A 55072-nucleotide genomic window follows, 5' to 3' on the forward strand; every position below is an offset into this window, starting at 1 on the left:
TCTCGGCCGTGTCTCGATTTCGCCAAGGTGGTCGCCGAAGGCCGAGGGAACCGACAGGAACAGAATGAAAGACGCGCGGAGCGTGAGACCCCTCATTGGCGACGAGCCGCCGCTGATCGCAGACCGCAGGCGCCGGCCGGACCGGCGTCAGGTCTCCGCGCGTTGGCTGGCCGGCACGCTTCTGACGGGTCTGACCTCGACGGCTCTCATGGGCATCGCGCTCTCTGCGGCACATGATGGGCGCACCCACATGGCCAGCCCAGCCGCGCGCGTCGTCGCCGCTGCCGCAGCAGCCGCCCCTCCCGGCCAGTTTCTCGAAAAGGGAGAGCGCGTCTTCGCGACCGCCATCCCCATGCCGCGCTCGCGGCGCACGATCGAGGTGTCGACGGTGACGGTGGAGGGCGAGCGCGAGGTCATCCGCAGCCAGCCCTTCGCCTATGCCTCGATGCTTCTGGCCGCCCGCCAGGCGCCGAGCGCCGACTATCCCGCCTTCGATCCACTCGCCGTCTTCTCGCAAGACGAGGAGGACGAACCGGCGACGGCTCCTGTCGATGCCGGGCAGATCTACGGCGGTCGTGTCGAGCCGGACGTCGCGCTGTCGATGGAGCCATTCGACTTCGCGGATGCCGAGAAGGATACCGTGGACGACATCGGCACCTTCGAGGCCGAGAAGCTGGTGAGGGCGACGGCCGGGCGGCTCGACCGCCAGCCGATCCAGGTCGCGGCGTTCCGCTCCTTCGATCCCGGCCGCTTCGATTCGATCAGCGATGCGACGAGCGGATACGTCCCCGGTTCGGCCTTCCGCGTCGTGCAGGAGAACGTTTCGGTCGCGCAATCCGACGGCATCGACGCAACGCGCGAGCGCTATTTCGAGGAGATCGTGCCCTTCCGCGAGGAGCGCGGTATCGCCGAAGCCCTTGCTGAGAGCGGCTACGACGCGGCCGATGTCGAGCAAGGGGCCGCAGCCCTCGCGGGCTTCCTCAAGCGCGACACGCTGGAGGCGGGCGAAGTGCTGCGTGTGGGGCTCAAGGGCGTCGGCGAGGCCGAGACGATCGTGCGCCTCTCCGCCTACAAGGGCGAGCGGCACCTGAAGACGGCCGCCGCGCGCTCGGATGGCACCTTCGTGGAGGGGCCCGAGCCCGCGCTCAGCCGCTCCGTGGCGGAGGCCTTCGACGAGAACGCGGTGGAGGCGCCGCTTCGCGCCAACATGCCCACCGTCTATGATGGGATTTGGCAGGCTGCGCTCGCCCACGGACTGAACGACCGCCTCAGTCAACGGCTGATCCGCCTCTTGGCGGCCGATGTCGATTTCCAGTCGCGACTGTCCGCCACCGATCGTCTGACGGTCCTCTACTCGCTGGAGCCCGGCCGCGAGAACGCGAGCGCGGAATCCGAACTCCTCTTCGTCGAAGCTGCCTTCGGCGACACGCGCAAGCGCTTCTATCGCTTCTTCTCCGAAGAGGACGACAGCGTCGACTATTACGACGAGGAAGGGCGCTCGACGCGCCAGTTCCTGTTGCGCAATCCCGTGCCGACCGGCCGCTTCACGTCGAATTTCGGCGAGCGGCGCCATCCCGTCCTCGGCTACAAGCGCATGCACTGGGGCGTCGACTGGGCGGCGCCGCGCGGCACCCCGATCCTGGCGTCGGGCGGCGGCGTGGTGAAGCAGGCGGGCTGGTCGAGCGGCTACGGGCGCCAGACCATCATCCAGCACGCCAACGGCTACGAGACCTCCTATTCGCACCAGAACTCGATAGCCAAAGGGGTGACGGTGGGTGCGCGCGTGCGGCAGGGACAGGTCATTGGCACCGTCGGCTCGACCGGTCTGTCGACCGGCAACCATTTGCACTACGAGGTTTCAGTCAACGGAAAGCGCGTCGACCCGCTGCGCATCCGCCTGCCGGAAGGTCGCGCCCTGCAGGGCGACGAGCTCGCCCTCTTCCAGCGCGAGCGCGAGCGCATCGATGCCTTGATGGACGACGCCGGCGAGGATGTGCGCATCGCCGGACGCCAGTAGCCGGCGGCAGACGCCGCGGGATGTCATCCACTGCAGCGTGATCCGCGGACGCTTAGCGGCAATAAAGCGAGCCGTTGGAGCGCGCCGCGATGTCGAAGTGGAAATGCTCCGCATGATCGGCGTCCGTGCCGGGGCCGAGCACGGTCCGGAACGGACCGCAGGCCGCGCGGCGGATGTCTGCGAGGAACTCGTCTTCGGGCGAACCGGCCTCTTGCGCCTCGATGACGATGGGCGCGCGGCCCTCCCATTCGAGGGCGCCGATGTCGACCGCACTCCCCTTCCCGTGCTCCGAAAGCCCGTTCTCGCTCGCCCGGTCCCGGCAGACATAGGTCGAAGCGTGCCGCAGGGTCGCCGGCGCCGCTTCGTCCAGATGTTCCCGCGCCGCCGGCACCAGCGCCTCGCTGACCCAGATGTCGAGCGCAAGCGCGGTTCGGCAGAGCATCTGCGTTTCCGGGGCCATCGCGGTGCCGGCCGAGAAGCGAGTCAGCTGGATCGGTCGCAGAACGCCGCAGGCGCCTTCGGCAACACTCGGGCCCACGGTGAATTCGGCGCCGCGCGCACGCAGTTCCTCCTCGCATTCCATCGCGTCATCGACCGCCGCGGCCGCCTCCACACTTGCGTCCGGTGTCACGCCGGCGGGCTCGACCTCAGGCGCTGCCGGCTCCGGCACGGTGCGGGCCTTTTCGGGGGAGACATAGGCAGGCGTCGGCTCGGGCTCCAGCTCGGGCTCACTGGCCGGCGGATCGTCATTGCGCGCTTCGTCGGCTTCGCCGCCGGGCGCTGCAGGCTCGCTCTCGTGCGAACCCGCCCCTGCCTCCTGCTCCGCCTCCGGCGCAGCCTCCTCGTCTGCGTCCTGCGGACGGGCGTCGACGTCTCGCGACGTTTCGCCGTCATAATCCGCATCGGGATCGTCTGCCGGGCGATCAGCCGGTGCCGGCGTCGGCACCCCATCCGGCGTCTCGGGCGGAGCGCTGGCCGCGTCCTGAACTGCATTATCGGGCGCGGGCTCATCCGCGGCTTCGGAAGAAGGTTCCTCGGCCTCGATCTGTGATGGCGTCTCCTCGCCTGTCTCGAGCGTTTCCACGGCGTCGTCGTCCGCGAGCGGCACCTGGCCATCGTCAGGCTGGGCGGCGGCAGGCTCCTCCGGCTCTTCACTCGTCGCCCCGGCGTTCTCGGGTCGCTCCTGCGGCAGCGGCACGTTGCTTGGCGCCGGTGGTGGCGTGCTGGGCCTTGAAGGCGCTTGAGCACGCTGCTGGCGACGCGCCGGCGACGCGCCGTCCTGCGAGACGGGCGGGCCGAAAATGCGTTCGAAGCGCTCACCGAGCGATTGAGCATGGCCGGGCGCGGTGCCGACCATCAGAGCGGCAACAGCCGCCACCAAAATACGCACACCCCTGCCCTCCCCGGCCATCGGGAATGCTACTCGATGAACTCGACCGTGACGCCGGGCGTGACCAGCTTGGCGAGTTCCGTCGCATCCCAGTTCGTCAGCCGCACGCAACCATAGCTGTTCGTCTTGCCGATCTGCGAAGGTTCCGGCGTGCCGTGAATGCCGTAGGTGGGTTTGGACAGAGCGATCCAGACCGTGCCGACAGGGCCGTTCGGGCCAGGCGGGATCGTCAGGATGCCGGTGTTCTCGCCCTGCTGGAAGTTGATCTTGGGATTGTAGGTGTAGTTCGGATCGATCGCGATACGGCTCACCTCGACCACGCCGGTCGGCGATGGCGTCGACGTCGAGCCGATGGTGGCGGGATAGGCGGCGACGAGGTTGCCCGCCTCGTCGTAGGCACGCACTTGCGTGCGTCCCTTGTCGGCCTCGATGCGCGTGACCTTGGTGGTCACGTTCGAGCCGGTGTTCATCACCTTCAGGATCGTGCCGGGACGTGAGAAATCCGCGCCCGGATTGATCTCGCGCAGATATTGCTCGTCCATGTGGAAGCGCTCGGCCAGCATTTCCGAGACACGCTCGAAGGACATGTGCGAGAGGAGCGCCTTCTCGCCGTAGTCGCTCGGGATCGAGGCGACGTAAGGCCCGCCGACGTCCTCGTTGGTGATCGTGTAGGACATGACGGCCGGGCCGCCAGTCGCGTCGAGTTCCTCGAGAAGCACCTGCGGGTCCGAGAAGTCGATGCTCCGCCCGGTCATCTCCTGATAGGCTGCCACGGCCTTATTGACGTTGGAGCCCATGCGCCCGTCGATGACACCCGGCGAGGCGCCGGCGCGATCGAGGATCACTTGAAAAGCCGCGACCGCAGCCTTGGAGTCGGGTCCCGTAGGCCCTAGGATGGCCGGAGCCGGATCGCTCTGCCGCTGCTCCACGCCGTCGCCCGGCACCTGCGGGCCGATCGAGCCGGTGGCGTAAGGATCGGTGCCGAAGTCGGGGGTGTTGTTCCAGGGGTCGCCGGCACCGGGACCCGGCAGCGGGCTCGCCTCGACGGCACCTTGGGTCGCGGGCCCACCCCAATTCGGCCGGTATGGGTCCTGTCGCGCGTCGTACACGGGCGTCCCGCCAGGTCCCGCCCGGCCCTCGAGCACGGCACCCGGCGGCGGCGGTCCGTTCAGGACGATCGCGCCGCCCTGACCTTGCGGCTGGCCGCCCCGTTCCTCGATCGAGACGACGCGGCCATAAGCGTCTACCGTGACGATGCGCCCGTATTCATCGACGAAGCTTTCGGTGCCGTCGTAGAAGCCCCGGTCTTCGTAGACCGGACCACGATCATAAGGTTCGTAGAACTGCGCGGCCGCCGGCAGAGCGCAAGCGGCGATTACGGCCGTCAAGATGCCCGAGAGCGTCGCCCGCTTCATCCCGCGCCCCATAGCAACCTCCAAGTCCCGTGCCGGCTCCGCGCCAGCACAACGCATACACATCGCCAGAGCTTACCCGGCTAACGAGTGCCAAATGAACCTGACATGAAGATGGTTTCGTGGAGGAAGCCAGATGACGGTTTCGAGAGCGGACGAAGATCAGGAGGCCGGAGTTGTCGCCGGCTGTGCAGAAAGCGGCGGCCGTGAAACTTCGTCCGGCGGCCGGCGGCGCGGGCCGACGAAACCGGAAGTCTCCTCTTCCGGTCGCAAGCGGATCACGACCGGGTTCGGAACGTGGTCGTATGCCGCGCCCGTGTAGAGATCGACGCCGACACCGACGACCGTTGGGCCACCAAGCGCGTTGCGCGCGACACTGCCCGCACCGGCGAGGCTGACGCGCCGCTTCACCTCCACTGTCTGCGTCTCGTAACCGCGCGCTGAGGCCGTGACGGAGAAGTCGGCGCTGCGCGGTGCGCGAACCTTGCAGGGCCCGACGCAGGCCGGGCCGAGGCTTGTGCGAACGGTCGCGTTGCGCGGCTCGACATCGATCGCCACCTCATCGCCGGTGCCGCGCGAGATCGTGCCGCAGGCGCTCAGGGACGCCGCGTAGAGAAGGGGAAGAAGGGTGCGATACATGGCGCGCGGCTTTAGCCTGCGTCCATCGCCCCCGCAAGCATGGCGCGATCAAGATGCAGGGAACAGTGAGGCGGACCCGCCCGTTAGGGATGCGAACCCCCTATGACCGGGCGCCCCATTGCCCGGCCAAGACCGGAAGGAGAGACCAGATGTCTTCGACCTTGGGCACCAGCATGCAGGATCCCGTGCAGATCGGCGCGGACGCCATCGAGGCCAGCCGCGTCAACGGCACGAAGGTCTACAACACCGACGGCGACAGCCTCGGCCATATTCACGACGTCGTCATCGGCAAGCGCGACGGACATGTGAAATACGCGATCATGTCCTTCGGCGGCTTCCTCGGGATCGGCGAAGAGTATCACCCGCTCCCGTGGAACATTCTGAAGTACGACGAGCGACAGGGTGGCTACGTCGTCGGTCTGACCGTTGAGCAACTCCAGGGTGCGCCGCGCTACGCCGAGCGAGACCGGCCAAACTGGGAAGACGAGGCCTACGGCCGCCGCGTGAACGACTATTACGGCGTCGGCTACTACTGAGCCGGCAAGCGTTGCGAAACAAGAAGGGCGGCCCTGGGGCCGCCCTTTTTCATGTCGCGCACTGATCAGGCCGCTTCGGCCCTGTCGCCGCAAGCTTGGAGCCGACGACGTGAAAGATCAGATGGTCACCGCCCCCGGTGATCTTCACGCGATCTTCGTCCTTGACCTCGCCGAGCAGGATCTTCTCGGCCAGCGGATCCTGAACCTCGCGCTGGATCACGCGCTTCAAGGGACGGGCGCCGTAGGCCGGATCGTAGCCCCGCGTCGCCAGCCAGTCGCGCGCCTCCTCGTCGAGTTCGACCACGATCGAGCGCTCGGCAAGCAGCTTGTCAAGCCGCGCGATCTGGATGTCGACGATTGCGCCCATCTCCGAACGCTTGAGGCGGTGGAAGAGGATCGTCTCGTCGACACGGTTCAGGAACTCTGGCCGGAAGCTCATCCGCACCACGTCCATCACCTTGTCGCGAACGCTGTCGACATCCTCGTCGTCTCTCAATGCGGTCAGATACTCCGCGCCGAGGTTCGAGGTCATCACGATCATCGTGTTGCGGAAATCGACCGTACGACCCTGCCCGTCCGTCAGCCGCCCGTCGTCGAGCACCTGAAGGAGGACGTTGAAGACATCAGGATGCGCCTTCTCGATCTCGTCGAACAGCACGACCTGATAGGGTCGGCGCCGAACCGCTTCCGTCAGGACGCCGCCTTCCTCGTAGCCGACATAGCCCGGAGGCGCGCCGATCAGCCGGGCCACGGAGTGCTTCTCCATGAACTCGGACATATCGAGCCGCACCATCGCGGTCTCCTCGTCGAAGAGAAAGCTGGCCAACGCCTTTGTCAGCTCCGTCTTGCCGACGCCCGTGGGGCCGAGGAAGATGAATGAGCCGATCGGCCGGTTCGGATCCTGCAGGCCTGCGCGGGCACGCCGGACGGCCTTCGAGACGGCCTGCACGGCCTCGCCCTGCCCGACGACGCGCTTGGCCAGCACGTCCTCCATGCGCAGGAGCTTGTCGCGCTCGCCCTCCATCATCCGGTCGACCGGGATGCCGGTCCAGCGCGAGACGACCTGCGCGATGTGATCGCGCGTCACCGTCTCCTCGACCATCGAGCCGCGATTGTCGGACGCCTCGGCCTCGCGCAATTCGCGCTCGAGCTGGGGGATCTCGCCATAGGCAAGTTCGCCCGCGCGCTGGAACTCGCCCTTGCGCTGGGCGATCGCCAGCTCGTTGCGGGCCGCGTCCAGTCGCTTCTTCAGCTCCGCCGCGTTGCCGAGCTTTTCCTTTTCGGCCTGCCAGGAGGCCGTCAGCGTGGCGGACTGCTCCTCGAGGTCGGCAAGATCGCCCTCCAGCCGCTCGAGCCGGGATTTCGCGCCATCGTCGCTCTCGCGACGCAGCGCCTCGCGCTCGATCTTGAGCTGCATAATGCGCCGGTCGACTTCGTCCAGCGCCTCGGGCTTGGAATCGACGGCCATGCGAAGGCGCGCGGCGCCCTCGTCCACGAGGTCGATCGCCTTGTCCGGCAGGAAGCGGTCGGTGATGTAGCGGTTGGAGAGCTGGGCGGCCGCCACGAGCGCGGAATCGGAGATCCGCACCCTGTGGTGCTGCTCGTATTTCTCCTTCAGGCCGCGCAGGATCGAGATCGTGTCCTCAACCGTCGGCTCGGACACGAAGACCGGCTGGAACCTGCGCGCCAGCGCCGGATCCTTCTCGACATGCTTGCGGTACTCGTCGAGCGTCGTCGCGCCGACGCAGTGCAGTTCGCCGCGCGCGAGGGCCGGCTTGAGCAGGTTGGAGGCGTCCATCGCCCCGTCCGCCTTGCCAGCGCCGACCAGCGTGTGCATCTCGTCGATGAACAGGATGATGCCGCCGGCGGCCGCTTGGACTTCCGACAGGACGGACTTCAGCCGCTCCTCGAACTCACCGCGATATTTGGCGCCAGCAATGAGCGCGCCCATGTCGAGCGCCATCAATTGCTTGTCGCGCAGGGATTCGGGCACGTCGCCGTTGACGATGCGCAGCGCAAGCCCTTCCGCGATCGCGGTCTTGCCCACGCCCGGTTCACCGATGAGAACGGGGTTGTTCTTGGTGCGGCGTGACAGGACCTGCACCGTGCGGCGGATCTCGTCGTCGCGCCCGATCACCGGATCGAGCTTGCCGTCGCGCGCGTCGGCTGTGAGGTCGCGCGCATATTTCTTGAGCGCATCGTAGCCGCCTTCGGCCGACGCGGTGTCGGCGGTCCGGCCCTTGCGCAATTCGTTGATGGCGGTGTTGAGGCCCTGCGGCGTCACACCCGCCTTGCCAAGAATATCGGCCGTCTTGGCCGATTTCTCCATCGCGAGCGCGAGCAGCAGCCGCTCGACGGTGACGAAACTGTCGCCCGCCTTCTTGGCGACATCCTCGGCGGTCGTGAAAACCTTCGCGAGCGCTGGCGCCATATACATGCCGCTGCCGCCCGAAACCTTCGGCATCGCGGCCAGCACCGCGTCGACACCCATGCGCACGTCCTGCGGGCGACCGCCCGCGCGCTCGATGAGGCCCGTCGCCAGACCTTCGGGGTCTTCGACGAGCACCTTCAGCATGTGCTCGGGCGACAGTTGCTGGTGGTCCTGCCGGACAGCCAGCCCCTGCGCGGCCTGAACGAAGCCGCGCACGCGTTCCGAGAGCTTTTCCATATCCATGTCGTATCTCCAGTCTGCGCGCCTCCCGTTCGGCAAGGCGCAGCAAGGGGTGGGATCCAGCCCCCATGCGGCGGGCCGTTCGAAGAGGGATATGGGAAGCTTCGCGGGCCTGCGGTAGAGCCATTGACGCGAAAGGGCCCGGCTCTCTCGAACCGGGCACTCGTCTATCGAACTGCAGTGGTGATCAGTTGTTGGATGCCAGGAGGAACGCAGGAAGCGTGCTCTCGCCTTCCGGCGATGCCTCGTCTTCCGCCGGCTTCTTGCGAGGACGGCCGGGACGGCGCTTCACCGGAGCCTCGGCGTCGCCTTCGGGCGCCGCGTCGACGGGCGCGGTCACCTTGCGTGGGCGGCCGGGACGGCGCTTCACCGGCGCCTCGCTAACGCCCTCGGCGGCCGCATCCGCGCTGACGGTCGCAACGGCTTCGGCCGGGCCGGCCGGCACCTCGGCGTTCGTCTCGCCGAGCGGCTGACGACGCGGGCGGCCCGGACGACGACGCGCGGGCACATCACCGGCATCGACTTCGCCGGCGGCTTCGACGGCAGCGGTCGGCGTCGCGGCCTCATCCTCGGCGGCCGGGGCGCGATCCTCGTAGCGACGTTCGTCGCGCTCGCGACGATTGTCACGGCGATTCTCATCACCACGCGGCGCGTCGGCGGTTCGCTCGTCAGCGTCGCCGTCGGAAGGCTGGCCGCCACCATTGTTGAAGTCGCGGCGATCCCGGTTGTTGAAGTTGCGGTCGTTGCGATCGCGGAACTCGCGGCGATCGCGATTGCGCTCTCCGCGGTTGCCGTTGTCGCGATTGCCGCCTTCGCGGTTGCCGTTGTCGCGGTTGTTGTGATCGCGCTGGCCGTTCTCCCCGCGATTGCGGTCGAAATCGCGGCGCTCGCCGCCATTCTCGCGTCCGCCGTTCTGGCGGTCGTAGCCGTTCTGCTGCTGCGGCGCGAAGCCCTCCTGGCCCTCGCCGTCGCCGTCTTCATCCTCGGCGTCGTAGTCGCGCTCGACCTGCGCGGGCTGATAGGAGCCCTGCGCGGCGGCGACGATGCGGCCGTAATGCTCGGAGTGCTGGAAGTAGTTCTCGGCCATCACGCGGTCGCCCGCCGAGGTCGCGTCACGCGCAAGCGCGGCATACTTCTCGGCGATGTGCTGGGCGGTGCCGCGGATCTTCACGTCCGGGCCGTTTGATTCGTAGCTGCGCGAAAGCGGGTTCGGGCCCTTGCGGCCGCGGCCGCGCATCCGCTTGTTGTTGTTCTGCTGTCCTGGCCTCATGCTCTTCCTGTCCTGGATCATCCGGCCTCTGGCCGGCGGGCCTACACATCGCGGCTGACCGTCAGCGGTCGTTCCGCGCGTCGGTTTCAGGAGCGTTGCGCGCCCACTCGCGGGGCGCCGCACATGCTCACCGAATTCGATCTGGTTGCCGTCGAGCGATCGGATCGCCACGTCGACGGATTGCGGAGCCTTTGTCCGCCACCGGTCTGCCAATGCAACCGGTTCTTGCGGGGTTTCCCCGTTCGCTTCCGTCTGTTCTTCTCGTCCTTAGAAGTTTGGGGGCGGTCTCACAAGGCGTTTTTCGCGCAAACCACGGCTGTTCCCACCTTTTCATGACGCATTTCACGTCAGGGAAGCTGATCGGCACCAAGGGGGCGGAACCAGAGCGCTCGCTCGACGCCGCCAAGGTCGGCCGCCACCTCATGCAGGGCCCAACCGGCATCTTCCATGATGGCGCATACGTCCTGCAGTTGTCCCGCCCCGATCTCGAAAAGAACATCCGGCACCCCGAAGGTGCTCCCGGATAGCTGTCGGGCGATCGCGCGATAGGCATCCAGCCCGTCTTCTCCTCCATCGAGCGCAAGATGCGGATCGAATTCTCGCACGTCGCGGTCGAGACGAAGAATGTCCGATGTCGGTATATATGGGGGGTTGGAGACGACCAAATCAAGACGGTCGGCTATCGGCGCGAGATAATCTGCGGCCACGGGCCAGAAGCGCGAGGCGACGCCGGCGTCCTGCGAATTGGAGCGTGCTGTGACAAGAGCGCCGGGCGACAGGTCGACGGCAATGCAGCGCGCCTTTGGAAACAGCGCAAGAAGCGAGACGGCGATGGCCCCGCTACCGGTGCCGAGATCGGCGATGAGCGGCGCATCCTTGTCGCTTTCGCGCAGGGCCCGCGCGGCCAGTTCCACCAGCGCCTCGGTATCGGGCCTCGGCTCCAGCGTTTCCGGCGAAAGCGCGAATTCGTGATCGTAGAAGGCTCGCCGCCCGAGAATTCGGTGAACGGGCTCTCTCGCCTCGCGCCGGGCGAGCAACGCTTCGAAGACGGCAAGCGTGTCGGAATTAGGCGTTTCAGCGGCGCGCAGCCTCAACTCGGCCCTTGTCGCCGCGAAGGCCTCTCGGGCCAGAAGCTCGACGTCGAGGTCGGGCGTGGCGCCGCCGGCGGCACGCAGGCGCTCGCGCGCCATGCGCAGGATCTCGCCGAGCGAGGGGCGCGCCGCGTCGTCAGGCATCGGCACCGACGGCGGCCAGGAGGGCTGCCTGGTGATCGGCCACCAGCGCATCGATCAGTTCGTCCATCTCGCCCTCGATGACGCGGTCAAGCTTGTAGAGCGTCAGGTTGATGCGGTGGTCCGTCACCCTCCCCTGCGGGAAATTGTACGTCCGGATGCGCTCGGAACGGTCGCCCGAGCCGACCTGGCTCCTGCGCGCGGCCGAGCGCTCATCGTCCGCCTTCTGGCGCTCCATGTCGTAGAGACGCGCCTTGAGCACCTGCATCGCGCGGGCGCGGTTCTGGTGCTGCGACTTCTCCGAGGACGTCACGACGATGCCTGTCGGCAGATGCGTGATGCGCACGGCCGAATCGGTCGTGTTGACGTGCTGGCCGCCGGCGCCCGAGGCGCGCATCGTGTCGATGCGGATGTCTTCAGCGCGAACCTCGATGTCGATGTCCTCGGCCTCCGGCAGAACGGCGACGGTGGCCGCCGACGTGTGAATGCGGCCCTGGCTCTCGGTCGCCGGTACGCGCTGGACGCGATGGACGCCGCTCTCGAATTTCAGGCGCGAGAAGACGCCGCGTCCCTTCACGGAGGCGATGACCTCTTTGTACCCGCCGACTTCGCCCTCGGACGCCTCCAGCACCTCGACCTTCCAGCCGTGAAGATCGGCGTATCGCTGGTACATGCGGAAGAGATCACCGGCGAAGAGTCCGGCCTCCGAGCCGCCCGTGCCGGCACGGATTTCCAGGATCGCGCCCTTCTCGTCGGCGGCGTCCTTGGGCAGGAGCAGGATCATGATTTCCTTCGAGAGCGCCTCGATGCGTTCGGACACCTCGTCGGCCTCCGCGCTCGCCAGATCGCGCATCTCGCGGTCCGAGGCCGGGTCGTCGATGAGGGCGCGAAGGTCCGCCAGTTCCTTCTCGCTGGCCTCGAAGGTCCGGATGGCGGCAACGACGTCCTCCAGCGAGGCGAATTCGGCAGCGACCTTGGAATAGACCTCGTGATCGGGCCCATCGGCCATCACGGCCTCCAGATAGGCCGAGCGCTTCAGGATTTCGCTCATCGTGGCTTGCGGCAGGATCGCCATGGCACTCGCAATTCGGGCTGGAAGTGGAACGTGACTCGACCGCGCCGATCTACAGCGGAATGGCGCGCTCGGCCGCGTATTCCTCGAGGAAGCGACGCAAGCTTCGCGTCTCGTCGCTCGCGCACATGAACGCTTTCAACGCGTCGCGCAATTGCCCGATGTCGAGTTCGAGGAGCATCGCCTTCACCGGGCCGATGGCCGAGGACGTCATCGAGACGGAGCGCAGGCCGAGCGCGAAGAGCGCCATCGCGGGAAGCGGGCGGCTCGCCATCTCGCCGCACAGCGTTACCTCGACGCCGTTACGCTCCCCCGCTTCGACGATCGTCCGCAGAGCCTTGAGGAAGGGCTTGGACAAAACGTCATAGCGCGAGGCGACACTGGCATTGCCGCGGTCGGCCGCGCTGAAGAACTGGAAGAGATCGTTGGAGCCGATCGACACGAAGTCGGTCAGCGCCATCAGTTCGTCGAGCTGGAAGAGGAGCGAGGGCACCTCGATCATCGCGCCGAGCTTGACGTCGCGCGGCATCGCGTGGCCGAAGCGTTCCAGATGCGCGAGCTCTCGCCGGACGAGTTCGCGCGCGCGCGCCATCTCTGCGACGTCCGTCACCATCGGGAACATGATCTTCAGGTCACGGCCACCGGCCGCTTTCAGAAGCGCACGAAGCTGAGTGCGCATCAGGCCCGGCCTGTCGAGAGCCAGCCGCAGCGCACGGTAGCCGAGCGCCGGATTGTCCTCGGGCGACTGGTGCAGATAGGGCAGCATCTTGTCGCCGCCGACGTCGAGCGTGCGGAAGGTCACGGGCCGTTCGCCGGCCGCATCGAGGACGGCCGCATAGAGCCGCTCCTGCTCGCGTGCGCGCGGCAGCGTCGAGGCCACCATGAACTGCAGCTCGGTGCGGAAGAGGCCGATCCCCGCCGCGTTCGCCTGATCGAGCTGCGGCAGGTCGACCAGAAGGCCGGCATTCATCAGGAGATCGATCTTCACGCCGTCGCGCGAGCGCGCCTCGACGTCGCGAAGCTCGCGATAGCGTTCCTGGCGCCGCGCGCGGAACTGGACGCGTTCGGCGAAGACCTTCTCCACCTCCACCGGCGGGCGGATATGGACGACGCCCTCCTCCCCGTCGAGCAGGATCGGGTCGCCGTTCTCGACGAGCGAGACCGCGCCCGTCGCCTGCCCGACAACCGGGATGCCGAGCGCCTTGGCGACGATCACGACATGGCTCGTCGCGGCTCCTTCTTCGAGAATCAGGCCGCGCAGCCGCTCGGGGTGATAGTCCAGAAGCTCGGCGGCGCCCATGGAACGGCACACGATGATGGCGTCGGCGCGCTCGTCTTCCTCGAAGGGATCGGCGATCTTGCCCATGAGCTGGCGCAGAAGCCGGTTGGCGAGGTCGTCGAAATCATGCAGGCGCTCGCGCATGAACGGGTCGCTCATGTGCATCATGCGCGCGCGCATGTCGGACTGCACCTTCTCCACCGCCGCCTCGGCCGAGAGGCCGTTGCGCACCGCCTCCTCCAGCCGCCGCACCCAGCCGCGATCATGCGCGAACATGCGGTAGGCTTCGAGCACCTGCCGATGCTCGCCTTCCGCGGGCATGTCGCGACGCTCCAGCATGTCCTCGATGGCGCGGCGAAGGCTGGCGATCGAAGCGGACAAGCGCTCGATCTCGGCCTCGACGTTCTCATTGAACAGGTTGGTGACGACGACACGCGGCTCGTGCAGGAGGACGTGACCGAGGCCGATGCCGTCGGCCAGCCCGATGCCCTCCAGATGCACGGGCCTGGAAAGATCGAGAACGACGCCGGGCCGCGATATGCCTTCCAGGCTGCCGGCCGCGATCATCTCGGCGACGACCATGGCCACCGTCTCCAGCGCCTCGGCCTCCTCCTCGCGATAGAAACGGTTGGCCGCATTCTGGACGACGAGCACGCCGAGCGTGCGCCCGGCCCGCAGCACGGGGACGCCGAGGAAGGAGTTGTAGATCTCCTCGCCCGTCTCCGGCAGGTAGGTGAAGGCGGGATGGCGCTGCGCGTCGTTGAGGTTCAGCCCGCGGGCCGTGGCCGCGATGGTGCCGACGAGGCCCTCGCCGAGCTGAAGCTGGGCCAGATGGACCGACTTCGGGTTGAGGCCCTGCGTGGCGTAGAGCTCAAGCACGCCGTCGGCGCGCAGAATGTAGAGCGAGCACACCTCGGCCGCCATCGTGCCGGCGATCTGGCGCACGATTTCATCGAGCCGGGCCTGCGGCTCGATCTGTTCGGCCATCAGCTCGCGCATCTTGCGCAATAGGACGCGCGGGCCGAGCGACTCGCTTCGCATCAAGGGCGTCTTCCGTCAGACGTGATCCGGGAGGCGGCGAATCCCCACCGATCCCCCGCATTCCAAGATGGATTAGACCGGAGCTTTGTCGAGCCCGTAGACCGAATGCAAGGTCCGCACGGCCAGCTCGGTGAACTCGCCGTCGATCAGGATGGAGATCTTGATCTCCGACGTGGTGATGGCGCGGATGTTGATGCCGCGCCCGGCAAGCGCCTTGAAGGCGGTGGCGGCGACGCCCGTGTGCGAACGCATGCCGATGCCGATCACCGAGACCTTGGTGAGGCCGCGCTCTGACTGGACGACGTCAAAGCGCATCTCGGACTTGGCATCCTCGATCACCTTCGTCGCCTTGGCGAGATCGCCCGCCGGCACGGTGAAGGTCATGTCCGTGCGCGTGCCGTCCTCGGAGACGTTCTGCACGATCATGTCCACGTTGACGCCCGCATCGGCGAGCGGGCCGAAGATCGCCGCCGCAATGCCGGGGCGATCCTCGACACGTCGCAGCGAAATCTGCGCCTCGTCCTTGGCGTAGGCGATGCCGGTGACGACCTGGGCTTCCACGATTTCATCCTCGTCGCAAATGAGGGTTCCGGGCGGGTTTTCGAAATCGCCCATGCCGGGCGCATCCGGGTCCTCGAAGGAGGAGCGCACGAAGGTGCGCACCTTGTGGACCATGGCAAGCTCGACAGAGCGGACCTGCAGCACCTTGGCGCCGAGCGAGGCCATCTCCAGCATCTCCTCGAAGGAGACGCGGGCCATGCGCCGCGCCTTCGGCTCGATGCGCGGATCGGTCGTGTAGACGCCATCGACGTCCGTGTAGATGTCGCAGCGGTCGGCCTTCAGGGCCGCCGCGAGCGCGACCGCCGAGGTGTCGGAGCCGCCGCGGCCGAGCGTGGCGATGCGGCTGTCGGGCGCGATGCCCTGGAAGCCGGCGACCACCGCGACCTGTCCGTCCGCGAAGCGTCGCACGATTTCCGAGCCGTCGATATCCTGGATGCGCGCGGCGCCGTGCTGCCCGTCGGTGCGCACGGGAATCTGCCAGCCCATCCAGGAACGGGCGTTCACGCCCATGCGCTGCAACGTGATCGCGAGAAGCCCGGCGGTGACCTGCTCGCCGGACGCGACGACCGCGTCGTATTCGCGCGCATCGTGGATCGGAGATGCCGCGCGGCACCATTCCACCAGTTCGTTGGTCTTGCCCGACATCGCCGAAACGACCACGGCCACGTCATGGCCGGCGTCCACCTCGCGTTTGACGTGGCGCGCCACGTTCGCGATGCGATCGAGATCGGCGACGGAGGTGCCGCCGAATTTCAGGACGAGACGGGCCATGGAGCTGTTGCCGGTTCTGAGCTGACCGAAAGGTGGACGAGGCGAGGTGCCGTCCCAGATCCTTCGCATGGGCCTTGAACGACAGGCAGGGCGGGCAGTAGCGGGTTTGGGTTCGATCTGCAAGAATGCACCCCGAAAGCGCCTGCCTTGCGCGCGCTGAAATCGACCGACCGCAGGACATGCCGCAGATGAGCCAGCAACGTGCCACCACCATCGACGAGGGCGAGGTCGAGCGCTTCTCGCGTCTGTCGGCCGAATGGTGGAACCCCGAGGGCAAGTTCAAGCCGCTTCACAAGTTCAACCCGGTGCGCCTCGCCTATGTGCGCGAGGAGATCTCGGGCAATTTCGGCCGCGACCTGACCTCCACGCGCCCCTTCGAGGGCCTGCGCATTCTCGATGTCGGCTGCGGCGGCGGGCTGATCTGCGAACCGCTCTCGCGCCTCGGCGCCGACGTCGTGGGCGTCGATGCTTCGACGACGAATATCGAGGTGGCCCGGATCCATGCCGAACAAGGTGGGCTGGCGATCGACTACCGTGCCGAGACGGCCGAGGCGCTGGACGCGGCGGGCGAGCGGTTCGACGTGGTGCTCGCGCTGGAAGTGGTGGAACACGTCGCCAACGTCGATCTCTTCCTGTCGTCCGTCGCCAACATGGTGAAGCCGGGTGGGCTGCTCTTCGTCGCCACGATCAACCGCACAATGAAGGCGCTGGCCTTTGCGATCGTCGGCGCGGAATACGTTCTCGGCTGGCTGCCGAAAGGCACGCACCAGTACTCCAAGCTTGTGACCCCGTCCGAGATCGAGGGGCCGGTCAAGCGTTCCGGTCTTTCGATGATCGACGAGACCGGCGTCGTCTACCACCCGCTCGCCGACGAATGGCGCCGCTCGAAGGACATGGACGTCAACTACATGGTGCTCGCACGCCGGCCATAACGCAGCCCATCGACGCGCTCGTCCTCAACTTGGGCGTTGTCGGCCGAGATCGCAGGGCACTCGGCCACTGCCCCGGAAGCAGTGGCGCAGTTATCGCCTTGCGGACGGTGGACGCCGGCCCGTCGCTGCGGTCTTCGATGCGTCCGGCAACGAGGCATCGGCGGGAAATACAGATCTTAGCCTCCTCCTGGGTGCGTGAGCGTCATGCCCTTTGCACCTGAGCGCATGGCTTGCTAATACCTGCCGATTGCAGTCAACATTTTTCGGGGGTCGCGCGCGATTCCCGTAATTGAAGGCTTGTCCATGACCGCATCCCAGTGCCTTCAGATGCCGGCCGCGCAGGATCGCACGGTGCTTGCCTTCCCGCGCTGCCCGACGGCCGGGCGCTTCGCGCAGACCCACGCCCTCAGCGAGGATGAGCGCATCGACCTGGATCGGCTGCGCTGGCTGGCACTGCGCTCGCGTCTTGCCCCGCGCCCCGATCTCGAACGCGCCTGCTTCCTGCTCGCAGCCGGCACCGGCGCCTCGCTCGAGCGCTATTCCATCGCCTTCTTCCGCGGCCTTGCCGACTACGCCTCGCGGGAAATGACGGTCTATCGCCCAGGCGCCCGGAGCGCGAGCGACGACGAGATCTGGATGCTGCGCCTTATCGCAGCATGGCGACGTGGTGAGGAAAGCGCGGCTGCCGCGCTCGTTGCCTGGCGAGTCGAGAAACCCCATCGCCGCTGGATGCGTTTCCTGTCCGCCGGCCTCGTCCGGGCCCTGGACGAAAAGCCAGTTTAGAATGATTCAAAAGAGGGTTGATTGAACGACCCTCGCGATCTACATTGGACCTATTCCAAACTAGGACGGTCGGCAGCGCGCCGGCGAGACGCAGGAGATGATGATGGGACTGGTTGCCGCGAAGATCGAGCCGAGCGCGAAGGAAGACATCGTCGGCGGCCTTACCCAGGCTCTCGCCGAGACTGCGATCGAAACGCTGAAGGCGCAGAACTTCCACTGGAACGTGACGGGCATGTCCTTTGGGCCGCTGCACGAGCTGTTCCAGAAGATCTACGAGGATCACTTCGAGGGGCAGGATACGCTCGCCGAGCGCATCAAGCAGTTCGACATGCATGCGGAGGGCCGGTACTCGGTCTATCTCGAGCGCTCTGCGATCGAAGAGCATGACGGCCATGCCGACGCCAGGACGATGATCGAGATCCTGATGAAGGATCAGGAGACGCTGTCCTCGACGCTCTCGGCGCTGGCGCAGGTTGCAGAAGAGCACGGCGACTGGGCGACCAACGATCTGGCCACCGCGCGCATCGAAGTCCACGACAAGTTCGCCTGGATGCTGCGCGCGCACCTCAAGTAGGCCATGCCGAACGACGAGACGAACGGGCCCGCCGGAGCGATCCGGCGGGCTTTTTTCTTACTGAATGGAAGCTTTGCCGGTCGGCTTGCGACATTCGGCCTCCGGCCGATCGCGGTACGGCCGAGGCAAATGGCTGCGGGTCTGGCCGGTTCGTCGGTGTTGAGCTGCCGAGTGCGGGGGACGCTTTCCGCTCCCGCTCGCCCGGATTCCAGCCGTGAAAGCGACCGGGCGTTGCAGCACGTCGCCGACTGGCTGCCAGCGCTCCACCGCTGAGCGGCCCGCTGCTGGTCTGCGTTCTCCCGGTGCGCCGTGCCCTCCTCAGCCCGCGTCCTCAAGGTCCAGCGGACATGGCACACCCTCGCGCTCGCACTTGCGGCGGTAGGCGATCGCCCAGAAGGCCGGGTTCTTGTGTTCGGCCTGCAGGCGAGCAAGCAGCGCCTCGAAGAAGGCGCGCTTGGCCTCGGCGCCGCCACTTGCGGGAAACGTATCCTTCTCGAGCTTGGTCATGGAGCAGCCGACGCAGCGGCCCTGCCGCTTGTACTTGCACACGTCGACGCAGGGGCTCGGGGCTGCCGCCCATGCCTGCCTGATCGGATCGTCCACCGCCGCACCTCGCACCCTGTCTGGAATGCCTCCAGTTAGGCGGGGACGCTCTCCTTTTCCACTGGTGATGCGGAACGCGGAAGCTTGTCGAGCGGACAAGGCCGCTCGCGCCGCTCGCAGCGGCGACGGTACATGCGCGTCCAGTAGGCGAGCCGCCCGGCCTCTTCGAGCCGTTCGGTGAGTTGCAGGAAAAACGCCTTCTTCTCGGCCTTGCGCTTCATGCGTTTAAAGGCCTTCTTTTCCGGCTTGGTCATCCGGCACCCGATGCAATGGCCGCGATCGCGGAACTTGCACACGCCGATGCAGGGGCTCGGCGCCTTGCGCCAGACCTTGCCCGGCGGCTGAAGGCGGGCCGGCGCCTCGCCAGCGCTCAATGCTTGTCCTCCGGCAGCGCCGGCAGCGGGAAGGCCGGCACGCCATCTTCCACAAGGCCCCTGATCTCCTCCGGCGAAGCCTCGCCATAGATGCGTCGCTCCTCGGCCTCGCCGAAATGGATGCGCCGGGCCTCCTCCGCGAAACCGCGGCCGACATTGTCGGCATTGGCCCGGACTTCACGAGCGATCTCGACCATTTTCGCATGGAGCGCGGCGAGCTTTTCCGACGCCGGGCCGCCCGCGACAGGTTCGGCCTGAGCCCGCAAAGGAGCGGACGTCTCGCGCCCGGCCTTGACGGCCGGCGCCATCAGCGCCTTCGCGACATGGGTCGCGCCGCATGCAGGGCACTCCACGAGCCCGGCCTTCGCCTGGCGCTCGAAATCGTCTCCGGACCGGAACCAGCCATCGAAGGTGTGCCCCGCCGGCTCGCAGCGCAGATTGAAGTGGATCATGCGGGCAGGGCCGGGAAATCCGCCTGGAAATCGCGTCGATTCTTCAGGTTCGGGATCTTGCCGCGCGTCGCGGCGACCGACGAGGGATCGATATCGGCAAACGCGACGCCCGGCTCGTTGCCGTTGACTTCCGCGAGGATACGGCCCCAGGGGTCGATGATGATCGAGTGGCCGTAGGTCTCGCGGCCGTCTTCGTGGACGCCGCCCTGCGCGGCGGCGATCATGAAGGCACCGTTCTCGATGGCGCGCGCGCGCAGGAGCACGTGCCAATGCGCCTCGCCCGTCTGCCGGGTGAAGGCGGCAGGCGCCGTCAACACCTGAGCACCCGCCAGCGCCTGAGCACGGAAGAGCTCCGCAAAGCGCATGTCGTAGCAGACGGCGAGGCCGAACCTGACGTTCTCCCCGCCGAGCGGCAGATCCGCCACGCCCGCCGCGGTGCCCGGCTCGTAGGTCCGCGATTCGCGCCAGCTCTCGCCATTGTCGAGATCGACGTCGAACATGTGGATCTTGTCGTAGGTCGCGATCCGCCCCCCGTCCGGGCCGAAGAGGAACGCGCGGTTGGCGGCCATGCCGCCCGGCGCACCCACGGCCGTCGAGCCGATATGCAGGACGATGCCGTGATCGGCCGCCAGCGCGCTCGCGGCCGCGACCACCGGGTCCTCCGCCTCGGGCTTGAGCTCGGCCATCAGCTGCGCGCGGTCGCGGCAGAGCATCCCCGTCATCTCGGGCGTCTGCACATAATGCGCACCGCCGGCGGCCGCCTCCGCGACGAGTTCCCTCAGGGCGCTGACGTTCGCTTCCGGCGAGATGCCCGAGCGCATCTGGACGACGGCGGCCTTGAAACCGGCCATGGCGCTCAAGCCGCCAGCAGCGGGTCGAGCCCGCCTTCGCGGTCGAGAGCGTAAAGCTCGTCGCACCCGCCGACATGCGTTTCGCCGATGAAGATCTGCGGGAAGGTCGCGCGACCGGAGCGCTGCATCATCTCCTGGCGCAGCTCTGGCTGGTAGGTCGCGTCACGCTCCTCGTAAGTCGCGCCCTTGGCGTCGAGCAGGCTCTTGGCACGTGCGCAATAGCCACAAAACTGGCGCGTGTAGATCACGATCTCGGGCATGCCATCCTCTCGGAAAATCAAGCCCTCCATATGCTTCGGGCAATCGTCGGGCGCAAGCCTGCCGCCGGTCGCGCGGCCGAATCAGGGGGCGCGGGAGAAGGTGAGGACATCGACCTCCCGCGCCCCAGCGCGGCGAAGGGCCCGCGAAGCGCTGGCGATGGTGGAGCCCGTGGTAAAGACGTCGTCGACGAGGAGGACGCGCCGGCCCTCGATTTCGCCCCGCCGTTCTGGCTGCACGGCGAAGGCCCCGCGCACGTTGCGCCGACGCGCCTCGGCGCCGAGGCCGACCTGCGTGCGCGTCGCCTTCACGCGCTGGAGAGCGAGCGGGCGATACGGCACGCCGGACGCCTTTGCGATGGCCCGCGAGAGTTCCGCGGCCTGGTTAAACCGGCGACGAAACAGGCGCCCACGATGCAGGGGCACGGGTACGATGGCCTCGGCATCGGCCAAGAGCTCCATCCCGGCGCGCAGCATCCAGCGCGACATCAGGACGGCGAGTTCGGTGCGGTCCGAATACTTCAGCGCAGAGACGAGGCGGGCCGCGAGATCGTGGTGGATCACCGCCGCACGTGCCCGCGCAAAGGGCGGCGGCTCGGCGATCGCGGCCGGGGAGACGGCGCCCTCCCCCATCTCGTGCGCGAACGGCGTGCCGAGAATTTCGCAGAAAGGGCGCTCGATGAAGACGAGGCCGGACCAGCAACGCGCGCAAAGCGCCGAGGCCTGCCCCACCGCGCTCTGGCATCCGGCACAGACAGGCGGATAGAAGAAGCGTTCGACCGGCGCGAGCGCCACACGCCAGACCGACAAGACTTCGCCCTTTCCCTCGCCTGCCGCGCACCCCAACTGAGCTGCGGGGCCCCGACGATAGCCGAACGCCCGGCCCCGACAAGCCCGGAGACCTCCTTGAGCCAGCAGGACACCCAAGCCGCCCCTCTCGATCGCGCGCTGCTCGACCGGCAACGCCGCCGTCATTGGCGCGGACCCGAGGCGCCACCCGCCTTCCTCGCCGAGTCCGTGGCGCAAGAACTGACCGAGCGTCTGTCGCTCGTCCAGCGCCGCTTCGACATCGGGATGGACCTCGCCGGCCATCGCGGCGAACTGGCGGGGCACATCGCGGCCGGCGGACAAGTGGAGTGGCTGGTGCGCGTCGAGCGCGACCCGCTCTGGCTCGAAGGGTCGGCGCTTGCGATCGTCGCGGACGAGGAGGCGCTGCCGCTGGCGGACGAAAGCGTCGATCTCGTTCTGTCCAACCTCTCGCTGCACCTCACCAACGACACGCCCGGCACCTTCGTGCAGATCCGCCGCGCCCTGAAGCCGGACGGGCTGTTCCTCGCGGCGATGCTCGGCGGCGAAACGCTCACCGAGCTTCGCCAGTCGCTGATCGTCGCGGAGGCCGAGATCGCGGGCGGCGCCGCGCCGCGCGTTCTGCCCTTCGTGGAACTGCGCGATGCCGGCGCCCTTCTCCAGCGCACGGGGTTCGCGCTGCCGGTGATCGACCAGGACCGGCTGACGGTGCGTTACGACACGATGTTCGAGTTGATGGCGGACCTGCGAGCGATGGGCATGGCGAACATCCTGACCGCTCGCTCACGCCGGCCCGCGACGCGCAAGCTCTTCCTGCGCGCTGCCGAAATCTATGCCGAGCGCTTCGCCGACGCGGACGGGCGCATCCGCGCCACCTTCGATGTCGTGTATCTTTCGGGATGGCGACCGCATGACAGCCAGCAGAAGCCGTTGCGGCCCGGCAGCGCCAAGGCGAGCCTCGCCGAGGCTCTCACCAGGAAGTAACGGGGCTCAGCAGGCGCCGCGGCGCGATCCGTCCGGGAAGTAGAGGCAGGGCCCGGCACCCGGCGCCTGAAGAACCGACCGGCTCACCGTGTATCGCTCAGCGCCCGTGTCGATGGAGCCCGTCATCATCTCATCGATGCCTGCCTCGGCCATGCGGGCCGAGCGGTGCTCGAAGCCGTTGGTAATCGCCATGACGAAGACGAGAGCGAGCGAGCCGAAGATCACAGAGGCGCGCAGGAGAGCGCGGCGCAGTTCCCGCAGCGCCATCGTTCCGCTGTCCTGCCTCGTCTCGCGTGCCGCCATCGTCTCTTTCCGTCCGGTGCAAAGCTCGTCCGGGCGCGAGAATGGCGCGCGATCGGTAAGATTCGATTAAAAGCGCCTGCCTTCGGTCAGAAGAGATCGACGAGATGCGGGATCAGCGGAATGTCGGCAGGCGGCATCGGGTAGTCGCGCAGTTCGCGCCGCTTGACCCATTTCACCCTCTGCCCTTCGCGCCCCTGTGCAATACCCTCGTAGCGCCGGCAGACATAGAGCGGCATCAGGAGGTGAAAGTCCTCGTAGGTGTGGCTCGCGAAGGTGAGCGGCGCGAGGCAATCGACCTTCGTGGTGATGCCGATTTCCTCGTCGAGTTCGCGGATCAGCGTCTCCTCCGGCGTCTCGCCCGGCTCCACCTTGCCGCCCGGGAACTCCCACAGGCCGGCCAGCGACTTCCCCTCCGGCCGCTGCGCCAGAAGCACACGGCCGTCGGCGTCAAGAAGCGCGCAGGCCGCGACGAGAAGGATGGGATGGGGCATGGAAACCTTGCTATTCAGAGGAGAGCACCGGGAACGAAAGGATCGAGGACATCGACGCCCATCGCCTGGAAATTCTTCGCGTTGCGAGTAAGGAGCTTAAGGTCGTGGGCACGGGCGATCGCGGCGATCTGCGTGTCCGCCCAGGCCGGCGCGTGACCGGCGCTGGCAGCAATGTCGAACAGGACTCCGGAGAGCTTCCCCACCGCGACTTCCACCGGCAGGAGACGGTCCCCATAGAATTCGACGAGGAGTGCCAGCCGGCGAAATGCCGGTCACCGGAGCCTACCTTCAGCGGCGACGATGCGGAAACGACAAAGGTATCAAGCAGGAAGCCTTTCACAGATCGACGAAGCGCGCCCTGACCACTCAGGTCAGATAAGCGGCAGAGAGGTTTGCGATCAACCGCCGCCGGGCGGCATTCGGTAGACGTAGCGATAGGCCTCGGTGAACCCGAGCCCGCGATAGAGCGCGAGGCCGCCCTCGTTCACCGCCTCCACCTGAAGCCAGCCGGTGCGCGCGCCACGATGGAGCGTATGGCGCAGCGCCGTGCGGATCATGTCGCGCGCCACGCCCTTGCGGCGCATGGACGGCGTCACCGCGACATCGAGGATGCCGGCGAGATCGTTGTCGGTGATGGCGAGCGCCGTCGCGATCGCGAGGCCGCGACGGTTCTCCTGCACGAAGAATGCGGCCGCGGGGCGGATCGAGGAGAGAACCTCCCACAGCCCCGCCCGCATCTCGGCCGGGCGTTCGTGCACGACAAGGCTCGCTTCCAGATAGCGCTCGCCGTCGCGGATCGGGATGCGGTCGATCGCGTCGGACAAATCGAGCGCCGTCAGGTCAGCCGTGAAGACAATCGATTCCGCCTCGCGCGACCAGCCCTGCGCATCGAGTTCGGCGACGAGTTCGGGTGGCGCCAGCGGCGACTGACGGAAGATCAGCGGCCGGCCGGCTTGCGCAAAGCGTTTCCGCGCCCTGTCGATGCGCGCGGGAATGTCGCTCCTGTCGCCCGGATCGAGCGGATTGACCGAGTTCAGCCGCTTGGCCGGAAAGCTCGGCGTGATCCGCACCGCCCACGTGCCGTCATAGACAGTCGACTGAGCCGGCCAGGCGCGAAAGCCGGCCGCCTCCAGGCGTCGGACGATCGCGAACTGGCGCAGCCTCTCAGCTTCGATAGTCTCCATTGATCGCGACGTACTCCTTGGTCAGGTCGCAGGCATAGACCGTCCAGCGTCCCGAGCCGAGCCCGAGCGACACCCGGATCGCGATTTCGTCGGCCTTCATTGCCGCGGAAGCCTCGGCCTCCGAGTAGGCCGGGTCGCGCTCGCCGTCCACGGCCACGCGCACATCCCCGAACCAGATGGCCAGGCGGTCGCGGTCGGCGGGCTCGCCCGCCTTGCCGACGGCCATGACGACGCGGCCCCAATTGGCGTCTTCGCCAGCGACGGCCGTCTTCACCAACGGCGAATTGGCGATCGACATGGCGATGCGCTTGGCGGACGCGTCATTCTCGGCGCCCTCCACCGTCACCTGGATTTCCTTGCGCGCGCCTTCGCCGTCACGCGCCACCTGCCGCGCGAGATCGAGGAGCACTTCGTCGAGGGCGTCGGCGAAGCCCGCAAGACGCGGATCGGCCGCATCCGTGATCTCCTCGTTACCAGCCTTGCCGGTGGCGAAGAGGAGCAGGGTGTCGGAGGTCGAGGTGTCGCTGTCGACCGTCACGGAATTGAAGGACGGCGCGGTCGCTTTCGCCAACAGGGCCTGCAGCGCGGCAGGGGCGATGGCCGCATCCGTCGCGACGAAGGAGAGCATCGTGGCCATATCCGGCGCGATCATGCCGGCGCCCTTGGCGATGCCGTTGATGCGCACGGCCGTGCCCGCGACCTCGGCTTGGCGCGTCGCGACCTTCGGAAAGGTGTCGGTCGTCATGATCGCCTCGGCGGCCTCGCGCCACAACGCCGGCTCGGCCCTTTGCGCCATTCCCGCTAGAAGGCCGGAGAACCGGGCAGCGTCGAGCGGCTCGCCGATGACGCCGGTCGAGGCGAGGAAGACCTCGCTCGTCCGGCAGCCGACCGCCGCCGCTGCCGCCTCGGCCGTCAGCCGCGTCGTCTCGCGGCCCTTCCTGCCGGTGAAGGCATTGGCGTTTCCGGAGTTGACGACCACGGCGCGCGCACGCCCGCCCCTCAAACTCTCGCGGCAGAAGTCGACCGGCGCCGACGGGCATTTCGAGGTCGTGAAGACGCCCGCAACCGACGTGCCCTCGTCCAGCGTGACGAGAAGGAGGTCGGTGCGGTTCCGGTACTTGATGCCGGCCTCGGCCGTGGCGATCGCGACACCGTCGATCGGCGAGAGTTCGGGATAGGTCCGGGGCGCGAGGGGCGAGATTGCAGCGCTCATGTCGGGATGCGGCCTTGGCTTGGGTGCTGTTGACGAACGCGAAAACGGCGGGCCCTTTCGAGCCCGCCGCCGGAACATGTCGCGCCTTACTGCGCAGGCTGCTCGGCCGGCGCCTCGCCGTCGGGCGCGGCCTCGGCTGGCGCGGGAGCGGCCTCGTCGGCAGCGGCGTCCTCGGCCGCTTCCGGCTCGCCGGACATCATCGCCTCCATCGCCTCGATCTGCGCCTGCACGGCCGGGTCGACATACTCGACCTCCAGATCGGCGCGGGCCGCCTGCACGACCTCGATGTATTTCTCGCGCATGACGATCTGCATGACCTCCTCGCGCACGTCCTCGAAGGCGGGCGGCTGGGATTCACGCTTCTCGACGAGCTGGATGACGTGCCAGCCGAACTGCGTCTCGACCGGCTCTTCCGTGTAGCTGCCGGGCTCGAGTTCGAAGGCGGCTTCCTCGAAGGCCGGGACCATCTGACCGGCGCGGAAGAAGCCGAGATCGCCTCCCTGCTGGCCGGAGCCGGGGTCGTTGGAGCGCTCGGTCGCGATCGCCTCGAAATCGGCTCCGCCGTCGAGCTCGGCGATCACCTCGCGCGCCTCCTCCTCGGTCTCGAGCAGGATATGGCGGGCATGAATCTCCTCGACCGGCTCGAGCGCCGCGATCTCCTGCTCGTAGCGGGCGCGAAGCTCATCGTCGGTGATGGCGTCGACGCCCTCGCGCTCGAAATAGGCGTTGTGGAGAGCCCGGTCGCGCAGAAAGGCGACGCGACGCTCGACCATCGGGTCCTGATCGAGCCCGGCCTCGGCGGCCTCCAGGCTCAGCGAGCGGATGTCGATAAGCGCTGCGAGGATCGCGATGCGGCGCTGCTCGGGCGGGAGTTGGCCGAACTGGGGACCGAGATCGGCGGCCGCCGCCGCGATGTCGCTTTCGGTGATCTCGGAGGTGCCGACGCGCGCGACGACGGTCTCCGGCGCCGGGGCCTCGGCGGGCGCCTCGGCCGCAGGCGCGGCTCCCTCAGGTGTCTCCGCGGCAGGGGCCTCGACGGCCGGCGTCTGCGCGGGCGCGGCGTCCTGCGCGAGCGCGGGCCAGGCCACGGAAGAAAGGAGCAGGGCGCCGGCGCAGGCACGCGCGAGGGGCTGAAGGGTCATGCAGTCGTCCTTAAAACGGTCAAGTCGATGGTTCTCCAGCCCTAAAAGGACGCAGGAGGCCCACGCGTTCCCGCCTTGCCGGAGCCGACGGGGCGGCGTTGACATCGCATGGGGGCCCTCTTATCTCTCGCCCGTTCCGAAAGTCCAGCCGCATCCGGTCAGTTTCACAGGGTCGAAACCGAACCCGCCGGGCGCGGCGGGCGAAGAGCCGACCCTCCGGTCGTGCCCGTGATCTTCTAGCGGAAGGACCCATCGATGGTCAGTCTCGGCGGCCTCGCAGCCAAGTTGTTCGGTTCGTCGAACTCGCGAGTGGTCAAGCGCTACGATGCCACCGTAAAGAAGATCAATGCGCTGGAAGAAGAGTATGCGGCGCTCTCCGACGAGGAGCTGCGCGCAAACACCCAACGGATGAAGGACGAGATCGCCGCCGGCAAGCCGGTGGAGGATCTCCTCGTCCCGGCCTTTGCCAATGTGCGCGAGGGCGCCAAGCGCGCGCTCGGCATGCGCCACTTCGACGTTCAGTTGATCGGCGGCATGGTGCTGGTGGGCGGCGCCATCGCTGAAATGCGCACCGGCGAGGGCAAGACTCTCGTGGCCACCCTGCCCGTCTATCTGAACGCGCTCGCCGGCAAGGGCGTCCACGTCGTCACGGTCAACGACTATCTCGCGACGCGCGATTCCGCCTGGATGGCGAAGGTCTACAACTTCCTCGGCCTCACCGTCGGCGTCATCACCCATGGCCTGTCCGACCAGCAGCGCCGCGAGGCCTATGCCTGCGACATCACCTACGCGACGAACAACGAGCTCGGCTTCGACTACCTGCGCGACAACATGAAGTATGAGCGCGGCCAGATGGTCCAGCGCGGCCACCACTTCGCGATCATCGACGAGGTGGACTCCATCCTCATCGATGAGGCGCGCACGCCGCTCATCATTTCCGGCCCGCTCGACGACCGTTCGGACCTTTACAAGACCATCGACGCGTTCATCCCGCAGCTCGACAAGGAAGACTACGAGGTCGACGAGAAGCAGCGCCAGGTCTCCTTCACGGAAGACGGCACGGAGAAGCTGGAGGGCCTTCTGAAGGCCGCCGGCCATCTGCAGGGCGAGTCTCTGTACGACATCGAGAACGTGGCGATCGTCCACCACGTCAACAACGCGCTGAAGGCCCACACGCTCTTCCAGCGCGACAAGGACTACATCGTCCGCAACGACGAGATCGTCATCATCGACGAGTTCACCGGCCGCATGATGCCGGGGCGTCGCTTCTCCGAAGGCCTCCATCAGGCGCTCGAGGCCAAGGAGAACGTGACGATCCAGCCCGAGAACCAGACGCTGGCCTCGATCACGTTCCAGAACTACTTCCGCATGTACAAGCGCCTCGCCGGAATGACCGGCACCGCCTCTACCGAGGCGGCCGAATTCGGCGACATCTACAAGCTCGACGTCATCGAGATCCCGACCAATCTTCCCGTGCAGCGCAAAGACGAGGATGACGAAGTCTACCGGACCGTCGAGGAGAAGTTCAAGGCGATCGCCGCCGAGATCGCGGATGCCAAGAAGCGTGGCCAGCCGATCCTCGTCGGCACGACGTCGATCGAGAAGTCCGAATATCTCGCCGAGCGCCTGCGCAAGGAAGGCATGACGGACTTCCAGGTTCTGAACGCGCGCTATCACGAGCAGGAGGCCTACATCGTCTCCCAGGCCGGCAAGCCCGGCGCCGTGACGATCGCCACCAACATGGCCGGACGCGGCACCGACATCCAGCTCGGCGGCAATCTCGACATGCGCATCGAACACGAGCTGAAGGACGTGCCGGAAGGTCCGGAGCGCGAGGCGAAGATCGAGGAGATCAAGGCCGACGTCGCCCGGCTGAAGGCTGAAGCCCTGGCGGCCGGCGGCCTCTATGTCCTCGCCACCGAGCGCCATGAATCGCGGCGCATCGACAACCAGCTTCGCGGCCGCTCCGGCCGCCAGGGCGATCCGGGCCGGTCCAAGTTCTACCTGTCGCTCCAGGACGATCTGATGCGGATCTTCGGGTCCGAACGCATGGACACGATGCTCACGCGCCTCGGCCTCAAGGAAGACGAGGCGATCGTCCACCCGTGGATCAACAAGGCGCTGGAGAAGGCGCAGAAGAAGGTCGAGGCGCGCAACTTCGACATCCGCAAGAACCTGCTCAAATACGACGACGTGATGAACGACCAGCGCAAGGTCATCTTCGAGCAGCGCATCGAGCTGATGGACGCGACGGCGCTCGACGACGAAATCGACGACATGCGCACCGAGACGGTGGAGGCGCTCGTCGCCCGCCGCATCCCGGAGAACGCCTATCCCGAGCAGTGGGAGTCGCAGGCCCTGCAAGAGGACGTGCGCGAAATCCTCAATCTCGATCTGCCCGTCGTGGCCTGGGCCGATGAAGAGGGCATCGACGACACCGATATTCGCCAGCGCCTCAACGAAGCGGCCGACAAGGCAGCGGCCGAGAAGCGCGAGCGCTTCGGCCCCGAGGTCTCGGCCTATGTCCAGCGTTCGGTCGTCCTGCAGACGCTCGATGCGCTCTGGCGCGAGCATCTGGTCAATCTCGACCATCTGCGCTCGGTGGTGGGTTTCCGCGGCTATGCGCAGCGCGACCCGCTGAACGAGTACAAGTCGGAATCCTTCGAGCTCTTCCAGTCGATGCTGGAGAACCTCCGCGAGCGCGTCACTTCGCAGCTTTCGCGCGTCGAGATCGTGCGGCCCGACCAGCAGGAGCAGCCTGCGCCGCCCCAGATGCAGGCGCACCACGTGGATGCGACAACGGGCGAGGACGAAATAGGCGGTCAGCCGGCCGAGCCGCGCGCCGCTTCGATCTTCCACACGCGGCCGACCGACCGCGACCCGCAGAACCCCGCGACCTGGGGCGCCGTGGCCCGCAACGAGGCGTGCCCCTGCGGCTCGGGCAAGAAGTTCAAGCACTGCCACGGCGCCTTCGCCGAGGCTTGAGCCCAAAAAAAGGCCGCCGGATCGCTCCGGCGGCCTTTTTCGTGTCTCTTGATCAGTAGGCGACCGAGAAGCGCTTGCGGCTGTGGGCGGGCCGCTCGATCTCGTCGGCAATCGCGATCGCATAGTCTTCATACGAAATCTGCGAGTTGCCGTTCGCATCGGCCATGAGTTCGTCGCCGCCGAGGCGGAACTGGCCTGTCCGCTCGCCCGGCACGAAGAGCGCGGCCGGCGACAGGAAAGTCCAGTCGAGATCGTCGACGGTTTTGAGGTGGTCGAGGAAGGCTGTGCCGGCGCTCGCTTCGGCGTGGTAGGCGGCAGGAAAGTCCGGCTGGTCGACAAGCCGCTTGCCCGGCGCGACCTCGAGGCTGCCCGCACCGCCGACGACGAGGTAGCGCCCGACGCCTGCTTCCTTCACGATGGAAACGAGCCGCGACGCGCTGATGTCTGCGAAGCGCACCGCGCTGACGGCGACATCGTGGCCGCGCAGGAGTGCGACGATACCCTCACGGTCGTCCAGATCGCCAGCGGCCTTCGTCACGCCCGGCAGTTCGGGGATTTTGTCGACGTTGCGCGCGATCGCGGTCACCTGATGGCCCCGGCCGGACAGTTCCTGCAGGATACGGCGGCCGACATTGCCGGATGCGCCAATGAGAGCGATTTTCGCCATCTGCTCATCTCCATTTGGTCTGCGATGCAGACATGGTCTATCTTACAGACCTAGCTAGCCGGCACCGTCGGCCCCTCGCAAGACGGCATCGCTGGGTGACACGGTCACGCGCTGCTGACCGAAGATCTGGATGATGATGTCGCAAGTTGCCGCCGCCCCCTTCTCTTCGCTTTCCGGGCGCCATTTCGAGCAGCCGTGCCCGATCCGCGACGTTCTCGACCGGATCGGCGATCAGTGGACCTTCCTTGTCCTCGGTGCGCTCGGCGGCGGAACGAAGCGCTTCAGCGAACTCGCCCGCGAGATCGACGACATCTCGCGGCAGATGCTTTCGCGCACGCTGCGTCGTCTCGAGCAGGACGGACTGGTGAAACGCACCGTCTTCGCGCAGGTGCCCCCGCGCGTCGACTACGAGCTCACCCCTCTCGGGCGTTCCTTCCTGGGCCCGCTGGAGGCGCTGGTGAATTGGGCCGATGAGAACCACGGCGCCATCGTGGACGCCCGGCAGCACTTCGCCGAGCGCGGATAGCTGCGCCTACATCTTGTTCAGATGCAGGATGTTGCCGTCCGGGTCCTTGAACCACACCATCTTCATGTCGCCGGCCACATGGATGTCGCCCTGAAGCGTCACCCCATCCATGTCGGTGTAGTGCTCGAACGCGACGCCCTTGCCCTTCAGGTCTGCGACGATCGCATCGATCTCCTCGCCGCAGTCCCAGACGACCGAATTGGCCCGGTTGGTTCCGGCCTCGGCCGAGACATAGACCACGAGCGTCGTCACGCCGGTGTTGAAGACGAGGACACCTTCCTCGCCTTCCTCCGCGAGGGTCAGTCCGAGCGTGTCGCCGTAGAAGCTGCGGGCGCGGTCGATATCGCTCACCGCGACGATGGCCGACGACGTTTTGTCCTTCAGCATGGCGGATCCTCCCATTGCTATCCGCCTCAACGGCCTGGCGACAGGGCCGTTCCACGCCAGACGACACCGTCATGCATCCGTCACTACGTCTTCGCAGAAGACATCAAATTAAGCCGAGACTACATTTTGAATACATGACAATATAAAAATAATGGAATTGTTCGACTTTAATATTCGATTGACTTCTCCTCGGCGGATTGTAGAAGACTTCGTATCGGGGAGTAGTCGCTGCAAGTTGCAGGGGTCGGTCAACATGCTCGCGCAAATGCGCGTGGCCGGCCCAGCCGAAGGATTCGGCCTGACAAGACCGTGCACCGCCCGTCATGGGCGGCCCGCTCACACGCTCTGCAGGTGCCCGCCATGTCTCCGCTTTCGATTGTCATCCTCGCCTTAGGCATGTCCGTCGACGCGCTGATCGCCTCGACCAGCAGAGGCGCCGCGCTGAAGCGGCCTTCAGTCGTGGAGGCGGTGCGCACCGGCATGGTGTTTGGCGTCGTCGAGGCCATCACGCCGCTGATCGGCTGGGCCGCGGGCGTTGCCGCATCGGCCTATATCGCGCAGGTCGATCACTGGATCGCCTTCGGGCTTCTGGGCGCGGTCGGCGGGCGCATGGTCTTCCACGCTCTGACACGGGCTGCGGAGGAAGACGCCCCGGCGCCGAACCGCTCGGCCTGGCTCCTGGTCGCGACCGCTGTCGGCACCAGTCTCGACGCGATGGCCGTCGGCGTGTCGCTCGCCTTCCTCGACGTCAACATCCTCGTCATCGCCGCGGCGATCGGCCTTGCCACCATGCTGATGTCGACCGGCGGCATGCTGGCCGGCCGCCTCATCGGCGCGCGCTTCGGCCGCTACGCCGAGATCGTCGGCGGTCTGGCGCTGATCGCGATCGGCGCCACGATCCTCGTCGAGCACCTGAGCGCCTGAGATCCGGCTTCAGCCGCGCCGCAGGCATAGCCTCAGGGCGATCATGCAGGCCGTTGCGAGCACTGCGCTGTCATCAGATCCTTGAGTTCGATGCGCCCGCATGTCCGGGGCATTCGACACAAGCTCGACACCGCGTGCGGCGGAGCCGCAATGTTCGGGAAGCGCAGACCTCGACCAAGCGAGGATGCGAAGGGTCGCAATGCACAGCCGCGTTCGTAAGACCATGAACGGCACCGAACGAGCGCGGGGGCCTAAAGTCGCGTGCGAGCGCGTCGCGACTCTAGCCGGCGAATTGACCGGTGATACGGCCGACCTGGAGCGCAGCCGTCAGCGTAGAGTGAAAGACAGAACCGCTCAGCAGCCGGCGACGCGGACAGGCCAAAGATCGCAGTGCCGCGCAGTCTTCCCTACCGGGGACCAAGGAGCGACCGGAACACCGAGGTCTGAGCGTCGACCTTGTTGCCCAGCCGGTCGTAGCCGACGCGGCGGTTCTGCTCGCGCGCATAGGCCTCGGCCGTGATCGGATCGCCAGTGCGGTAGGAGAATGAAGACGCGACCGCAAAGTCGCTCGGCTTCATCTGTGCGATGAGTTCCGCTTCCTTGGCCTCATCGGCGATGCGGCGGGCGGCGACGGCCTCGGGCTCTTCCATGACCGGGCACTCACCGGTTGCCGAAAGGGTCGTTCCGTCCTCGAGCTTGGCGTCGAAGACGTAGCGTTTCTCGCAGACGGCCGTCGAGACAGGGCGCTTCGACAGCTCGAAGCGGTCGTAGCCCTGTTTGAGGTTGCGCCAGAAGGCCATGTGCTCGTTGTTGCGGTGACGCGCCATGTTCTCGGGCGTCATGCGGAACGGATAGGCCTGAATCTGGAAATTGCGCTGGCCACCCTCGAAGGCGTGCCGGGCGAGCGCGTAGATCTCCTCGATCTGATGGTTGTCCATCGCGTAGCAACCCGAGGAGTTGCACGAGCCGTGGATCATCAGGTTGGAGCCGGTAAAGCCGTTCGCCTGATCATAGGCGTTCGGATAGCCCATGTTGACGGCCAGGTGATGCGCCGAGTTCGGGTTCAGGTGGCCGCGCGTGATGTTGTAGAAGCCCTCAGGGGCCTGACGGTCGCCTTCGGCCGTCTTGGGCCCGAGCTTTCCGGACCAGGCGCACATCGGATAGGTCTTCAGGAGCGCGTAGGAGCCGTCGGTCGTCTGCTTCCAGACCTCCAGCTCGGACTCCTCCTTGAACAGGCGCACCAGAACGGGCGAGTTCACGCCCATGTTCTTTTCGCCGATCATTCGAACCAGCGTGGGCGGGAGCGGCGCGTTGGCGCCCATCAGATCTTCGAGGCCTGTTCCGGGCTGGCAACCTGCCAGAACGGTCAATCCGAGCGCGGCAACGGCGGCAAGGCCAAGACGTCTCGCGGACATGGTCGATCCCCTCGATGCCTCCAGCGGAACCGCGGAGGCGAGATGCGTCGAACCCGGCGGTGCCGGACCTTTCATCGTCGAGACCATGCCCCGCGAAGCTCGCGAAGGGCCCAGCCTCCATCCCCTCTTTTCACGCCGTCAACCTTTCCCGGCGGTTAACGGCATGCAGCCAATCGAAAGCAAATTTCCAAAGGACCGCGACGACGCGCGACCACTTCGCGCGCGAATGTGGCAAAATCGCCGCGCCTTGAGAACCTTAAAATGCGGGAAGGCGGACAGAAGACGCGCGCCTGTGGCCGCTGGGCCGCGCTCAGACCTTGAGGTCGCGCCCCATGGCGAGGAATTTCTGTCGCCGCTCGCGTTTCAGCGCCGGCCCGTCGAGGCCCGCAAGTTCGGCGAAGGCCGCGCTCACCGCCCGGCCCGCCGCGTCGATCGCGGCCTCGGGGTCGCGATGCGCGCCACCGGTCGGCTCCTCGACCACCGTGTCGATGACGCCGAAGCTCTTGAGGTCCTGCGCGGTGATCTTCATGGCCTGGGCCACGTCCTTAGCGCGCGCAGCGTCCCTCCACAGGATCGAGGCGCCAGCCTCGGGCGAGATCACCGAATAGATGGCATGCTCGAGCATCAGGACGCGGTTGGCCGCCGCAATCGCGATCGCGCCGCCCGAGCCGCCCTCGCCGATCACCAGCGAGACCAGCGGCACCGAAAGGCGCAGGCACGTCTCGGTCGAACGGGCGATGGCCTCAGCCTGCCCGCGCTCCTCCGCGCCGATGCCCGGATAGGCGCCGGCCGTGTCAACGAGCGTGAGGACGGGAATGCCGAAGCGGTCCGCCATCTCCATGATGCGCACGGCCTTGCGGTAGCCCTCGGGCCGCGCCATGCCGAAATTGTGCTTCAGGCGCGTCTGCGTGTCGGCGCCCTTCTCCTGCCCGATGACCGCGATCGCCTCGCCGTTGAAGCGGCCGAAACCGGCGATCACGGCATGATCCTCAGCGAAGTAGCGGTCGCCCGCCAGCGGCGTGAAATCGGTGATCAGCCGCGAGAGATAGTCGACGCAATGCGGCCGGTCGGGATGGCGCGCGACGAGCGTCTTCTGCCAGGGGTTCAGCTTCTTGTAGAGGTCGATCAGCGCATCCCTGGAGCGCTTCTCGAGGCGGGCGATGTCGTCGGAGACGTCGAGTGAGCCCTCGTCCCCGCTGATCCGCTTCAGTTCGATGATCTGGCTGTCGAGATCGGCGACGGGCTTTTCGAAGTCGAGATAATTGTGCATCCGTCAGCGGCTCAGAGGCCGTCCTTTGGGCAGGGCAAAAGATCGCAGCAGGCGCCCCGCGTCGATTGGCGCGCAAACTGACGATCCAGCCCCGCGATGTCAAGAAACCGGCGTTCGGCGATCAATCCTCCGCAAGCTCGCTCAGCGGGTGATGGTCGGTGACGAGACGCACCAGCCGCTCCTCCAGAACATGCGTGTAGATCTGCGTGGTCGAGATGTCGGAATGGCCGAGGAGCTCCTGCACGGCCCGCAGATCCGCGCCGTTCTGCAGAAGGTGGCTCGCGAAGGCGTGACGCAGGACGTGGGGCGAAATCTTTGTCGGAGAAAGCCCGGCGCGCGCCGCGAGCTCCTTCAGATCGCGCGCGAAGGCCTGCCGCGTCATGTGCCCGCTTTCGGACAGCGCCGGAAACAGCCAGGTCGGCTCCGCCCCGCCATGAGCGCTGCGCGCCGCGCGCGCAGCCTCGGCGAAGGCCGCCATCGCATCGCGAGCGCGCTCTCCGATCGGCACCATGCGCTCCTTGCCGCCCTTGCCGCGCACGATGATCGCCCCGCCCCGCGCGCGCAGAACCGAACGCGGCAGGGCGACGAGTTCGGAAACGCGCAGGCCCGTCGCATAGAGAAGCTCGACCAACGCATGCAGCCGGCGGGCACGGGCGAGCGCCGTCGGCTCCAGCGAGGCGTCGCCCGCCTCTTCCTCGGCCCGGTCGAGAAGCCGCCCGGCCTCGTCCTCGCTCATGATCTTGGGAAGCGCGCGGGCGCGGCGGGCGCCCTCGATCGGCGTCGTCGGATCGTCGGCGCGGTGCTTCTCGACATAGAGGAAGCGATAGAACTGGCGCAGCGCCGAAAGCCGGCGAGAGCGGCTGGCAGGCGCGAAGCCGCGACGGTCGAGATCGGCGAGATAGTCGCGCAGCGCCGCCGTCGAGGCCCCCGCGAGCGTCGTGCCTTCGCCGGCAAGGAACTGCCCCGCATCGTCGAGGTCCCGGCGATAGGCGGCGAGCGTGTTGAGCGCGGCCCCTCGCTCCACCGCGACCATCTCCAGGAAGAGCTCGGCCTCGCGCAACGCGTCAGTCCGGCACGGGGCCGATCGGGCGCTGGCGTATCGGCTGGCGACCGAGCCCCTCCAGCGGCACGGACTGCACGATCGTGCCCTGGCGCGGTTCGACGAAATGGATGAGCGCGGCCATCGCCGCGACGACGAGGCCGGCGACCAGGGCAAGAACCGTGAGGAGGCGGACGAGGGTCGGCATCGTATGGCGTTCGAGGTCCGGGCCGGTTGCGGTGTCCCTCCCGTAGCGTATCGCGCGGCTGGGCGACAAGCGCGGCGCCGCGCCTTGACGCCGCAGAGCCTTTGCTGTTTGCCCGCACAGACCCTTTGCGAACAGGATGGACTTGTCCTTCGGCGATGACGACGATCGGCCCCGCGACACGCACGGTGGAAGGTGAGGCGCTCGCGCGTCTGGCCGGCCGCTCGCTCGCGCTCGTCGGACTGATGGGCGCGGGCAAGACGACCATCGGGCGGCGCGTCGCGGGGCGCCTCGGCCTGCCCTTCTTCGACAGCGACCACGAGATCGAGGCGGCGGCCCGCATGAGCGTCCCGGAACTCTTCGCCGCCTATGGCGAGCCCGAGTTCCGCGCGCTCGAGCAGCGCGTCATCGCGCGGCTCTGCGAAAGCGGCCAGGCCGTCATCTCGACAGGCGGCGGCGCTTACATGCGGCCGGAGACGCGTGAGGTTCTGAGCCAGCGCGCCGTCACCGTGTGGCTACGCGCCGAACTCGACGTCCTGATGGACCGCGTCGGGCGGCGCCCCGGGCGGCCGCTTCTGCAGGCCGCAGATCCGCGCGCCGTCATGCGCAAGCTGATGGACGAGCGTTATCCGATCTACGCGCAGGCGCAGATCACCGTGGATTCGCGCGACGTGAAACGGGACGTGATCGCCGAGGAGATCGTGACGGCGCTCGCGGACGGCACATTCGGAAAGGAAGAGCGGGCATGAGCGAAGCGGCCTCCAGCCAGACCGGCGCCATGCGCCGCGTGCGAGTCGATCTCGGGCCGCGCTCCTACGATATCCTCGTCGGACCGGGCCTTCTGGAGCGGACGGGCGAGGAGATCGCCGCCCGCCTGCCCCGTGTTCGCGCCGCCATCGTCAGCGATGCGCATGTCGCCGCACTTCATCTGGACGCGCTCCTCGCCTCGTTCGACACCGTCGGCATCGAGGCGGTGCCGATCGTTCTGCCGGCCGGAGAAACGACGAAGAGCTTCTATCACCTGACCGAACTCGTCGATCGCATCATCGAGGCGAAGCTCGAGCGCGGCGACGTGGTGCTCGCGCTCGGCGGCGGCGTGATCGGGGATCTGGCGGGCTTTGCCGCCGGCATCGTGCGGCGTGGCATGCGCTTCGTGCAGGTGCCGACGTCGCTTCTGGCGCAGGTCGATTCCTCCGTCGGCGGCAAGACGGGCATCAACTCGCAGCGCGGCAAGAACCTCGTCGGCGTCTTCCACCAGCCGGCGCTCGTCGTTGCCGACACCGCCGTCCTCGACACATTGAGCACGCGCGAATTCGCGGCCGGCTATGCCGAGGTCGTCAAATACGGGCTGATCGACCGGCCCGGCTTCTTCGCGTGGCTCGAAACCAACCGCGAGGCGATCTTCACCGGCAGCGACGCGGCCCGCACGGAAGCCGTCGCGCGCTGCTGCGAGGCCAAGGCCGAGGTGGTGGCCGGTGACGAGCGCGAGGACGGTGCGCGCGCGCTTCTCAATCTCGGCCACACCTTCGGCCATGCGCTGGAATCGGCGGTCGCCTACGATCCGGCCCGCCTCGTCCACGGCGAAGGGGTATCGATCGGCATGGCCCTCGCGCATCGCTTCTCCGTGCGGCTCGGCCTTTGCCCGGAGGAGGACGCCGCACGCATCGAGGCGCATCTGCGCGCCGCGGGCCTGCCGACGCGCATCGCTCAGATCCACGGTCCCGCGCTCGACCCGGCGGTGCTGATGGACAAGATCGCGCAGGACAAGAAGGTCAGCCGGGGGCAGCTGACCTTCATCCTGACGCGCGGCATCGGCAAGGCGTTCATCGCCCGCGATGTGGAGCCGGACGCCGTGCTCGAATTCCTCGGCGCCGAAGGACGCGCCTGACGCTGATTCAGCGAGCCGCGCGACCGCGCGCCGGCAGCGCGAAGCGCCGCCGCCAGTGCAGCGGCACGAAATGGATGAGAAGCGCGAGAACGAGCGCCCAGAGGGCGGCGGCGGCCAGTGCGTTCCGCCCGAGTGCGCCGTAGGCGAACGCGCCCGCCACCGCACCAGCCAGCATGCCGAGCCACGGCACGATCTGATATCCCCAGCGCCGTCCCGGCTCCCCCATCAAGGCCCGGCCGAGGGCACGCCCGAAGCGCGACAGCGCACCGGTGACGAAGGTGACCGAGAAGGAGAGGCCGTCGATCTGCTCCAACCCGGCATTGAGCATCCCCATGCCGAGGACGGCCGGCAAAATGCTCCACGGCAGGGGCCCGACGACAAGCGGGGCCGCCGTCAGCCCCGCTGCGACCAGAAGCAGCGGCGGATGGCGGCGCCCGGTCAAACGCATGATGATCTCGCCGAAGGCGTTCCCCGCGACGAAGGTGGCGAGCAGCGCGGCCAGCAGGACGATCTCGCCGCCATCACCGCGCGCCAGCGCGAGGCCGAACTGCGTCGTGTTGCCGCTCATGAAGGAGACGTACTGGCCGACGAGGATGAGGCCGACGACGTCCGTCATCCCCGCCAGCGCGGCGAGCGCGAAGGTGAAGCCGATGCCGATCGCAAAGCGCGCCCGCCGCGCCTTGCGATAGCGCTGCCGCCGCGCGCTCACCGACGAGAGGGCTCGCCGGGCGCCTTCGCCTCGATGGCCAGCGCATGGACACCGGCGGCGAGTTCGGCCGACAGCGCCGCGTTCACCGCGCGATGCCTGTCGAGGCGGCTCTTGCCCTCGAAGGCCTGCGAGACGAGGCGCACGCGAAAATGGGTTTCGCCCGCACCGTCGAAGGGCGCGTGGTGGCTGGTGTCGTGGTGATGGCCGGCATGCAGGTGGCTCTCGTTGACCACTTCGAGAGCCGTCGGCGCGAAGGCCGATTGCAGCTTGTCGCGGATGGCGGCTTCGACGGACATGAAAACGACCCTTTCGGCAGTTCGAAAAGCGGTGGCGAGGCTCCTCGCCTCCAGCCGGTCTAGAGACCGCTTTTCCCGCCTGTCAATTCTTGTTCGCACCCTTTCGCAGCCCCATAATCGACGCCTGATGAAGCTCGACAGCAAATATTTCGACCGCATCCGCGTAAGGCCGGAGGGCAAGACCGCCGCTCCCACGCCCGAGACGCATGTCTGCGCCTGGGCTGACTGCGTGGAGCCCGGCACCCACAAGGCGCCGATGGGCCGCGACCAGGAAGGCGCCTACTATCATTTCTGCGTCGATCACGTGCGGCTCTACAACAAGAGCTACAACTACTTCTCCGGCCTTGGAGACCAGGACATCCAAGCCTATCTGAAGGCTTCGCTGACGGGCAACCGGCCGACCTGGAAGATGGGGTCCAACTCGTCGGGCGCGATGCCGTCTTCCGCGCCGAGCGGCAAGCCTCGTCGCTGGAGCAGGCACACGCGCGACACCTACAACCTCTTCGAGGGCGAAACCGGCGACAAGCGGCCCGAGCGCGCGCCGCGCAAGGCCCGTTCGCTCGAGCTGAAGGCGCTTCAGACGCTCGATCTGCCGGAGAATGCGGGTGGTGAGAAGATACGAGTGCGCTATAAGGCGTTGGTGAAGCAATATCATCCCGACGCCAACGGTGGTGATCGCGGGTCGGAGGACCGGCTGCGCGAGGTCATCCAGGCCTACAAGCTGCTGCGACAGTCGGGTTTCTGTTAACCGCCGCGCATCGTTCGCGCGGCCGGCCGGGCGTGCATCAGGTTCCCCGCGTCGAAGCATGACAATCGAGCCGGGTCCTTGCGCCTCGGCCGCCTGGAGGTGTGATGAGTGCAGCGGAAGCGATAGCGGATACGGCCGGCCTGCCCGACACGATGGTTTCGGTCCGCGAGACCTTCGGCATCGACAGCGACATGAAGGTGCCGGCCTTCTCGGCCCCCGACGCGCACGTGCCCGAGATCGACCCGGACTATCTGTTCGACAAACAGACGACGCTCGCCATCCTCGCGGGCTTCGCCCGCAACCGCCGCGTCATGGTTTCCGGCTTCCACGGCACCGGCAAGTCCACCCATATCGAGCAGGTCGCCGCGCGCCTCAACTGGCCCTGCGTGCGCGTCAATCTCGACAGCCATGTCAGCCGCATCGACCTCGTCGGCAAGGACGCCATCACCGTGCGCGACGGCAAGCAGGTGACGGAGTTCCGCGACGGCATCCTGCCCTGGGCCTACCAGAACAACGTCGCGCTCGTCTTCGACGAGTACGATGCGGGCCGCCCGGACGTCATGTTCGTGATCCAGCGCGTGCTCGAATCCTCAGGCCGCCTGACGCTGCTCGACCAGAGCCGCGTGGTGCGCCCACATCCGGCCTTCCGCCTCTTCGCCACCGCCAACACGGTCGGTCTCGGCGACACGACGGGCCTCTATCACGGCACGCAGCAGATCAATCAGGCGCAGATGGACCGCTGGTCCATCGTCACCGTCCTCAACTATCTGCCGCACGACAACGAGGTCGGCATCGTTCTTGCCAAGGCCAAGCATTTCGACACCAAGGAAGGACGGCATACCGTCTCGAAGATGGTGCGTGTCGCAGACCTCACTCGCGCCGCCTTCGTCAACGGTGACCTGTCCACGGTGATGAGCCCGCGCACCGTCATCACCTGGGCCGAGAACGCCGAGATCTTCGGCGATGTCGGCTTCGCCTTCCGCCTGACCTTCCTCAACAAGTGCGACGATCTCGAGCGCCCGCTTGTCGCTGAGTTCTACCAGCGCGCCTTCGGTCAGGAGTTGCCGGAGAGCGCCGCCAACGTGGCTCTGGACTAGGCGAACGATGGCAGGGCGTATCGGCGACAACACCAAGCCGGCCAAGGGCGCGGCAGTGGACCGCGAGCCGTTCAGGCGCGCGGTCGCCGGCTGCATGCGCGCCATCGCCGGCGAAGCCGAACTCGAGGTCGCCTTCGCCAACGAGCGCCCCGGTCTTTCGGGCGGGCGTGCTCGCCTGCCCGACCTTCCCAAGCGCGCCACCCGGAACGACATCGCCGTCACGCGCGGCATGGCCGATGCGATGGCGCTTCGCCGCGCACGCCACGATGCGCGCGTCCACGCCACGCTCTCGCCGGACGGGCGCGAGGCGCGCGCCGTCTTCGACGCCGTCGAGCAGGCGCGCTGCGAGGCGATCGGTGCCAATGCGATGGCCGGCGTCGGCGACAATCTCGCCTCCATGCTGGAGGACAAGTATTTCCGCTCCAACCTTGCGGATGTGACCGACCGCGCCGAAGCCCCGCTGGAAGACGCCGTGGCGCTGATGGTGCGCGAACGCCTGACCGGACGCGGCGCGCCAGCGAGCGCGCGCGCCGTAGTCGATGTCTGGCGTGACTTCGTGGAGGAGAAGGCCGGCCCTTCGCTCGACAGGCTTTCCGGCGCCATCGAAAGCCAGGAGGCGTTCGCGCGCGCCGTTCGAGACCTCCTCGTCTCCATGAACATGGCCGAGGAACTCGCCCAGAGCGACCCCGAGGAGGAGAGCGAGGACGAGGAAGCCGGTGACCGCCAGAACCGCGACAACGAGGACGGCGGCGAGGAGAAGGAAGCGGGCCAGGACGAGGCGCAGGCCGAAAGCCGCGAGGCCGAGGGCGCCAACGAGGAAGCCGCCGAGGCCGAAGGCGCCGAGATGAGCGCGGACGAACCGGTGGACGAAGAAGACGGCCCGGATTCGCACACGCCGAACGAATCCCGCCGCCCCGACCAGCCGTTGACCAGCCAGCCGGGCGACAGCGACTACACGATCTTCACGCAGGGCTTCGACGAGGAGGTCGGCGCCGAGGAACTGTGCGACGAGGCCGAGCTCGACCGGCTGCGCGCTTTCCTCGACAAGCAACTCACCGCCCTGCAGGGCGCCGTCGGGCGTCTGGCAAACCGGCTGCAGCGACGCCTGATGGCGCAGCAGAACCGAGCCTGGGACTTCGATCTTGAGGAGGGCTATCTCGACACGGCGCGCCTGACCCGCATCGTGACGGACCCGATGCAGCCGCTTTCCTTCAAGATGGAGCGCGACACGGACTTCCGCGACACGATCGTCACGCTTCTCATCGACAATTCCGGATCGATGCGCGGGCGGCCGATCACAGTCGCGGCCACCTGTGCCGACATTCTCGCCCGCACGCTGGAGCGTTGCGGCGTCAAGGTCGAAGTTCTCGGCTTTACGACCCGCGCCTGGAAGGGCGGCCAGTCGCGCGAGGCGTGGCTGCGGGCCGGCAAGCCGGCGCGGCCGGGCCGGCTGAACGACATCCGCCACATCGTCTACAAGAGCGCCGACGCGCCCTGGCGCCGCGCGAGGCGCAATCTCGGCCTGATGATGCGCGAGGGGCTCCTGAAGGAGAACATCGACGGCGAGGCCCTGATCTGGGCGCACAACCGCCTTCTCGCGCGCCCCGAGCAGCGGCGCATCCTGATGATGATCTCGGACGGTGCGCCGGTCGACGATTCGACGCTTTCGGTAAACCCCGGCAACTATCTGGAACGGCATCTGCGCGCGGTGATCGAGGAGATCGAGACCCGCTCGCCCGTCGAACTTCTGGCGATCGGCATCGGCCACGACGTGACGCGGTATTACCGCCGCGCGGTGACGTTGACCGACGCCGAGGAACTGGCCGGCGCGATGACCGAGCAGCTTGCGGCACTCTTCGAGGAGGAGACCGTCAAGGGGCCGGTTCGTCGCATGGCCGGCGGCCGCCGATGAGGCATCGCTTCGTCGCCGCGCTCCTTGCCGGCGGCCTTCTCCTACCCCAATCCGTGCTGGCTCAGGACGCGAAGACGCCCGTGGAGATCACCGCGCGCGCCATCCCCTCCTTCGACGCGCGTTCGGGCGAGACGCGCTTCGGCGCGCTCGAATATCGCGGCGGCTTCACCTATCGCGGCTCGGATCGCCGCCTCGCCGGCGTTTCCGCCTTCCGGTTTCGCGAGGCGGGCTCAGGCTTTCTCGCCGTCACCGATACCGGCCTCTGGTTCGAGGGTAGAATATCGCGCGACAGCGCGGGCCGGCCGACCGGCTTCGAAGACGCGAGGATCGCTCCGATCCTCGACGTGAACGGCCGCGCGCAGACCCGAAAGGGAGATGCGGACGCGGAAGGTCTCGCGATCGACGGCGGTCGCGTCCTCGTCTCCTTCGAGCGCGACCATCGGATCGAGGCCTTCGATCCAGGAAATCCTCTGGAAAGCCGGCCGACGCCGGTGCCGCAGCCGATCCCGCTTCGCGAGCTTCGCTCCAACGCCGCGCTCGAGACGGTCGCCGTTTCGCCGAACGGAATGACGATCACCATCGCCGAACAGTCGATCGACATGGACGGGAACCTCTTCGCCGCGATCCTCGGCTCCTCGGGCGGCATCTTCAAGGTCCGCCGCGAGGTGCCTTGGCACGCGACGGACGGTGCTTTCCTGCCGGGCGGCGACTTTCTGCTGCTGGAACGGCGCTACGAGGGTTTCGGCCGCGTCGGCATGCGCATCCGGCGAATCGACGGCGAGACGATCGAGGTCGGCGCCATCGTCGACGGCCCGGTGATCATGGAGGCCGATCTTTCCCAGGAGATCGACAACATGGAAGGGCTCGACGTCTTCGTGAACGAGACGGGCGAGACGATCCTCGGCCTCGTCTCCGACGACAACGGCTCGTTCTTCCAGCGCAATCTCTATCTGGAATTCCGGTTGGTTGAGGACGACGCCGGCGCATCGGGCTAAGGCCTTTCATAAACGGCCTTCAAAGCACCACCGGGAAAGGCCGATCTATTCCCCGTAGTCGTTGAGGAAGAGCCGGTTGCCCGCCGGATCGAGCAGCGTCAGCGTACGCGCGCCCCAGGGAGCGCTTTCGATTCCTGGCCGCAGGAACGGATAATCCTTCGCTGAGAGCTCCGCGTGCAACGCCTCGACACCGCGCATCCGCACGAACACCGCCGAACCCGGCGTCGCATCGCCATGATGCTGCGAGAGATGCAATGTCAGCCCGCCCCGCACGATCTGCATGTAGAGCGGCAGGGCGGCCGCGAAGCGATGCTCCCACTCGATCGCGAAGCCAAGATAGCCCTCGTAGAACCGGCGTGTCGCGGCCTCGTCATAGAAGCGCAGGATGGGGATCGCCTCCTGTAGCTCGACCCCGCTCATGCCATCCTCCCAGGACGTTTAGAGAGATGCGCGCGCCGCCTCTTCGCGCATCGGCAGGACGGCGCCGACCACGAGACGATAGGGCACCAGTCCGAAAAGGGCGATCGCAAGCTTCACCGCGAAGTCACCCAGCGCCCATGAGATCCAACGCGGAGCATCGGCTGCGAGAACGCCGAGAAGCGGCGCGGCCTCCAGCGCGAAGGGCTCGTTCGGGCCGAGGATGACGAAAAGCGGCGCGAAGGCCAGCGCGAAGAACATCGCGGTGTCGAAGATCGAGCCGACGACGCCCGCCAGGAACGGCGCCTTCCACCAGGATTGCCGGCGCAGGCGGTTGAAAACGAGGATGTCCATCAGTTGTGCGGCGAGGAAGGCCGAGCCCGACGCCAGCGCCAGCCGCACGAGGCGCGCGCCGGAAATCTCGAAGGGCATCCAGCCGAGCGCGTAGAGGAGCGGCGGGAAGACGACCGACGAGGCAATCGCCGTCGCAAAGCCGAGATACACGACGCGCCGCGCCATGCGCGGGCCGAACAGGCGATTGTTGATGTCCGTGACCACGAAGGCGAACGGGTAGACGAACGCGCCCCACGTCAGGATGTCGGCGAGTTGCAGCGCGCCGAGTTGCCCTTCCAGCGGAAACTGGACGGCGATGTTGGCCATCAGGACGATGATCGTCATCGCGACGACGGGCAGGATGTAAGCGCGCCAGGACGCGGTCGGGCTCATGCCGGGGCTCCATTTTTTTAGGCTGGGGTATGGCACCAGCGCGAGAAGCTTACGCTCTCCAGAAAAAAGGCCCCGCGAAAGACCGCGAGGCCGTCGATTTCACACCATGATCGGCCGATCAGGCCGCGGCGGCGGTCTCCGAGACCTTCTTGGCGATCTGGCGCTTCAGGAGACGGGCGCGCTGCGACAGCTCCTTCTCGTCGGCCTTGGCGAGGAAGGCGTCGAGGCCGCCGCGGTGCTCGACCGAACGCAGAGCGTAAGCCGAGATGCGCAGACGGTAGCGCTGGCCGAGCGCGTCGGAGATCAGCGTGACGTTGCACAGGTTCGGCAGAAAGCGACGACGCGTCTTGTTGTTCGCGTGGCTGACATTGTTGCCGCTCTGGACGGCCTTGCCGGTCAATTCGCAAGCGCGCGACATGGACTTCACCTTTCAACTGCGACAAACCCCGGCGATGCGCCGCCGCTTCTCGAAAGCGGCGCGATCAGCGACCGGGGGACGTGATCTTGGAATTCGAGGGCTGCCTATAGTCGCTGGTGCGCGAAGCGTCAAGCTATGGGCGACGCGGCAGCCCGAAGGCCTGCCGGAATTCGGCCCCATGCTTGCCGCATGAAGCATTCCGACGCAACCTGTCGGCGACGAACACCCGGAACCCGCCCTCGATGATTCGCCGCCCGCTTCTAGCCGCCCTCGCCATCCTGATGCTGGTGCCCTTTCCGGGCCGCGCGCAGGAGACGCCGCTGACGACGCGCTACTCCGTTTCGCTGATCGGCCTGCCGGTCGGGCGCGCGCACTTTCGCACGACCATCTCGGGCGATCGCTATTCGGTGTCGGGGGACCTCGCCTCCGCCGGGCTCGCCGCCCTCGTCTCGCGCGTCGACGGCACGAGCTCGGTTTCCGGCCGCATCCGGCGCTCAGGGCTCGCGGCCGATCGCTACAGTCTCGCCTACACGGCGGACGGAAAGTCGTGGTCGAGCGACGTTGCCATGCGCAACGGCGCGGTAACGTCCTCGCAGGTCGCCCCGCGACGCGAGGAAACCCCGCCGGCCGACTTTGTCCCGGTGTCTCGCGGCCAGCTCCGCTCGGTGGTTGATCCGTTAAGTGGCCTGATGATCCGCGCCGAGCCCGAGAACATCTGCAACCGGACCCTGCCGCTCTACGATGGCTGGTCGCGGCTCGACCTTCGCATGAGCGACGGGGGCCGCCGCGCCTTCTCCGCCACGGGCTTCTCGGGCGATGCCGTGGTCTGCAACGTCACGATCAGCCCGGTTTCCGGCTATCGGCGCGGCTCGCGCGGGCTGCGCTTCCTGGAAGGGCAGACGTTGCAGATCTGGTTCGCGCCCGTGCGCCAGACGGGCATCCATGCACCCGTCTACGCGCGTATACCGACGCAGGTCGGCCCACTGACCCTCACCGCGACGGTCTTCGCCGCGCCCTGACCCTCAGGCGCCTTTCGGCGCACGCGGCGTCGGGCGCCAGTCCGGCGGCGCCATCTCGAAGCTCTCGAAGAGAAAGCCCGGCGCCACCGTGCAGCCGACGAGCGTGTACGCGCCGAGGCTCGTCGCCGTCTGCCACCAGCCGGCAGGGACGGTGAACTGCGGCGCCTCGCCCGCGCTGATATTCGGCCCGAGACGGTGGCTCGAGGCATCGTGCCCGTTCGACGACACGGTGATCACGAGCGGCGCCCCGGCGTAGAAGTGCCAGGTCTCGGCGGCATCGCGTACGCGGTGCCATTCCGATGTCTCGCCGACCTCGAGAAGATAGTAGATCGCGGTCGAGCGGGCGCGGCCGTTCCCATCAACCGCCTCGTCGCGAAAGGTCTCGCGATACCAGCCGCCCTCGGGATGCGGCTCGAGGGCGAGGCTTTCGATCAGACGGCGCGCCTCGCTCAAAACACGTCCCGCCGCTTGCGCAGTTCGGTGAAGATCGCGACCGGATCACTCACATCCATGCCGAGTTCTGCGGCGAGATCCTCGTCGTCGACGCGCAGGAAAGGATTGGTGCGCTTCTCCTTCTTGAGACTGACAGGGAGCGTCGGCTTGTGCGCGACGCGCTCCTCCTCCACCTGCCGCACGCGTTCGCGCAGCCGCGTGTTGGCCGGGTCGACCTCAACCGCGAAGGCGGCATTCTTGGCGGTGTATTCGTGGCCGCAGTAGAGCATCGTCTCTTCGGGCAGGGCGCGCAGTTTCTGCAGGCTCTCCCACAGCATCGCCGCATCGCCTTCCAGCAGCCGACCGCAGCCCATCGAGAACAGCGCATCCCCGGCGAAGACCGCCTCGGCCTGCGGCATGTAGTAGGAGACCGAGCCGAGCGTGTGGCCGGGCGTGTCGATCACCTCGATGTCGATCGCGCCGATGGCAAACCCGTCGCCGCCCGACACCGTACGGTCGATGCCGGGGATGCGATCCGCCTCGCCCTTCGGCCCGATGATCTCCACACCGAAGCGCTGTTTCAGCGCCGTGTTCGCCTCCACGTGATCGCCGTGGTGATGGGTCGTCAGGATGTGGGTGAGCGTCCAGCCTTCCTTTTCGAGAGCGGCGACGATCGGGCCCTCCTCCGGCGCGTCGATCGCGATCGTCTGGCCGCCGGCCGCATCGTGGACGAGCACGCCGAAATTGTCGCTGCGGCACATGAACTGGCGGATCTCGATGGCACCCATGACGCCTCTCCCCTTCCTGATGGATCGAAGCGGCAAGATAGGGCCGCGCGAGCGGTTCGGCACGCCCCTTCGCGCGTCTTGCGGGTTCCGGCCCCGCTTCCGCACCTATAAGATCGGCACGGAGTGGCCGCCGGGAGCATCATGAACGCCGACATCGTCGATCTGCGGGACTTCTACGCGACCCGCCTCGGGCAGGCGGCCGCGCGCTCGGTCACGATGGCGCTCGCGCCGCTGTGGCGCCCTGTCCATCAGGAGCGGCTGGTCGGCTTCGGCTACACGCTGCCCTATCTCGACAGGGTGGGCCGGGACGCCGAGACCGTCTTGGCGCTCATGCCGGCCTCGCAAGGCGCCCTCTCCTGGCCGCCCGACGCGCTCTCGCGCACCGCGCTGGTGGAGGGTGACGAACTGCCCCTGGCCGATTCGTCGATCGACCGCGTGCTCATGGTCCATGCGCTGGAGTTCGCCGAGGACCCGGCGCGCACCTTGCGCGAGGTCTGGCGCGTGTTGGCGCCCGGCGGGCGGCTCGTCCTCGTGGTGCCGAACCGCACGGGCGTCTGGACGCGCTTCGACCGCACGCCCTTCGGCTCCGGCCGCCCGTGGTCGCGCAGGCAGGCGGGCCAGCTCCTGCGCGAGGCGATGTTCACGACCTCGGGCTTCTCGGAAGCGCTGCTCTTTCCGCCCTTCCGCCGCGCCGGGCTTCTGAACTTCGCGGCCCCGCTGGAGGCGACGGGACGGCGTTTCTGGCCCCTCTTTGCCGGCGTCATCGCCTTCGAGGCGACGAAGCTCGTCTATCGCGGCCTGCCTGTCACGAAGAACGAACGCGCGAGGATCCGCGCCACGCGCCCCGTGCTCGTGCCGCAGGGCGCCGCGACGCGGTAGGCATCGTGCTTGCCACGCGGCGCGCACCCGTTCAAAAGACCGGAAAAGACAATGGGGAGGGACGCCCGAAGGGCGCCGATGCCATGCCGAAGCTTTTGATCGCAGCCCTGACGACGCTCGCCCTCCTCCTGCCCGGCGCCGCGCTGGCGCAAGGCACCTATCCCGAGCAGACGATCACGCTGGTCGTCCCCTTTCCGCCGGGCGGCACGCTGGACACGGCAGCCCGCCTCATCGCCAGCGAACTCGAAGGCTCGCTCGGCCAGACCGTCCTCATCGACAATCGCTCCGGCGCGGGCGGCAATATCGGCGCCGACGTCGTCGCCAAGGCCGAGCCCGACGGCTACACGCTTTTGATGGGCGCGCTCTCGACGCACGCGGTCAATGTCAGCCTGTATCCCGACATTCCGTTCGATCCGATCGCCGACTTCACGCCGATCACCCTCGTCGCGACGACCCCCAACGTTCTCGTCCTCAACAGGGACGTGCCCGCGACGAACCTCGCCGAATTCCTCGAACTCGCGCGAGCCGAGCCGGACGGCTTCGCCTTCGCCTCGGGATCGAGCGGCAGCGCGGGGCATCTGGCGGGCGAACTCCTGAACGAGGTCGCGGGTATCCAGACGGTCCACGTGCCCTATCGCGGCTCGGCACAGGCCATGCAGGCGGTGCTGGCGGGCGAGGTGCAGTTCATCTTCGACAACCTCGCCTCGGCCTCGAGCCATATCGATGCCGGCGTGGTGACGCCTCTCGCGGTGACGACGGCCGAGCGCTCGCCCTTCCAGCCGGACCTTCCCACGATGGCCGAGGCCGGCGTCGAGGGCTTCGACCTCACCACCTGGTTCGGCATCTTGGCGCCCGCCGGCACGCCCGAGCCGATCGTCGAGACGCTCAACGGCGCGATCCGCGACGCGCTCGCGACGCCGCGCCTGACGCAGGCGCTGGCCGCGCAGGGCACGGAGGCCGCGCCGTCGACCCCGCAGGAGTTCGCCGACTTCATCTCGGCCGAGATCGAGAAATACGCCGCGATCATCCAGAACGCGAACATCACGCTGGAGTAGGCGCTTAGAGAAAGCTGACCCAATGCTCTTCGGAAACGATCGAGATAGGTACGCCTCGGCTTCGATAGTCGGACGCCTTCTCGATCTTCCGGCCGAAAGAGGAATGCTTCCATGATTCGGTCGCATACACCCCGACAACGAGAACATCGGTCTTCCGCGTCAGCGAGGCGACACTGGCGCCCTTCCTCTCGACTGCCGCCTCGCAGGCTTTGCGATTGCCGTAGTTGAACGTTCCGGTGAAGGTGTAGACCTTCGTGGGGAACCAGAGGCTTGGCGCGGGCGAGCACAAGGGTAGCGTCGTTGATTTCAGGACCTCACCGAGTTCGAAGTCTCGAGCCGACAACGCCGACAGGGTCTCCAGCAACTCGTGAGCCTCTTCTTCGTCGAGAATGCCATCGTCAAGGACATCGGCAACGCGGTGGTAGAGTGTTGCGATGACGGGGTGATCGCTAACGCCCCGATTGGCCGCGAGCCACTTCTGCAGAAATTCCACCTCGGGCTGGTTGAGCGCACCGTCCGCCGTAAGACCACGGCAAATACCGATCAATTCATCAATCTGGCGATCGCTGATCCGTTCTCGTCCAAAGTGGACCAACTCGGCTTGGGTCTTCACGATCACGGCTCCCGATGTTTTGCACACCATGCCACGCTGCACTACAAGCGCAAGGGTTGCGCCCTCACCGCTTCAGCACGAACACGCCCTGGCTGCCGAGGAGGTTCCACATCGCCCAGGGCAGGCGCATGCCCATCTTCTGCCCCTGCGAGTTGAGCGCGACGGCGGTCTCGACCGAGGCGCCGAGTTCACCGGCCAGCGCCACGAAATCCTCGATCGTGCAGAAGTGGATGTTCGGGGTGTCGTACCAGGAATAGGCGAGGCTGCGCGTCACCGGCATCCGCCCCTTCACCAGGAGCGACAGCCGCACCGGCCAGTAGCCGAAATTCGGGAAGGACACGATCGCCCTACGCCCGATACGCAGAAGCTCGGAGAGCACGAGCTTGGGGTTCTGCGTCGCCTGGATGGTCTGCGACAGGATCACGTAGTCGAAGGCGTGGTCCGGGTAGTGGACAAGGTCGCGGTCGGCGTCGCCCTGCACCACCGAAAGGCCGCGCGCCACGCATTCGTTGACGCCCGGCTGGCTGAGCTCCATGCCCCGCGCGTCAACGCCGCGGCGGCGCTCCAGAAGCTCCATCAGCGAGCCGTCGCCGCAGCCCACGTCCAGGACGCGGCTCCCGGGCTCGACGAGGTCTGCGATGATCTTCAGATCGACGCGGTCCGTCTCGGGCGCGGCCAGACGGCTCGTCGGCAGGGGCTCGGCCGCGATCTTCTCGTCCATCGGGTGAGCGCTCATGCCAGCCCCCGCGCCCGCGCGGCCGAAGCGATGAAGCCCTTGATGGCGCCGAAGAACTGCGGTTCGTCGAGCAGGAACGCGTCGTGGCCCTTGTCGGTCTCGATCTCGACGAAGGAAACCGAGGCGGCGGCGGCGTTCAGCGCATGAACGACGGCGCGGCTCTCCTCGGTCGGGAACAACCAGTCGGACGAGAAGGACACGAGGCAGAAACGCGTCGTCGTGCCGCGAAAGGCTTCGGCGAGCCGGCCGCCATGCTCGGCTGCGATGTCGAAATAGTCCATCGCGCGCGTGAGATAGAGATAGGCGTTGGCGTCGAACCGGTCGACGAAGCTGGTGCCCTGGTGGCGCAGATAGCTCTCGATCTGGAAGTCGGCGTCGAAGCCGAAGCCGAGCTGGTCGCGATCCTGCAGGTTGCGCCCGAACTTGCGATGCAGCGCGGCCTCCGAAAGATAGGTGACGTGCGCGGCCATGCGCGCGACGGCGAGCCCTTTGTGGGGGCGCACGCCCGCCTCGATGTAGCGCCCGCCGCGCCAGTCCGGGTCGGCCATCACCGCCTGACGGCCCACTTCGTGGAAGGCGATGTTCTGCGAGGAATGGCGCGCGCCGGTGGCGACCGGCAGCGCGGCGAAGACGCGCTCGGCGTGGGCGGAAGCCCATTGCAGCACCTGCATCCCGCCCATCGAGCCGCCGATGACGGCGAAGAGCTGGTCGATGCCGAAGCGATCCACCAGCATCGTCTGCGCGCGCACCATGTCGGCGATGGTGAGCACGGGCAGGTCGATGGCGTAGGGCTTGCCGCTCTGCGGGTCGATCGAGGCCGGACCGGTCGAGCCCATGCACGAACCGATGACGTTGGAGCAGATGACGAAGAAGCGGTCGGTGTCGACCGGCTTGCCGGGGCCGACGATGGAGGACCACCAGCCGGGCTTGCCGGTCACCGGGTGGCGGCTCGCCACATACTGGTCGCCCGTCAGCGCGTGGCAGACATAGACCGCGTTCGACTTGTCGGCGTTCAGCTCGCCATAGGTCTCGTAGGCGATCTCGAAGGGTGAGAGCGTATAACCGGAATCGAGTCGCAACGGGGTATCCGGGCCGAACCGCATCACGGCGGAGGTCGGCTCCAGTGCCTCCCTGCGACCCAGGACGGCCTCCTCCTGCGGGGTTTTCGCGCTCGCGCTCATCACGTTCCCTGGGGCCTCTCGGCTCGCCCGACAGTTGAACCCCTTCTGCTATCGCCGGGCGCCCGCCAGATCAACGCTTCTTTGCAAGCCGCGCCGCGCGCCGCTAAAGCAACGGCGACGACAGGTAAGCGAGGGGAGAGGACGGGCATGGCAGGCAACGACGCGACGCGCCTCGGCGAATTGCGCGCGCAGATCGACGCGGTGGACGAGAGCGTCCACCGCCTCCTGATGCAGCGCGCGAGCGTGATCGACGAGCTGATCCGCGTGAAGGGCGCCGCGCGCGGCGGCGCCGCCTTTCGCCCGGCGCGCGAGGCCGACATGATGCGCCGGCTCGCCGCACGCCATTCCGGGCCGCTGCCGCTTACGGCTCTCGAGCATCTGTGGCGCGAGATCATCTCCACCTTCACGGCGCTGCAGGCACCCTTCGAGGTCTTCGTCTCCGCCGGGCCGGACATGGTGGCGGCCGTCGAGGCAGCGCGCTTCACGGTCGGCTTCTCCGTTCCGATGACCGTCTTGCCCGATGCGGCCTCCGTCGTCGCGCGCATCGAGGAGGGCGGGGACCGGCTCGGAATCGTCCTGCTGTCCGAGACCGGAACCGACTGGTGGGCCGCGATGGACGGTGCGCGCGTCGTCGCGAAACTCCCCTTCTTCGAGGCAGAGACGCGGCAGGCCGGCACGCCCGCCCTCGTGATCTCGCCGGCGCTCGCAGACCCCACCCCGTTCGAGGTGGAGTGCTTCGTCCTGACGGGCGGGCCGGACGAGCTGCTTCCCGGCGGTGCCGAACTCCTGGCGGCTACCAAGACGAGCCGACTGATCGCGTTGCCGGCCGGTGCCGAAAGGCCGGCGGGCCTCGACATGCGCCCCGCCGGGGGCTATGCGGCACCGCTGACGGCGAAGGGCTGAACGCCACTTTCGCGTGAAGGATCGACAAGCCATGCAGACCCTCGACAAGGGCCCCGTACCCAAGCCCGGCGTGATGGACATCGAGGCCTATCAGCCCGGCAAGAGCCACGCGCCCGAAGGCGTCGAGCTGCACAAGCTGTCCTCCAACGAGACGCCGCTCGGCGCTTCGCCGAAGGCACGCGCCGCCGTGGCGGCCGCCGCCGAGACGCTCGAGCTCTACCCCGACGGCCAGTCCACCGCGCTGCGCAACGCGATTGCGGCCGCCCACGGCCTGAACGCGCGCAACATCCTCGTCGGCAACGGCTCAGACGAGCTGCTGGGGCTTCTCGCGCAGGCCTATCTCTCGCCGGGCGACGAAGCGATCCACACCGAGCACGGCTTCCTCGTCTACGACATCTATATCCGCGCGGCGGGTGCGAGCCCGGTCGTGGCGAAGGAGAGAGACGAGCGCGCCGATGTCGATGCCATCCTCGCCTGCCTCTCGGAGCGCACGAAGATCGTCTTCCTCGCCAACCCGAACAATCCGACGGGCACCTACCTGCCCTTCGACGAGGTGCGGCGCCTGCATGCCGGCCTGCCGGCGCACGTTCTTCTCGTCCTCGACGCTGCCTATGCCGAATATGTGCGCCGCAACGACTACGAGGCCGGCGTCGAGCTCGTCTCGCAGTCGGCGAACGTCGTGATGACGCGCACCTTCTCGAAGATCCACGGCCTCGCGGCGCTGCGCATCGGCTGGATGTACGCGCCCAAAACCATCCTCGACCCCTTGAACCGCATCCGCGGGCCGTTCAACGTCAATGCCGCTGCGATCGCGGCGGGCACGGCGGCGATCGCCGACCGGGGCCATGTCGAAGCCGCCGTTTCGCACAACGCGAAATGGCTGGAGCGGTTGACGGAAGACTTCGCGCGCCTCGGTCTGCGGGTGACGCCGTCCGTCGGCAACTTCCTGCTCGTCCACTTCCCGGACGAGGCGGGACGGACGGCGGCCGACGCCGACGCGTTCCTGACGCAGCGCGGCTTCATCCTGCGGCGCGTCACCGGATACGGCTTCCCGAACGCGCTGCGCATGACGGTCGGTTCCGAGAAAGCCAATCTCGGCGTCGTCGCCGCGCTCGAAGACTTCCTGCGGACATGAGCGAGCCGCTCTTTCCGCGCGTCGCGCTACTCGGCATCGGCCTCATCGGCTCCTCGATCGCCATCAATCTGCGCGATCGGGGCCTGGCCGGAGAGATCGCCATTTCGACGCGCAGCCAGGCGACGCTCGCCCGCGCCGAGGAAATCGGGCTCGGCACCTCGTATCACACCGACGCAGGCGAGGCAGTGCGCGGCGCGGACCTCGTGATCCTGTGCGTGCCGGTCGGCGCCTGCGGCCCGCTTGCGGCGCAGATCGCGGGCGATCTGGCCGAGGGCGCGATCGTCACCGATGTCGGCTCGGTGAAGGGCTCGGTCGTCGCCGACATGGCGCCGCATCTGCCGCCGCACGTCCATTTCGTGCCCGGCCACCCGATCGCGGGCACCGAGCAGTCCGGCCCGGACGCCGGCTTCCTCGAACTCTTCGAGAACCGCTGGACGATCCTGACGCCCGTGCCCGGCACCGCCGAGGACGCGACAGCCCGCCTCACCGCGCTGTGGGAGGCGATGGGCGCGCGCGTCGAGACGATGACGCCCGAGCACCACGACCTCGTGCTCGCGATCGTCTCCCATGTGCCGCATCTCATCGCCTACAACATCGTGGGCACGGCGGCCGATCTCGAGACGGTCACACAGTCGGAGGTCATCAAGTTCTCGGCCTCCGGTTTCCGCGACTTCACGCGCATCGCTGCGTCAGACCCGACGATGTGGCGCGACATCTTCCTGACCAACCGCGAGGCGGTGCTGGAGATGCTGTCGCGCTTTTCGGAGGACCTCGCCTCCCTGCAGCGGGCGATCCGCTGGGGTGACGGCGATGCGTTGTTCGACCTCTTCACCCGCACGCGGGCGATCCGGCGCTCGATCGTCGAG

The 55072-nt window shown here is 67.4% G+C and carries 58 protein-coding genes (1 of these 58 cut by a window edge); 21 read left to right on the forward strand and 37 right to left on the reverse strand.

The annotated features are described in order from the left end of the window. The first annotated feature begins 82 nt into the window (after window positions 1-82). Window positions 83-2017 (forward strand): M23 family metallopeptidase, encoded by a 1935-nt coding sequence (locus H1343_RS15190; RefSeq protein WP_246333136.1) that lies wholly within the window; start codon window positions 83-85, stop codon window positions 2015-2017. A gap of 52 nt (window positions 2018-2069) precedes the next feature. Here the strand turns inward: H1343_RS15190 and H1343_RS15195 are convergent, their stop codons facing one another. The 3 genes from H1343_RS15195 to H1343_RS15205 all read right to left on the reverse strand — a co-directional run bounded on the left by H1343_RS15195 (window position 2070) and on the right by H1343_RS15205 (window position 5458). Beyond that, entirely contained in the window at window positions 2070-3518 is a 1449-nt protein-coding gene (locus H1343_RS15195; protein ID WP_185983678.1) for an extensin family protein, read from the reverse strand. After that, on the reverse strand, window positions 3437-4822 hold the full coding sequence (locus tag H1343_RS15200; RefSeq protein ID WP_246333138.1) for a L,D-transpeptidase family protein: 1386 nt from the start codon (window positions 4820-4822) through the stop codon (window positions 3437-3439). Before H1343_RS15200 ends, H1343_RS15195 begins: the two co-directional genes overlap by 82 nt. 159 nt (window positions 4823-4981) lie before the next feature. Then, window positions 4982-5458 (reverse strand): translation initiation factor 2, encoded by a 477-nt coding sequence (locus tag H1343_RS15205; RefSeq protein ID WP_185983680.1) that lies wholly within the window; start codon window positions 5456-5458, stop codon window positions 4982-4984. A 149-nt stretch (window positions 5459-5607) separates the two neighbouring features. Here H1343_RS15205 and H1343_RS15210 point away from each other — a divergent pair, with 149 nt between their 5' ends. Continuing rightward, window positions 5608-5994, forward strand: a complete 387-nt coding sequence (locus tag H1343_RS15210; RefSeq protein ID WP_246333149.1) for a PRC-barrel domain-containing protein — start codon at window positions 5608-5610, stop codon at window positions 5992-5994. 49 nt (window positions 5995-6043) lie between these two features. On the opposite strand, the gene clpB is transcribed toward H1343_RS15210, so the two are convergent. From clpB to H1343_RS15240, 6 genes are all read right to left on the reverse strand, one after another. After that, on the reverse strand, window positions 6044-8668 hold the full coding sequence (clpB, locus tag H1343_RS15215; RefSeq protein WP_185983681.1) for an ATP-dependent chaperone ClpB: 2625 nt from the start codon (window positions 8666-8668) through the stop codon (window positions 6044-6046). 184 nt (window positions 8669-8852) lie between these two features. Next, window positions 8853-9935: a DUF4167 domain-containing protein gene (locus H1343_RS15220; RefSeq protein ID WP_246333150.1), complete on the reverse strand. Its 1083-nt coding sequence runs from the start codon at window positions 9933-9935 to the stop codon at window positions 8853-8855. A 347-nt stretch (window positions 9936-10282) separates the two neighbouring features. Continuing rightward, complete coding sequence (gene prmC / locus H1343_RS15225; protein ID WP_185983682.1) at window positions 10283-11170, reverse strand: peptide chain release factor N(5)-glutamine methyltransferase; 888 nt, start codon at window positions 11168-11170, stop codon at window positions 10283-10285. After that, window positions 11163-12242, reverse strand: coding sequence for a peptide chain release factor 1 (gene prfA / locus H1343_RS15230; protein ID WP_185983683.1), 1080 nt, complete (start codon window positions 12240-12242; stop codon window positions 11163-11165). The genes prmC and prfA overlap by 8 nt, the downstream gene beginning before the upstream one ends. Before the next feature lie 49 nt (window positions 12243-12291). Continuing rightward, the gene (gene ptsP / locus H1343_RS15235; RefSeq protein WP_185985701.1) at window positions 12292-14559 is read right to left on the reverse strand and encodes a phosphoenolpyruvate--protein phosphotransferase; all 2268 of its coding nucleotides are present in this window, start codon (window positions 14557-14559) and stop codon (window positions 12292-12294) included. Window positions 14560-14631: 72 nt separating this feature from the next. Further along, on the reverse strand, window positions 14632-15891 hold the full coding sequence (locus tag H1343_RS15240) for an aspartate kinase (protein ID WP_185983684.1): 1260 nt from the start codon (window positions 15889-15891) through the stop codon (window positions 14632-14634). Between the two features lie 188 nt (window positions 15892-16079). Between H1343_RS15240 and ubiG the strand changes: the two genes are divergently transcribed. From ubiG to H1343_RS15255, 3 genes are all read left to right on the forward strand, one after another. Further along, window positions 16080-16823, forward strand: coding sequence for a bifunctional 2-polyprenyl-6-hydroxyphenol methylase/3-demethylubiquinol 3-O-methyltransferase UbiG (gene ubiG / locus H1343_RS15245; RefSeq protein ID WP_185983685.1), 744 nt, complete (start codon window positions 16080-16082; stop codon window positions 16821-16823). Window positions 16824-17150: 327 nt separating this feature from the next. Continuing rightward, window positions 17151-17606, forward strand: a complete 456-nt coding sequence (locus tag H1343_RS15250) for a hypothetical protein (protein WP_185983686.1) — start codon at window positions 17151-17153, stop codon at window positions 17604-17606. Between the two features lie 103 nt (window positions 17607-17709). Beyond that, on the forward strand, window positions 17710-18180 hold the full coding sequence (locus H1343_RS15255; protein ID WP_185983687.1) for a Dps family protein: 471 nt from the start codon (window positions 17710-17712) through the stop codon (window positions 18178-18180). Window positions 18181-18498: 318 nt separating this feature from the next. Here H1343_RS15255 and H1343_RS15260 read toward each other — a convergent pair whose 3' ends face one another. From H1343_RS15260 to H1343_RS15285, 6 genes are all read right to left on the reverse strand, one after another. Next, complete coding sequence (locus H1343_RS15260; protein WP_185983688.1) at window positions 18499-18783, reverse strand: DUF1289 domain-containing protein; 285 nt, start codon at window positions 18781-18783, stop codon at window positions 18499-18501. Window positions 18784-18818: 35 nt separating this feature from the next. Next, on the reverse strand, window positions 18819-19157 hold the full coding sequence (locus tag H1343_RS15265; RefSeq protein WP_185983689.1) for a DUF1289 domain-containing protein: 339 nt from the start codon (window positions 19155-19157) through the stop codon (window positions 18819-18821). Further along, complete coding sequence (locus H1343_RS15270; protein ID WP_185983690.1) at window positions 19154-19609, reverse strand: DUF1178 family protein; 456 nt, start codon at window positions 19607-19609, stop codon at window positions 19154-19156. Before H1343_RS15270 ends, H1343_RS15265 begins: the two co-directional genes overlap by 4 nt. Continuing rightward, window positions 19606-20460: a carbon-nitrogen hydrolase family protein gene (locus H1343_RS15275; RefSeq protein WP_185983691.1), complete on the reverse strand. Its 855-nt coding sequence runs from the start codon at window positions 20458-20460 to the stop codon at window positions 19606-19608. Before H1343_RS15275 ends, H1343_RS15270 begins: the two co-directional genes overlap by 4 nt. 5 nt (window positions 20461-20465) lie before the next feature. Continuing rightward, window positions 20466-20720, reverse strand: a complete 255-nt coding sequence (gene grxC / locus H1343_RS15280) for a glutaredoxin 3 (protein WP_185983692.1) — start codon at window positions 20718-20720, stop codon at window positions 20466-20468. An 81-nt stretch (window positions 20721-20801) separates the two neighbouring features. After that, a complete protein-coding gene (locus tag H1343_RS15285) occupies window positions 20802-21527 on the reverse strand; it encodes a ComF family protein (RefSeq protein WP_246333151.1) in 726 nt (241 codons plus the stop codon). 96 nt (window positions 21528-21623) lie between these two features. Here H1343_RS15285 and H1343_RS15290 point away from each other — a divergent pair, with 96 nt between their 5' ends. Further along, window positions 21624-22508, forward strand: coding sequence for a methyltransferase domain-containing protein (locus tag H1343_RS15290; RefSeq protein ID WP_185983694.1), 885 nt, complete (start codon window positions 21624-21626; stop codon window positions 22506-22508). Window positions 22509-22514: 6 nt separating this feature from the next. Here the strand turns inward: H1343_RS15290 and H1343_RS15295 are convergent, their stop codons facing one another. The 6 genes from H1343_RS15295 to H1343_RS15320 all read right to left on the reverse strand — a co-directional run bounded on the left by H1343_RS15295 (window position 22515) and on the right by H1343_RS15320 (window position 26841). Further along, a complete protein-coding gene (locus tag H1343_RS15295; RefSeq protein ID WP_185983695.1) occupies window positions 22515-22811 on the reverse strand; it encodes a hypothetical protein in 297 nt (98 codons plus the stop codon). An 86-nt stretch (window positions 22812-22897) separates the two neighbouring features. Continuing rightward, window positions 22898-23302 (reverse strand): 8-oxo-dGTP diphosphatase MutT, encoded by a 405-nt coding sequence (gene mutT / locus H1343_RS15300; protein WP_185983696.1) that lies wholly within the window; start codon window positions 23300-23302, stop codon window positions 22898-22900. A 14-nt stretch (window positions 23303-23316) separates the two neighbouring features. Beyond that, window positions 23317-23505, reverse strand: a complete 189-nt coding sequence (locus tag H1343_RS15305) for a PIN domain-containing protein (RefSeq protein ID WP_185983697.1) — start codon at window positions 23503-23505, stop codon at window positions 23317-23319. A gap of 195 nt (window positions 23506-23700) precedes the next feature. Further along, window positions 23701-24486 carry a GNAT family N-acetyltransferase gene (locus tag H1343_RS15310; RefSeq protein WP_185983698.1) on the reverse strand — a complete coding sequence of 262 codons (786 nt, stop codon included), beginning with the start codon at window positions 24484-24486 and terminating at the stop codon, window positions 23701-23703. Beyond that, window positions 24467-25699 carry a bifunctional glutamate N-acetyltransferase/amino-acid acetyltransferase ArgJ gene (gene argJ, locus H1343_RS15315; RefSeq protein WP_185983699.1) on the reverse strand — a complete coding sequence of 411 codons (1233 nt, stop codon included), beginning with the start codon at window positions 25697-25699 and terminating at the stop codon, window positions 24467-24469. The genes H1343_RS15310 and argJ overlap by 20 nt, the downstream gene beginning before the upstream one ends. Before the next feature lie 86 nt (window positions 25700-25785). Beyond that, window positions 25786-26841, reverse strand: coding sequence for a peptidylprolyl isomerase (locus tag H1343_RS15320; protein WP_185983700.1), 1056 nt, complete (start codon window positions 26839-26841; stop codon window positions 25786-25788). A gap of 255 nt (window positions 26842-27096) precedes the next feature. Here H1343_RS15320 and secA point away from each other — a divergent pair, with 255 nt between their 5' ends. Next, window positions 27097-29826, forward strand: coding sequence for a preprotein translocase subunit SecA (gene secA / locus H1343_RS15325; protein ID WP_185983701.1), 2730 nt, complete (start codon window positions 27097-27099; stop codon window positions 29824-29826). 52 nt (window positions 29827-29878) lie between these two features. Here secA and H1343_RS15330 read toward each other — a convergent pair whose 3' ends face one another. Then, window positions 29879-30493 carry an NAD(P)-dependent oxidoreductase gene (locus tag H1343_RS15330; protein WP_185983702.1) on the reverse strand — a complete coding sequence of 205 codons (615 nt, stop codon included), beginning with the start codon at window positions 30491-30493 and terminating at the stop codon, window positions 29879-29881. A 136-nt stretch (window positions 30494-30629) separates the two neighbouring features. Between H1343_RS15330 and H1343_RS15335 the strand changes: the two genes are divergently transcribed. Further along, window positions 30630-31019 (forward strand): winged helix-turn-helix transcriptional regulator, encoded by a 390-nt coding sequence (locus H1343_RS15335; RefSeq protein ID WP_185985702.1) that lies wholly within the window; start codon window positions 30630-30632, stop codon window positions 31017-31019. Window positions 31020-31025: 6 nt separating this feature from the next. Here the strand turns inward: H1343_RS15335 and H1343_RS15340 are convergent, their stop codons facing one another. Beyond that, a complete protein-coding gene (locus tag H1343_RS15340; RefSeq protein WP_185983703.1) occupies window positions 31026-31406 on the reverse strand; it encodes a VOC family protein in 381 nt (126 codons plus the stop codon). A gap of 360 nt (window positions 31407-31766) precedes the next feature. Here H1343_RS15340 and H1343_RS15345 point away from each other — a divergent pair, with 360 nt between their 5' ends. Further along, a complete protein-coding gene (locus tag H1343_RS15345; protein WP_185983704.1) occupies window positions 31767-32330 on the forward strand; it encodes a manganese efflux pump MntP in 564 nt (187 codons plus the stop codon). A gap of 407 nt (window positions 32331-32737) precedes the next feature. Here H1343_RS15345 and H1343_RS15350 read toward each other — a convergent pair whose 3' ends face one another. From H1343_RS15350 to H1343_RS15365, 4 genes are all read right to left on the reverse strand, one after another. Next, the gene (locus H1343_RS15350; protein WP_185983705.1) at window positions 32738-33745 is read right to left on the reverse strand and encodes a L,D-transpeptidase family protein; all 1008 of its coding nucleotides are present in this window, start codon (window positions 33743-33745) and stop codon (window positions 32738-32740) included. A gap of 310 nt (window positions 33746-34055) precedes the next feature. After that, window positions 34056-35015, reverse strand: coding sequence for an acetyl-CoA carboxylase carboxyltransferase subunit alpha (locus H1343_RS15355; protein WP_185983706.1), 960 nt, complete (start codon window positions 35013-35015; stop codon window positions 34056-34058). Window positions 35016-35136: 121 nt separating this feature from the next. Next, window positions 35137-36048 carry a site-specific tyrosine recombinase XerD gene (locus H1343_RS15360; protein WP_185985703.1) on the reverse strand — a complete coding sequence of 304 codons (912 nt, stop codon included), beginning with the start codon at window positions 36046-36048 and terminating at the stop codon, window positions 35137-35139. Between the two features lie 31 nt (window positions 36049-36079). Continuing rightward, on the reverse strand, window positions 36080-36262 hold the full coding sequence (locus H1343_RS15365; RefSeq protein ID WP_185983707.1) for a histidine kinase: 183 nt from the start codon (window positions 36260-36262) through the stop codon (window positions 36080-36082). 155 nt (window positions 36263-36417) lie between these two features. Between H1343_RS15365 and H1343_RS15370 the strand changes: the two genes are divergently transcribed. Both H1343_RS15370 and aroB read left to right on the forward strand, forming a co-directional pair. Beyond that, entirely contained in the window at window positions 36418-37008 is a 591-nt protein-coding gene (locus H1343_RS15370; RefSeq protein ID WP_185983708.1) for a shikimate kinase, read from the forward strand. Then, a complete protein-coding gene (gene aroB, locus H1343_RS15375; RefSeq protein WP_185983709.1) occupies window positions 37005-38147 on the forward strand; it encodes a 3-dehydroquinate synthase in 1143 nt (380 codons plus the stop codon). Before H1343_RS15370 ends, aroB begins: the two co-directional genes overlap by 4 nt. 7 nt (window positions 38148-38154) lie before the next feature. Here aroB and H1343_RS15380 read toward each other — a convergent pair whose 3' ends face one another. Both H1343_RS15380 and H1343_RS15385 read right to left on the reverse strand, forming a co-directional pair. Continuing rightward, window positions 38155-38856: a YoaK family protein gene (locus H1343_RS15380; protein ID WP_185983710.1), complete on the reverse strand. Its 702-nt coding sequence runs from the start codon at window positions 38854-38856 to the stop codon at window positions 38155-38157. Next, on the reverse strand, window positions 38853-39152 hold the full coding sequence (locus tag H1343_RS15385) for a BolA family protein (protein WP_185983711.1): 300 nt from the start codon (window positions 39150-39152) through the stop codon (window positions 38853-38855). The genes H1343_RS15380 and H1343_RS15385 overlap by 4 nt, the downstream gene beginning before the upstream one ends. 127 nt (window positions 39153-39279) lie before the next feature. Between H1343_RS15385 and H1343_RS15390 the strand changes: the two genes are divergently transcribed. The 4 genes from H1343_RS15390 (at window position 39280) to H1343_RS15405 (ending at window position 43904) form a co-directional block, all read left to right on the forward strand. Continuing rightward, window positions 39280-39900: a J domain-containing protein gene (locus H1343_RS15390; protein ID WP_185983712.1), complete on the forward strand. Its 621-nt coding sequence runs from the start codon at window positions 39280-39282 to the stop codon at window positions 39898-39900. 104 nt (window positions 39901-40004) lie between these two features. After that, window positions 40005-40997 (forward strand): cobaltochelatase subunit CobS, encoded by a 993-nt coding sequence (gene cobS / locus H1343_RS15395; protein WP_185983713.1) that lies wholly within the window; start codon window positions 40005-40007, stop codon window positions 40995-40997. A 7-nt stretch (window positions 40998-41004) separates the two neighbouring features. Next, window positions 41005-42909, forward strand: a complete 1905-nt coding sequence (cobT, locus tag H1343_RS15400; RefSeq protein ID WP_185983714.1) for a cobaltochelatase subunit CobT — start codon at window positions 41005-41007, stop codon at window positions 42907-42909. Continuing rightward, window positions 42906-43904, forward strand: coding sequence for an esterase-like activity of phytase family protein (locus tag H1343_RS15405; RefSeq protein ID WP_185983715.1), 999 nt, complete (start codon window positions 42906-42908; stop codon window positions 43902-43904). Before cobT ends, H1343_RS15405 begins: the two co-directional genes overlap by 4 nt. Window positions 43905-43949: 45 nt before the next feature. On the opposite strand, the gene H1343_RS15410 is transcribed toward H1343_RS15405, so the two are convergent. The 3 genes from H1343_RS15410 to rpmB all read right to left on the reverse strand — a co-directional run bounded on the left by H1343_RS15410 (window position 43950) and on the right by rpmB (window position 45465). Continuing rightward, window positions 43950-44324, reverse strand: coding sequence for a glyoxalase superfamily protein (locus H1343_RS15410; RefSeq protein ID WP_185983716.1), 375 nt, complete (start codon window positions 44322-44324; stop codon window positions 43950-43952). A gap of 18 nt (window positions 44325-44342) precedes the next feature. After that, window positions 44343-45047 (reverse strand): queuosine precursor transporter, encoded by a 705-nt coding sequence (locus tag H1343_RS15415; protein ID WP_246333152.1) that lies wholly within the window; start codon window positions 45045-45047, stop codon window positions 44343-44345. A gap of 118 nt (window positions 45048-45165) precedes the next feature. After that, window positions 45166-45465, reverse strand: a complete 300-nt coding sequence (gene rpmB, locus H1343_RS15420; RefSeq protein WP_185983717.1) for a 50S ribosomal protein L28 — start codon at window positions 45463-45465, stop codon at window positions 45166-45168. Window positions 45466-45707: 242 nt separating this feature from the next. Here rpmB and H1343_RS15425 point away from each other — a divergent pair, with 242 nt between their 5' ends. Continuing rightward, window positions 45708-46484, forward strand: a complete 777-nt coding sequence (locus H1343_RS15425; RefSeq protein WP_185983718.1) for a DUF3108 domain-containing protein — start codon at window positions 45708-45710, stop codon at window positions 46482-46484. Between the two features lie 3 nt (window positions 46485-46487). Here H1343_RS15425 and H1343_RS15430 read toward each other — a convergent pair whose 3' ends face one another. Together H1343_RS15430 and gloB are read right to left on the reverse strand one after the other, a co-directional pair. Beyond that, window positions 46488-46937 carry a cupin domain-containing protein gene (locus H1343_RS15430; protein ID WP_185983719.1) on the reverse strand — a complete coding sequence of 150 codons (450 nt, stop codon included), beginning with the start codon at window positions 46935-46937 and terminating at the stop codon, window positions 46488-46490. Continuing rightward, window positions 46934-47704, reverse strand: coding sequence for a hydroxyacylglutathione hydrolase (gloB, locus tag H1343_RS15435; RefSeq protein ID WP_185983720.1), 771 nt, complete (start codon window positions 47702-47704; stop codon window positions 46934-46936). The genes H1343_RS15430 and gloB overlap by 4 nt, the downstream gene beginning before the upstream one ends. A 141-nt stretch (window positions 47705-47845) precedes the next feature. On the opposite strand from gloB, the gene H1343_RS15440 reads away from it, so the two are divergent. Both H1343_RS15440 and H1343_RS15445 read left to right on the forward strand, forming a co-directional pair. After that, window positions 47846-48583 (forward strand): class I SAM-dependent methyltransferase, encoded by a 738-nt coding sequence (locus H1343_RS15440; RefSeq protein WP_185983721.1) that lies wholly within the window; start codon window positions 47846-47848, stop codon window positions 48581-48583. A gap of 83 nt (window positions 48584-48666) precedes the next feature. Beyond that, a complete protein-coding gene (locus tag H1343_RS15445; RefSeq protein WP_185983722.1) occupies window positions 48667-49638 on the forward strand; it encodes a Bug family tripartite tricarboxylate transporter substrate binding protein in 972 nt (323 codons plus the stop codon). Between the two features lie 4 nt (window positions 49639-49642). Here the strand turns inward: H1343_RS15445 and H1343_RS15450 are convergent, their stop codons facing one another. From H1343_RS15450 to metX, 3 genes are all read right to left on the reverse strand, one after another. Next, window positions 49643-50251, reverse strand: a complete 609-nt coding sequence (locus H1343_RS15450; RefSeq protein ID WP_246333153.1) for a BRCT domain-containing protein — start codon at window positions 50249-50251, stop codon at window positions 49643-49645. Window positions 50252-50315: 64 nt separating this feature from the next. Continuing rightward, window positions 50316-50972: a methionine biosynthesis protein MetW gene (metW, locus tag H1343_RS15455; protein ID WP_185985706.1), complete on the reverse strand. Its 657-nt coding sequence runs from the start codon at window positions 50970-50972 to the stop codon at window positions 50316-50318. An 11-nt stretch (window positions 50973-50983) separates the two neighbouring features. Next, window positions 50984-52168: a homoserine O-acetyltransferase MetX gene (gene metX, locus H1343_RS15460; RefSeq protein WP_185983723.1), complete on the reverse strand. Its 1185-nt coding sequence runs from the start codon at window positions 52166-52168 to the stop codon at window positions 50984-50986. A gap of 147 nt (window positions 52169-52315) precedes the next feature. On the opposite strand from metX, the gene pheA reads away from it, so the two are divergent. The 3 genes in view from pheA to H1343_RS15475 are tightly spaced (at most 31 nt apart) and all read left to right on the forward strand, a layout consistent with a single transcriptional unit that may run on beyond the window. Further along, window positions 52316-53071: a chorismate mutase gene (gene pheA, locus H1343_RS15465; protein ID WP_185983724.1), complete on the forward strand. Its 756-nt coding sequence runs from the start codon at window positions 52316-52318 to the stop codon at window positions 53069-53071. A gap of 31 nt (window positions 53072-53102) precedes the next feature. Further along, a complete protein-coding gene (hisC, locus tag H1343_RS15470) occupies window positions 53103-54206 on the forward strand; it encodes a histidinol-phosphate transaminase (protein WP_185983725.1) in 1104 nt (367 codons plus the stop codon). Continuing rightward, window positions 54203-55072: the 5' portion of a prephenate/arogenate dehydrogenase family protein gene (locus H1343_RS15475; RefSeq protein WP_185983726.1), read on the forward strand. Its footprint extends 78 nt past the window's final position; the window shows 870 of its 948 coding nt (coding positions 1-870); its start codon is at window positions 54203-54205; the stop codon falls past the right edge of the window. The genes hisC and H1343_RS15475 overlap by 4 nt, the downstream gene beginning before the upstream one ends.

The organism is Aureimonas mangrovi (assembly GCF_014058705.1).
Classification (GTDB): Bacteria; Pseudomonadota; Alphaproteobacteria; order Rhizobiales; family Rhizobiaceae; genus Aureimonas; species Aureimonas mangrovi.

Bases quoted from the DNA above. Each gene is read 5' to 3' on its own strand.
- H1343_RS15345 (WP_185983704.1), top strand. From the start codon at position 31,767: ATGTCTCCGCTTTCGATTGTCATCCTCGCCTTAGGCATGTCCGTCGAC.
- H1343_RS15370 (WP_185983708.1), top strand. From the start codon at position 36,418: ATGACGACGATCGGCCCCGCGACACGCACGGTGGAAGGTGAGGCGCTC.
- cobT (WP_185983714.1), top strand. From the start codon at position 41,005: ATGGCAGGGCGTATCGGCGACAACACCAAGCCGGCCAAGGGCGCGGCA.
- H1343_RS15220 (WP_246333150.1), bottom strand. From the start codon at position 9,935: ATGAGGCCAGGACAGCAGAACAACAACAAGCGGATGCGCGGCCGCGGC.
- H1343_RS15340 (WP_185983703.1), bottom strand. From the start codon at position 31,406: ATGCTGAAGGACAAAACGTCGTCGGCCATCGTCGCGGTGAGCGATATC.
- rpmB (WP_185983717.1), bottom strand. From the start codon at position 45,465: ATGTCGCGCGCTTGCGAATTGACCGGCAAGGCCGTCCAGAGCGGCAAC.
- prfA (WP_185983683.1), bottom strand. From the start codon at position 12,242: ATGGCGATCCTGCCGCAAGCCACGATGAGCGAAATCCTGAAGCGCTCG.
- H1343_RS15425 (WP_185983718.1), top strand. From the start codon at position 45,708: ATGATTCGCCGCCCGCTTCTAGCCGCCCTCGCCATCCTGATGCTGGTG.
- H1343_RS15255 (WP_185983687.1), top strand. From the start codon at position 17,710: ATGGGACTGGTTGCCGCGAAGATCGAGCCGAGCGCGAAGGAAGACATC.
- H1343_RS15390 (WP_185983712.1), top strand. From the start codon at position 39,280: ATGAAGCTCGACAGCAAATATTTCGACCGCATCCGCGTAAGGCCGGAG.
- H1343_RS15205 (WP_185983680.1), bottom strand. From the start codon at position 5,458: ATGTATCGCACCCTTCTTCCCCTTCTCTACGCGGCGTCCCTGAGCGCC.
- ptsP (WP_185985701.1), bottom strand. From the start codon at position 14,559: ATGCGAAGCGAGTCGCTCGGCCCGCGCGTCCTATTGCGCAAGATGCGC.
- grxC (WP_185983692.1), bottom strand. From the start codon at position 20,720: ATGCCCGAGATCGTGATCTACACGCGCCAGTTTTGTGGCTATTGCGCA.
- H1343_RS15445 (WP_185983722.1), top strand. From the start codon at position 48,667: ATGCCGAAGCTTTTGATCGCAGCCCTGACGACGCTCGCCCTCCTCCTG.
- prmC (WP_185983682.1), bottom strand. From the start codon at position 11,170: ATGCCTGACGACGCGGCGCGCCCCTCGCTCGGCGAGATCCTGCGCATG.
- cobS (WP_185983713.1), top strand. From the start codon at position 40,005: ATGAGTGCAGCGGAAGCGATAGCGGATACGGCCGGCCTGCCCGACACG.
- H1343_RS15275 (WP_185983691.1), bottom strand. From the start codon at position 20,460: ATGGCCGGTTTCAAGGCCGCCGTCGTCCAGATGCGCTCGGGCATCTCG.
- metX (WP_185983723.1), bottom strand. From the start codon at position 52,168: ATGAGCGCGAGCGCGAAAACCCCGCAGGAGGAGGCCGTCCTGGGTCGC.
- H1343_RS15240 (WP_185983684.1), bottom strand. From the start codon at position 15,891: ATGGCCCGTCTCGTCCTGAAATTCGGCGGCACCTCCGTCGCCGATCTC.
- hisC (WP_185983725.1), top strand. From the start codon at position 53,103: ATGCAGACCCTCGACAAGGGCCCCGTACCCAAGCCCGGCGTGATGGAC.
- H1343_RS15440 (WP_185983721.1), top strand. From the start codon at position 47,846: ATGAACGCCGACATCGTCGATCTGCGGGACTTCTACGCGACCCGCCTC.
- H1343_RS15405 (WP_185983715.1), top strand. From the start codon at position 42,906: ATGAGGCATCGCTTCGTCGCCGCGCTCCTTGCCGGCGGCCTTCTCCTA.
- H1343_RS15410 (WP_185983716.1), bottom strand. From the start codon at position 44,324: ATGAGCGGGGTCGAGCTACAGGAGGCGATCCCCATCCTGCGCTTCTAT.
- mutT (WP_185983696.1), bottom strand. From the start codon at position 23,302: ATGCCCCATCCCATCCTTCTCGTCGCGGCCTGCGCGCTTCTTGACGCC.
- H1343_RS15295 (WP_185983695.1), bottom strand. From the start codon at position 22,811: ATGGCGGCACGCGAGACGAGGCAGGACAGCGGAACGATGGCGCTGCGG.
- H1343_RS15250 (WP_185983686.1), top strand. From the start codon at position 17,151: ATGCCGGCCGCGCAGGATCGCACGGTGCTTGCCTTCCCGCGCTGCCCG.
- ubiG (WP_185983685.1), top strand. From the start codon at position 16,080: ATGAGCCAGCAACGTGCCACCACCATCGACGAGGGCGAGGTCGAGCGC.
- H1343_RS15320 (WP_185983700.1), bottom strand. From the start codon at position 26,841: ATGACCCTTCAGCCCCTCGCGCGTGCCTGCGCCGGCGCCCTGCTCCTT.
- H1343_RS15360 (WP_185985703.1), bottom strand. From the start codon at position 36,048: ATGGTCGCGGTGGAGCGAGGGGCCGCGCTCAACACGCTCGCCGCCTAT.
- H1343_RS15415 (WP_246333152.1), bottom strand. From the start codon at position 45,047: ATGAGCCCGACCGCGTCCTGGCGCGCTTACATCCTGCCCGTCGTCGCG.
- H1343_RS15385 (WP_185983711.1), bottom strand. From the start codon at position 39,152: ATGTCCGTCGAAGCCGCCATCCGCGACAAGCTGCAATCGGCCTTCGCG.
- secA (WP_185983701.1), top strand. From the start codon at position 27,097: ATGGTCAGTCTCGGCGGCCTCGCAGCCAAGTTGTTCGGTTCGTCGAAC.
- argJ (WP_185983699.1), bottom strand. From the start codon at position 25,699: ATGAGCGCTGCAATCTCGCCCCTCGCGCCCCGGACCTATCCCGAACTC.
- clpB (WP_185983681.1), bottom strand. From the start codon at position 8,668: ATGGATATGGAAAAGCTCTCGGAACGCGTGCGCGGCTTCGTTCAGGCC.
- aroB (WP_185983709.1), top strand. From the start codon at position 37,005: ATGAGCGAAGCGGCCTCCAGCCAGACCGGCGCCATGCGCCGCGTGCGA.
- H1343_RS15350 (WP_185983705.1), bottom strand. From the start codon at position 33,745: ATGTCCGCGAGACGTCTTGGCCTTGCCGCCGTTGCCGCGCTCGGATTG.
- metW (WP_185985706.1), bottom strand. From the start codon at position 50,972: ATGGACGAGAAGATCGCGGCCGAGCCCCTGCCGACGAGCCGTCTGGCC.
- H1343_RS15210 (WP_246333149.1), top strand. From the start codon at position 5,608: ATGTCTTCGACCTTGGGCACCAGCATGCAGGATCCCGTGCAGATCGGC.
- H1343_RS15200 (WP_246333138.1), bottom strand. From the start codon at position 4,822: ATGAAGCGGGCGACGCTCTCGGGCATCTTGACGGCCGTAATCGCCGCT.
- H1343_RS15355 (WP_185983706.1), bottom strand. From the start codon at position 35,015: ATGCACAATTATCTCGACTTCGAAAAGCCCGTCGCCGATCTCGACAGC.
- pheA (WP_185983724.1), top strand. From the start codon at position 52,316: ATGGCAGGCAACGACGCGACGCGCCTCGGCGAATTGCGCGCGCAGATC.
- H1343_RS15335 (WP_185985702.1), top strand. From the start codon at position 30,630: ATGTCGCAAGTTGCCGCCGCCCCCTTCTCTTCGCTTTCCGGGCGCCAT.
- H1343_RS15310 (WP_185983698.1), bottom strand. From the start codon at position 24,486: ATGGAGACTATCGAAGCTGAGAGGCTGCGCCAGTTCGCGATCGTCCGA.
- H1343_RS15365 (WP_185983707.1), bottom strand. From the start codon at position 36,262: ATGCCGACCCTCGTCCGCCTCCTCACGGTTCTTGCCCTGGTCGCCGGC.
- H1343_RS15330 (WP_185983702.1), bottom strand. From the start codon at position 30,493: ATGGCGAAAATCGCTCTCATTGGCGCATCCGGCAATGTCGGCCGCCGT.
- H1343_RS15270 (WP_185983690.1), bottom strand. From the start codon at position 19,609: ATGATCCACTTCAATCTGCGCTGCGAGCCGGCGGGGCACACCTTCGAT.
- gloB (WP_185983720.1), bottom strand. From the start codon at position 47,704: ATGGGTGCCATCGAGATCCGCCAGTTCATGTGCCGCAGCGACAATTTC.